The 56,906-nt window shown below is 56.3% G+C and carries 51 protein-coding genes and 2 pseudogenes (1 of these 53 running past the window's edge); 22 read left to right on the forward strand and 31 right to left on the reverse strand.

Annotation, left to right across the window (positions count from 1 at the left end):
• Window positions 1-104 precede the first annotated feature (104 nt).
• Window positions 105-581, forward strand: a complete 477-nt coding sequence (locus ACM6I0_RS30220) for an antitoxin Xre/MbcA/ParS toxin-binding domain-containing protein (RefSeq protein WP_414923985.1) — start codon at window positions 105-107, stop codon at window positions 579-581.
• 582 nt (window positions 582-1,163) lie between these two features.
• On the opposite strand, the gene ltrA is transcribed toward ACM6I0_RS30220, so the two are convergent.
• The 6 genes and pseudogenes from ltrA to ACM6I0_RS30250 all read right to left on the reverse strand — a co-directional run bounded on the left by ltrA (window position 1,164) and on the right by ACM6I0_RS30250 (window position 7,595).
• Window positions 1,164-2,450, reverse strand: a complete 1,287-nt coding sequence (gene ltrA / locus ACM6I0_RS30225; RefSeq protein ID WP_414923986.1) for a group II intron reverse transcriptase/maturase — start codon at window positions 2,448-2,450, stop codon at window positions 1,164-1,166.
• A 1,514-nt stretch (window positions 2,451-3,964) separates the two neighbouring features.
• On the reverse strand, window positions 3,965-4,864 hold the full coding sequence (locus ACM6I0_RS30230; RefSeq protein ID WP_414923987.1) for a DUF6602 domain-containing protein: 900 nt from the start codon (window positions 4,862-4,864) through the stop codon (window positions 3,965-3,967).
• 651 nt (window positions 4,865-5,515) lie between these two features.
• Window positions 5,516-6,124: pseudogene (locus ACM6I0_RS30235) on the reverse strand (FAD-dependent monooxygenase); the annotation flags it as partial.
• Window positions 6,125-6,206: 82 nt separating this feature from the next.
• Entirely contained in the window at window positions 6,207-6,791 is a 585-nt protein-coding gene (locus ACM6I0_RS30240; protein WP_414923988.1) for a DUF6088 family protein, read from the reverse strand.
• Between the two features lie 110 nt (window positions 6,792-6,901).
• Entirely contained in the window at window positions 6,902-7,120 is a 219-nt protein-coding gene (locus ACM6I0_RS30245) for a BPSL0761 family protein (RefSeq protein ID WP_414923989.1), read from the reverse strand.
• Between the two features lie 28 nt (window positions 7,121-7,148).
• Entirely contained in the window at window positions 7,149-7,595 is a 447-nt protein-coding gene (locus ACM6I0_RS30250) for a hypothetical protein (RefSeq protein ID WP_414923990.1), read from the reverse strand.
• Between the two features lie 116 nt (window positions 7,596-7,711).
• Between ACM6I0_RS30250 and ACM6I0_RS30255 the strand changes: the two genes are divergently transcribed.
• Complete coding sequence (locus ACM6I0_RS30255; RefSeq protein WP_414923991.1) at window positions 7,712-8,008, forward strand: helix-turn-helix domain-containing protein; 297 nt, start codon at window positions 7,712-7,714, stop codon at window positions 8,006-8,008.
• Between the two features lie 622 nt (window positions 8,009-8,630).
• On the opposite strand, the gene ACM6I0_RS30260 is transcribed toward ACM6I0_RS30255, so the two are convergent.
• Genes ACM6I0_RS30260 through ACM6I0_RS30275 form a run of 4 tightly spaced genes read right to left on the reverse strand, consistent with a single transcriptional unit; the run spans window position 8,631 to window position 13,923 of the window.
• Complete coding sequence (locus tag ACM6I0_RS30260) at window positions 8,631-9,074, reverse strand: hypothetical protein (protein WP_414923992.1); 444 nt, start codon at window positions 9,072-9,074, stop codon at window positions 8,631-8,633.
• Window positions 9,074-11,242, reverse strand: a complete 2,169-nt coding sequence (locus ACM6I0_RS30265; protein WP_414923993.1) for a hypothetical protein — start codon at window positions 11,240-11,242, stop codon at window positions 9,074-9,076. Before ACM6I0_RS30265 ends, ACM6I0_RS30260 begins: the two co-directional genes overlap by 1 nt.
• On the reverse strand, window positions 11,235-12,704 hold the full coding sequence (locus ACM6I0_RS30270; protein WP_414923994.1) for a tyrosine-type recombinase/integrase: 1,470 nt from the start codon (window positions 12,702-12,704) through the stop codon (window positions 11,235-11,237). Before ACM6I0_RS30270 ends, ACM6I0_RS30265 begins: the two co-directional genes overlap by 8 nt.
• Window positions 12,697-13,923 carry a hypothetical protein gene (locus ACM6I0_RS30275; protein ID WP_414923995.1) on the reverse strand — a complete coding sequence of 409 codons (1,227 nt, stop codon included), beginning with the start codon at window positions 13,921-13,923 and terminating at the stop codon, window positions 12,697-12,699. Before ACM6I0_RS30275 ends, ACM6I0_RS30270 begins: the two co-directional genes overlap by 8 nt.
• A gap of 445 nt (window positions 13,924-14,368) precedes the next feature.
• Here ACM6I0_RS30275 and ACM6I0_RS30280 point away from each other — a divergent pair.
• Window positions 14,369-14,572, forward strand: a pseudogene (locus ACM6I0_RS30280) (YebG family protein); the annotation flags it as partial.
• Window positions 14,573-14,739: 167 nt separating this feature from the next.
• Here the strand turns inward: ACM6I0_RS30280 and ACM6I0_RS30285 are convergent.
• The 4 genes from ACM6I0_RS30285 to ACM6I0_RS30300 all read right to left on the reverse strand — a co-directional run bounded on the left by ACM6I0_RS30285 (window position 14,740) and on the right by ACM6I0_RS30300 (window position 19,073).
• On the reverse strand, window positions 14,740-15,849 hold the full coding sequence (locus tag ACM6I0_RS30285; protein ID WP_414923996.1) for a dihydrolipoamide acetyltransferase family protein: 1,110 nt from the start codon (window positions 15,847-15,849) through the stop codon (window positions 14,740-14,742).
• A gap of 27 nt (window positions 15,850-15,876) precedes the next feature.
• Window positions 15,877-16,866, reverse strand: coding sequence for an alpha-ketoacid dehydrogenase subunit beta (locus tag ACM6I0_RS30290; protein ID WP_414923997.1), 990 nt, complete (start codon window positions 16,864-16,866; stop codon window positions 15,877-15,879).
• Window positions 16,859-17,953, reverse strand: coding sequence for a pyruvate dehydrogenase (acetyl-transferring) E1 component subunit alpha (gene pdhA, locus ACM6I0_RS30295; RefSeq protein WP_414923998.1), 1,095 nt, complete (start codon window positions 17,951-17,953; stop codon window positions 16,859-16,861). The genes ACM6I0_RS30290 and pdhA overlap by 8 nt, the downstream gene beginning before the upstream one ends.
• Before the next feature lie 100 nt (window positions 17,954-18,053).
• Window positions 18,054-19,073: a Glu/Leu/Phe/Val dehydrogenase family protein gene (locus ACM6I0_RS30300; protein ID WP_285430919.1), complete on the reverse strand. Its 1,020-nt coding sequence runs from the start codon at window positions 19,071-19,073 to the stop codon at window positions 18,054-18,056.
• A 185-nt stretch (window positions 19,074-19,258) separates the two neighbouring features.
• On the opposite strand from ACM6I0_RS30300, the gene ACM6I0_RS30305 reads away from it, so the two are divergent.
• Window positions 19,259-20,062: a SirB1 family protein gene (locus tag ACM6I0_RS30305; protein ID WP_414923999.1), complete on the forward strand. Its 804-nt coding sequence runs from the start codon at window positions 19,259-19,261 to the stop codon at window positions 20,060-20,062.
• Between the two features lie 244 nt (window positions 20,063-20,306).
• Here the strand turns inward: ACM6I0_RS30305 and maiA are convergent, their stop codons facing one another.
• The 3 genes from maiA to hmgA are packed head-to-tail and all read right to left on the reverse strand — an operon-like array spanning window position 20,307 to window position 23,567.
• The gene (maiA, locus tag ACM6I0_RS30310) at window positions 20,307-20,942 is read right to left on the reverse strand and encodes a maleylacetoacetate isomerase (RefSeq protein ID WP_414924000.1); all 636 of its coding nucleotides are present in this window, start codon (window positions 20,940-20,942) and stop codon (window positions 20,307-20,309) included.
• Between the two features lie 12 nt (window positions 20,943-20,954).
• The gene (gene fahA / locus ACM6I0_RS30315) at window positions 20,955-22,259 is read right to left on the reverse strand and encodes a fumarylacetoacetase (protein WP_414924001.1); all 1,305 of its coding nucleotides are present in this window, start codon (window positions 22,257-22,259) and stop codon (window positions 20,955-20,957) included.
• 3 nt (window positions 22,260-22,262) lie between these two features.
• Window positions 22,263-23,567, reverse strand: a complete 1,305-nt coding sequence (hmgA, locus tag ACM6I0_RS30320; protein WP_414924002.1) for a homogentisate 1,2-dioxygenase — start codon at window positions 23,565-23,567, stop codon at window positions 22,263-22,265.
• Between the two features lie 165 nt (window positions 23,568-23,732).
• Here hmgA and ACM6I0_RS30325 point away from each other — a divergent pair, with 165 nt between their 5' ends.
• Entirely contained in the window at window positions 23,733-24,539 is an 807-nt protein-coding gene (locus ACM6I0_RS30325; protein ID WP_414924003.1) for an IclR family transcriptional regulator, read from the forward strand.
• Between the two features lie 12 nt (window positions 24,540-24,551).
• Here ACM6I0_RS30325 and ACM6I0_RS30330 read toward each other — a convergent pair whose 3' ends face one another.
• The 9 genes from ACM6I0_RS30330 to ACM6I0_RS30370 form a co-directional block, all read right to left on the reverse strand.
• Window positions 24,552-26,963 carry a hypothetical protein gene (locus ACM6I0_RS30330; protein WP_414924004.1) on the reverse strand — a complete coding sequence of 804 codons (2,412 nt, stop codon included), beginning with the start codon at window positions 26,961-26,963 and terminating at the stop codon, window positions 24,552-24,554.
• 199 nt (window positions 26,964-27,162) lie between these two features.
• A complete protein-coding gene (locus ACM6I0_RS30335) occupies window positions 27,163-29,718 on the reverse strand; it encodes a LuxR C-terminal-related transcriptional regulator (RefSeq protein ID WP_414924005.1) in 2,556 nt (851 codons plus the stop codon).
• Window positions 29,719-29,858: 140 nt separating this feature from the next.
• A complete protein-coding gene (locus ACM6I0_RS30340; RefSeq protein ID WP_208669949.1) occupies window positions 29,859-31,226 on the reverse strand; it encodes a DUF1329 domain-containing protein in 1,368 nt (455 codons plus the stop codon).
• Between the two features lie 23 nt (window positions 31,227-31,249).
• The gene (locus tag ACM6I0_RS30345) at window positions 31,250-33,043 is read right to left on the reverse strand and encodes a DUF1302 domain-containing protein (RefSeq protein ID WP_414924006.1); all 1,794 of its coding nucleotides are present in this window, start codon (window positions 33,041-33,043) and stop codon (window positions 31,250-31,252) included.
• A 574-nt stretch (window positions 33,044-33,617) separates the two neighbouring features.
• The gene (locus ACM6I0_RS30350; protein ID WP_090188297.1) at window positions 33,618-34,529 is read right to left on the reverse strand and encodes an SDR family oxidoreductase; all 912 of its coding nucleotides are present in this window, start codon (window positions 34,527-34,529) and stop codon (window positions 33,618-33,620) included.
• Between the two features lie 111 nt (window positions 34,530-34,640).
• A complete protein-coding gene (locus ACM6I0_RS30355) occupies window positions 34,641-35,543 on the reverse strand; it encodes an alpha/beta fold hydrolase (protein WP_414924007.1) in 903 nt (300 codons plus the stop codon).
• Window positions 35,543-36,325: a class II aldolase/adducin family protein gene (locus ACM6I0_RS30360; protein WP_090175389.1), complete on the reverse strand. Its 783-nt coding sequence runs from the start codon at window positions 36,323-36,325 to the stop codon at window positions 35,543-35,545. Before ACM6I0_RS30360 ends, ACM6I0_RS30355 begins: the two co-directional genes overlap by 1 nt.
• Window positions 36,326-36,457: 132 nt before the next feature.
• Window positions 36,458-37,144, reverse strand: coding sequence for an LrgB family protein (locus tag ACM6I0_RS30365; protein ID WP_285430899.1), 687 nt, complete (start codon window positions 37,142-37,144; stop codon window positions 36,458-36,460).
• Window positions 37,134-37,520, reverse strand: coding sequence for a CidA/LrgA family protein (locus ACM6I0_RS30370; protein ID WP_414924008.1), 387 nt, complete (start codon window positions 37,518-37,520; stop codon window positions 37,134-37,136). Before ACM6I0_RS30370 ends, ACM6I0_RS30365 begins: the two co-directional genes overlap by 11 nt.
• Before the next feature lie 96 nt (window positions 37,521-37,616).
• Between ACM6I0_RS30370 and ACM6I0_RS30375 the strand changes: the two genes are divergently transcribed.
• Window positions 37,617-38,513: a LysR family transcriptional regulator gene (locus ACM6I0_RS30375; RefSeq protein WP_414924009.1), complete on the forward strand. Its 897-nt coding sequence runs from the start codon at window positions 37,617-37,619 to the stop codon at window positions 38,511-38,513.
• Here the strand turns inward: ACM6I0_RS30375 and ACM6I0_RS30380 are convergent.
• Entirely contained in the window at window positions 38,494-38,949 is a 456-nt protein-coding gene (locus tag ACM6I0_RS30380; protein WP_285430895.1) for a flavodoxin, read from the reverse strand. The two genes, ACM6I0_RS30375 and ACM6I0_RS30380, sit on opposite strands and share 20 nt — an antisense overlap.
• A 100-nt stretch (window positions 38,950-39,049) precedes the next feature.
• Here ACM6I0_RS30380 and ACM6I0_RS30385 point away from each other — a divergent pair, with 100 nt between their 5' ends.
• Both ACM6I0_RS30385 and ACM6I0_RS30390 read left to right on the forward strand, forming a co-directional pair.
• Window positions 39,050-39,526 (forward strand): PAS domain-containing protein, encoded by a 477-nt coding sequence (locus tag ACM6I0_RS30385; RefSeq protein WP_285430893.1) that lies wholly within the window; start codon window positions 39,050-39,052, stop codon window positions 39,524-39,526.
• Window positions 39,527-39,580: 54 nt separating this feature from the next.
• Window positions 39,581-40,186 carry a hypothetical protein gene (locus ACM6I0_RS30390; RefSeq protein WP_285430891.1) on the forward strand — a complete coding sequence of 202 codons (606 nt, stop codon included), beginning with the start codon at window positions 39,581-39,583 and terminating at the stop codon, window positions 40,184-40,186.
• A gap of 3 nt (window positions 40,187-40,189) precedes the next feature.
• On the opposite strand, the gene ACM6I0_RS30395 is transcribed toward ACM6I0_RS30390, so the two are convergent.
• Complete coding sequence (locus tag ACM6I0_RS30395; RefSeq protein WP_414924010.1) at window positions 40,190-41,149, reverse strand: MerR family transcriptional regulator; 960 nt, start codon at window positions 41,147-41,149, stop codon at window positions 40,190-40,192.
• A 210-nt stretch (window positions 41,150-41,359) separates the two neighbouring features.
• Between ACM6I0_RS30395 and ACM6I0_RS30400 the strand changes: the two genes are divergently transcribed.
• The 11 genes from ACM6I0_RS30400 (at window position 41,360) to ACM6I0_RS30450 (ending at window position 49,995) form a co-directional block, all read left to right on the forward strand.
• Window positions 41,360-41,932 carry an antibiotic biosynthesis monooxygenase gene (locus ACM6I0_RS30400; protein WP_414924011.1) on the forward strand — a complete coding sequence of 191 codons (573 nt, stop codon included), beginning with the start codon at window positions 41,360-41,362 and terminating at the stop codon, window positions 41,930-41,932.
• Window positions 41,933-42,013: 81 nt separating this feature from the next.
• Window positions 42,014-42,724: a dihydromonapterin reductase gene (gene folM, locus ACM6I0_RS30405; RefSeq protein ID WP_285430886.1), complete on the forward strand. Its 711-nt coding sequence runs from the start codon at window positions 42,014-42,016 to the stop codon at window positions 42,722-42,724.
• A 21-nt stretch (window positions 42,725-42,745) separates the two neighbouring features.
• Window positions 42,746-43,321, forward strand: a complete 576-nt coding sequence (folE, locus tag ACM6I0_RS30410) for a GTP cyclohydrolase I FolE (RefSeq protein ID WP_285430884.1) — start codon at window positions 42,746-42,748, stop codon at window positions 43,319-43,321.
• 2 nt (window positions 43,322-43,323) lie between these two features.
• A complete protein-coding gene (gene folX, locus ACM6I0_RS30415; RefSeq protein WP_059403284.1) occupies window positions 43,324-43,695 on the forward strand; it encodes a dihydroneopterin triphosphate 2'-epimerase in 372 nt (123 codons plus the stop codon).
• Window positions 43,696-43,763: 68 nt separating this feature from the next.
• A complete protein-coding gene (locus ACM6I0_RS30420) occupies window positions 43,764-44,060 on the forward strand; it encodes a DUF1244 domain-containing protein (RefSeq protein ID WP_090175413.1) in 297 nt (98 codons plus the stop codon).
• Complete coding sequence (locus tag ACM6I0_RS30425) at window positions 44,053-44,391, forward strand: HopJ type III effector protein (protein ID WP_414924012.1); 339 nt, start codon at window positions 44,053-44,055, stop codon at window positions 44,389-44,391. Before ACM6I0_RS30420 ends, ACM6I0_RS30425 begins: the two co-directional genes overlap by 8 nt.
• A 170-nt stretch (window positions 44,392-44,561) precedes the next feature.
• Window positions 44,562-45,812, forward strand: a complete 1,251-nt coding sequence (locus ACM6I0_RS30430; protein ID WP_285430882.1) for an aspartate aminotransferase family protein — start codon at window positions 44,562-44,564, stop codon at window positions 45,810-45,812.
• 181 nt (window positions 45,813-45,993) lie between these two features.
• Window positions 45,994-46,968, forward strand: a complete 975-nt coding sequence (locus ACM6I0_RS30435; RefSeq protein ID WP_285430881.1) for an amino acid ABC transporter permease — start codon at window positions 45,994-45,996, stop codon at window positions 46,966-46,968.
• Between the two features lie 69 nt (window positions 46,969-47,037).
• Window positions 47,038-47,766: an amino acid ABC transporter ATP-binding protein gene (locus tag ACM6I0_RS30440; RefSeq protein ID WP_414924097.1), complete on the forward strand. Its 729-nt coding sequence runs from the start codon at window positions 47,038-47,040 to the stop codon at window positions 47,764-47,766.
• A gap of 45 nt (window positions 47,767-47,811) precedes the next feature.
• Complete coding sequence (locus ACM6I0_RS30445; RefSeq protein WP_414924013.1) at window positions 47,812-48,645, forward strand: transporter substrate-binding domain-containing protein; 834 nt, start codon at window positions 47,812-47,814, stop codon at window positions 48,643-48,645.
• 66 nt (window positions 48,646-48,711) lie between these two features.
• Window positions 48,712-49,995, forward strand: a complete 1,284-nt coding sequence (locus ACM6I0_RS30450) for an NAD(P)/FAD-dependent oxidoreductase (RefSeq protein ID WP_414924014.1) — start codon at window positions 48,712-48,714, stop codon at window positions 49,993-49,995.
• A gap of 129 nt (window positions 49,996-50,124) precedes the next feature.
• Here the strand turns inward: ACM6I0_RS30450 and trxB are convergent, their stop codons facing one another.
• Window positions 50,125-51,087: a thioredoxin-disulfide reductase gene (trxB, locus tag ACM6I0_RS30455; RefSeq protein WP_222589808.1), complete on the reverse strand. Its 963-nt coding sequence runs from the start codon at window positions 51,085-51,087 to the stop codon at window positions 50,125-50,127.
• A 315-nt stretch (window positions 51,088-51,402) separates the two neighbouring features.
• On the opposite strand from trxB, the gene cysZ reads away from it, so the two are divergent.
• From cysZ to ACM6I0_RS30470, 3 genes are all read left to right on the forward strand, one after another.
• Window positions 51,403-52,158, forward strand: coding sequence for a sulfate transporter CysZ (gene cysZ, locus ACM6I0_RS30460; protein ID WP_414924015.1), 756 nt, complete (start codon window positions 51,403-51,405; stop codon window positions 52,156-52,158).
• 105 nt (window positions 52,159-52,263) lie between these two features.
• Window positions 52,264-53,904: a beta-N-acetylhexosaminidase gene (locus ACM6I0_RS30465; RefSeq protein WP_414924016.1), complete on the forward strand. Its 1,641-nt coding sequence runs from the start codon at window positions 52,264-52,266 to the stop codon at window positions 53,902-53,904.
• Between the two features lie 72 nt (window positions 53,905-53,976).
• Entirely contained in the window at window positions 53,977-55,176 is a 1,200-nt protein-coding gene (locus ACM6I0_RS30470; RefSeq protein WP_285430874.1) for a glycosyltransferase family 4 protein, read from the forward strand.
• A gap of 117 nt (window positions 55,177-55,293) precedes the next feature.
• Here the strand turns inward: ACM6I0_RS30470 and ACM6I0_RS30475 are convergent, their stop codons facing one another.
• Both ACM6I0_RS30475 and ACM6I0_RS30480 read right to left on the reverse strand, forming a co-directional pair.
• Window positions 55,294-56,397, reverse strand: coding sequence for an NADH:flavin oxidoreductase (locus ACM6I0_RS30475; RefSeq protein WP_414924017.1), 1,104 nt, complete (start codon window positions 56,395-56,397; stop codon window positions 55,294-55,296).
• A 159-nt stretch (window positions 56,398-56,556) separates the two neighbouring features.
• Window positions 56,557-56,906, reverse strand: the 3' portion of a protein-coding gene (locus ACM6I0_RS30480) for a glutathione peroxidase (protein ID WP_208669973.1). 133 nt of this gene lie beyond the right edge of the window; only the last 350 of its 483 coding nucleotides appear in the window; the start codon falls outside the window, past its right edge — the gene reads right to left on this strand; its stop codon occupies window positions 56,557-56,559.

A 56,906-nucleotide genomic window follows, 5' to 3' on the forward strand; every position in this document is an offset into this window, starting at 1 on the left:
ATTTCTGCCTGTCGCGAAGGGCTGAAATCGCGTTCAATGGCCGTTCCAGTTAGAGAGGGGATCCCATGTTCCATTGCATGGGAAATCATTGGGAGCAAGTGTTAATGAGCACTTCACCTGTGACACGACGTCCGGCTAAAAAGAAAGAGGCGACGCGAGATGAGGGGATCGTGGCCTTTTGGCGCTTCAGTTCCCATCAAAAATTACTGACGGACTCGGAGAGGCTGCGGCAAATCAGGGTAGGGTATCCCGCTGCCCTTATCCAGGTACTTCGTTTGGCCTTCGACCTGCAAGACCGCCAGCTGGAAACGCTGCTTAATGCCTCCATGTCGACGCTTGAACGACTGCTACGAGCGCACAAGAACCTTGACCCTGTAGCCTCCGAGCGTTTGGACAGAATTGCTACGGTCAGTCACTTGGCCGAGGCGATATTTGAGACACCAGTGTCCGCCACCCAGTGGCTGTCGGCGCCGAACAAAGCGCTCGGTGGGACGGCACCGATCATCCTCTGCGATACCGAGATAGGGGCCAAACAAGTTCGCCGTGTCCTTCAGGCCCTTGAGTGGGGTGGTGCAACCTGATGGACGGCGTGGCAACTAGCCAGGGCGAAATGTGCAACCGTTCTTCGGGGATGCATCCTGGGGAATCCGACGGGTCGGTATTGCTATGGTCGACCAGCCAATGCCAGTCGAGTGTTGAGAGAAAAACGAATGTTTCATCGAGGCCCGCTTACGCGGCGCCAGTTAAATGACTGGTTAGGTGCTGATTTTCGGCTTTTACCTTTAGGGGGACGCTGGAGCGTGTTTGCCTAACGGTTACGATTATGGATGCGATTCGTTGCATACATTTGAGGGTGCATGGCGCTACGCTCTAGAACACCATACAAAGGGTGCCTCAGTTATGTTTACAACCATCAGCTGTAGCCAAGCTCGCCGGCGACTCCGACGCCTTATTGCGCTGGTTGCCCAGGGTCACAGTTTCGTCATAACCAAGAAAGGGCGAGCAATTTGCCGGTTGGAGGGGGCCGGTGCGATTCAGCTTGATCCTGACACCTCCTACAAAGCCTCACTGTGATGCCTACTAGACGTGCCTACGCAACTTGGAAGGTCGCGGTAGGGACGGCAGTTACCTGCCGCCCCCCGCACAGATCCGTACGTGCGGAACTACCGCATACGGCTCCTGCCTCGGGTGTGTGACGCGAAGCGATCCTCAGGGTAAGGATGTGCATTTCTGGGTCTAGGTATGTAGAGGTCAGCAAGGCGTCCGTAGCGTGACCATTGAAGCCGATTACGCTGGCTGCGACGTTTGAGGGCTTGCCGCCATAGGCGACATACCGCCGAACGAAAGCCACCAAGACGTATCAGGTTTCCCGGCACCGCGTGGTAATTGAAGTAGCCCCTGACCACCCGAGTAAGCCATTGCCCTTGAGCCCGGATGGGCTCATGACGTCGGCGCTTCAGCTCATCCCGAATAGCCAGCAGCGTCGCACGCATTCGCTTCTTGACCGTCAGTCGCAGTATTTGAAAGCCACCGCTTCTGTTGGTACTACAACAGTGCGTGAAGCCCAGGAAGTCAAACGTCTCCGGTTTACCTAACCCTCGCTTCCTACGATTTCTCGCAGCAAAACGACCAAATTCAATCAGCCGTGTCTTCGAGGCATTGAGGGATAAACCGAACCTGGCCAAGCGTTCCTGCAACTGCACCAGAAACTGCTGAGCCTGCCATTGCGTCCTGCAACCCACCACGCTGTCGTCCGCGTAGCGCACAACAATCACATCGCCATGGGCATGCCGCTGGCGCCATTGCCTTGCCCATAGATCCAGCACGTAGTGAAGATAGATATTCGCCAGCAACGGCGATATCACTGCGCCTTGGGGCGTCCCCTTGGTCGCAGCCACCCTACGGCCATCCTCCAAAACTCCCGCCTTAAGCCATTTGCAGATAAGTCCGAGCATGCGTCGGTCTGCAATCCGGTGTCCTAGAAACATCAGCATCCATTCATGGTCGATCTCATCAAAGAACGACGTGATATCCGCATCCAATATCCAGTTCACCTTCTGGCCCTTGAGCGCGACCGTCAACGCATCCAGCGCATCGTGCTGGTTACGTCCCGGCCGAAACCCATACGAGAATCCTAGAAAGTCTTCTTCATAGATCGCATTCAAAACGGTAACGACCGCCTGCTGTACGATCTTGTCCTCAAGAGAGGCAATGCCCAGCGGACGCTGCCTGCCGTCGGCTTTGGGAATATAGACCCGCCGCGACGGCGTTGCCCGATAGGCTCCACTGTGGAGCCTTGCGTGCAAATCGGTCACCCGCTGGAGAAGACCTTCCTCATATTCTCGCCACGACATGCCGTCCACTCCCACCGCAGCATCGCGGCGAAGGGCATAGAAGCTCTGCGCCAATAACTGCGGTGTGATGTGATGCAGCAGTGCTGTGAACTGCATCCCCTTGTTCCTTCGAGCTGCTTCACGTACACCTTTAAGTCCCATCGACGCGCTACTGATCCGGCTCAGTGTCCGGGGCGCGGGAGGCCTGTTGGTGTTTCCCTTGACTACGTCCCTTTCCTCCACTATCTCCGCCGGGCCAGGCCCTTTGTTCGATGGCTTCTCAGGTACTACGGACGTATCCGACTTCTCAGCGACGTGAATAGCAGGGTTACGGCTTTTGACCTTTCCTGCTCCGCCCGGTGCTTGCGCACCGGGCGCCGCTGAGATCTCCCAGTTTCCGTACGAAGGACTTCCCGACGTGCACAGGGTCTCCGACCGCGCGGGATCAGAGCATGACTGGCGTATAACGCCATGCTCCGTATTGCCTTCTGCTTCGCTTAACAGCATCGGCATCCCGAATTCCTGATTACGCGGCTCAATGGCTGGCCCATCGGTTTCCCCTGTCAACGCTTCACCCTGCACCTCACGGCGCAACATGCATGACTCGGGGTCTGGTTGATTCGCCATTTCTTACCAGTATCGAACTTTCATCGACTATCCTCCGCCAGCTTTAACTGGCGCACTAAGCGTCCGTCCAGCTCACCTTGCACAATTCAAGGTGAATACCCACATGCGCCGTAAGCCCAACCCTCCCTAGTCAACCTAGAGCTGTTTATCTTATTCGCTCAGAGCAGATGAGATTGAAGCCGATTTCTGCATGTCGCCACCATCTCTTTGGGTCGACTTCGACTACTCGTGATACCGGGAAACCAAATGACGACGCGAACCATCGCGCTGGTTGATGCGTCGCATTGTTGCTCCACTTTGCCCTTAAATATGAGTTCTAAGGGAAAGGAATCCTTCCTCTAAATGCATAAATCACCCGCAACGACAAAGTTTCTTTACTTAATCCTAAAGCTTTACGCGCGGCGTAAGCTGCACACCTAGGTACAACTGGGTTCGACCCCATCAATTCAACGGTGGGGTGGCACCAGTTCGGGCCGAAGAAAAAATTTAACGTCGTGTCCGGGATTAGTTGGCCACTACACCATGTCTTGGCTTTGCTGGGTCGGGTAGATGACTTGGCCGGACGCATACTGAAATCGGCCAGAAGCTGCCTGTCAACAAAGGCCAATTTATGCCTGTAGCCACCGTCGGCGTTGGGTCGGTAGTAATCGGTCGTGGGGGCGTAGTGCAGCTAATGGGTCAGGCGACCCGGTTGCGTGAGATTTTGATCACTCCAGGTCCGCAATCCGGCCAGCATTTGGCTGCGCGTGAAAGTTCAGCGCAGCGGGTGTATGCCGAGCCGGTGATCGCGCCCTTGGCTCTTGGCTGTACTGAACCGCATCGAATGTACCGCACTGGCTCGGCAATCGGCGCGAGGTGTCCGTGGAAGCGGCTCGATGTGCGTCTGGAGTGGTTGCAAGAAGTATTCAAGACCTTCGTACAGTACCTAGGTGTCTTTTTGCACTCAGGTGGCCCGCTGCTTGAAAGCCACTCTGCGTCTGGACTCGACGCTTAAGATAACATTGTTACAAATCACCCGAGCAGAGGTCGAAGTGATGGCTCCAGATGCCTACGCTGCCTATTCCGGCATGAATCCCTTCAGACTCTGCGGGCCTTTTCGAATGTGAATACCCGACCTGATTGTATAAGTAGGCAGAGAAAAACTGCAACGGATACTCTTCACTTCCTTTAACAGCAGTCATTTCATTATAAAATGTCTCATGCTCAATTGGATATTGCTTGCCCGATTCAAACATATCAATTTCAAAAAAGAATGTTATAAACTTTGAAAGCACACAAATTGAAATCGGAAGTTGTCGCAGATGATTAATGCCCAGCTGTGCCTGCAGGCTGCCACTGTCCAGCGCTTCGTAGATTTTTCGAGTTTCAAACGTAGAGTCGAATGCTAGGATGCTTGAAAAGTATCCCTCCGTTTTCCTGGACTCACATGCATCAGCGCAGTGTTTTATGTTTTCCAATGCATCTACGAGGGTACCCGCCCATCGATAAGCAGTGGTATAGCCTCCCCCCAACGGATAGGCTTCGCTGGTCTCTATCGAGCCCTCTGGATTCCGGTTCTTATAAAATGTAAGTGAGGATTTTACCTCGACACATCCCCTCAGAGATTCTGGCCTGATGACTGAAAACCCATCAACCTCCAAAAGCGGAACATATTGGTCGGTATCACAAATAAGTATGTCTACTTGCCGACTCTGGCCCTCTATCAGATCCGCATGATTTTTATTGACTGATACGAATCCCGATGTAACTTTTAATGAGCTCGGCATGAATCTCTTTATATAATCCCTGAGAACGCCTTCTCTGTAAGCACCTATAGTAGGACCGTGGTTGGTAAATAGTGATATTTTCTCGGCTTCCAAGAACAATCTTTGCTGTTCAAGCTTATAGAATTTGCTAGCGCTCATACCCAACCCACATTTCAGCTTCAAAAATTGCGAAAACGCGAGATCCAACATGCATTTTCGCGATAGCCTCTGACGCTAGCAAAGTGCCACATCTAATTCCAGCGTCTTGTTCTGTCAATGGCATTGCCATACTGAGCGACTGTGCCAATCATCCTGGCGGCACCCTTACAGCGCAGAACAAACCCACCAATTGCAACTCGATGCGTTGTCGCGTCAGAGTGGAGGTTAATGAGGACAAGGCTCAATCCGATCCAACGAACAACGACTGACTTATTAGTGACCGTAAGGGTCCGTTTTGGGTCGTTTTCTGCCTCTCGCGACGGACTGAAATTGCCAAAAGCAGCCCTTCCCTCGAGTGAGTTGCGGCTGCTGATCTTGGCAATATTTCTTACTGCTGTTTTTCGGTCAAGCGATGGCGGCATCCCGAGTTCGCAAAGTACACACCCGGTGTCATTCAGATCGCTGCGGTTAGCAACGACCTTCAGACATACGCAAAGAAAAAGGCGACTGCTCTCTCGTGGAGAGCACGCCGACAGCAAGAAGCTTGGGTAAAGCCTCCCAATCAGACAAGGCCACTAACGCCGTGGAACGCCTAGCCTCTGCCTGCTGTAAAAAACACCCTTGGCATCATTGCCAAGGGAGTTGGAATCACTATTCAATCGGTTCGTAACGGAGACCAACATAGTTTTCCGCAATGATTTTACGGCCGGCTTCGGAGCCGACGAAGTATTCGAGTTCGGTCTGCTGCATGCGCTGGCTGAAGGCGTCCGTCCCAGGAAATTTGTGCAACATTGAGGTCATCCACCAGGAAAACCGCTCGGCTATCCATACGCGCTTGAGGCAGACCTGAGAGTAACGCTCGAGCAAGTCGCCTCGACCTTGCCGGTATACCTTGAGAAGAATCTAGTAGAGGGTACTGACGTCACTGCCCGCCAGGTTCAATCCCTTGGCACCTGTTGGAGGAACGATATGAGCGGCGTCACCTACGAGATACAGGTGCCCATATTGCATGGGCTCAACAACGAAGCTTCGCAGCGGCGCGATGCTTTTTTCAATCGATGGACCAGTGATCAGTCGCGCAGCCGTTTCTTCAGCAAGGCGAGATTTCAGTTCATCCCAAAAACGCTGATCGGACCAATCTTCTACCTTCTCGTCAGCCCCTACTTGCACGTAATATCGGGTACGAGTATGTGAGCGCATTCTGCACAATGCGAAACCCCATTCGTGGTTTGCGTACATCAACTCTTCGTTGACGGGTGGAGGAACTTGTGTTCCAGGCATGTGGGTGCTACCAACACCCATCAAAATCTGCGATGCCTGAGCAGCAGCTAGTTGATGTTGGTTAGCGACTTTGTAGAACTGCGACTTTCATCCATTTAGGCATTTGGCAGGACTGTAGGGCGTCGAACTCTACCGGGCTTAGCTTGCTTCTGATTTTTGCTACAGCATTGCTGTCGACACCTGCCTTCCCAAGGTAGAAAAGGGCGACGAGTGCCAATCCAACCTTCGTGCCAGCGTATTGAAGCTTCACTTGCGAAACATGTTGGAGGCGAAGAGTTTTTCGGCCGAACCGCAGCTCACGACTGGAGCCGCCTGTGTAAAAAGTCGAAGCGACCTGCATCTGGGTACTGAGATTAAATTGCCTGACCGCCTCAGCACCGTGAATCTGAGTAGTTTCGCGATTTCGCCTGGCAATCACCCTCAGAATGCTAGAGGTGCTTCGCCGCACGTTCCCCGCATAGGGGCTGATTTTTGGACGCATATAGATACCACGGGCGAGCCGCTCAAGCACACCAGCTTCCACTAGCCTTGACATTGCCCTATTTACCGCAATGCGAGAGCCAAACTCCCTGAAATCTCCGGTACAGAAGGGGTGGGCTTTAGGCATGTGTTTGATACGACCTGAAATTCTGGCTGATACCGACATACGCCCTCCCCCCTGCCATAAACACTATTAGCCGTACAGAATCGTCGGCAATCTTCGACTTGTATGCAATTGGCACAAATGCCTCACCTCAATTGCCGATCTCGCATGTCTCATTCGTCGAAAACTGGGGAAAATACCGGGCCTACGCCCAATGGGTGTGCGGCCTCAAGTTTTCCAGCCAGCACCAACTCAGTTTTTCTCGGGAAATGGCGTAGCAACCGAAATGCTTCACATCGAATTGATTCCGGCAGAGCTTCGTCCCGCCTTAGAAGCTCCAAAAACTCTCTGGCTTGTACAACAGCTCTAGTGCGTTCGCTGGGAAGCGTCATACAGCTAGTCTCCAATGCAGTCTAATAGTCAGTTCCGCAAATGTTTTGCCGCTGAAAAGATGAGCTGACTGCTCATAAGGTCCGCCCTCCCAGAGTTGGGGTGAGTTGAGTAACAATGGTTGCCTTCCACTTTAAAAATATGCCCAAGGCTACCGTCCCGCTGATCACGCTCCAGACTCACCTCAAGAAGCGGCTCCATGATCCAGCGACCTCGCCCGTTGAAGTGGTCGGGGGTAACAAGCTGGGCTTGCTCCAGCCACATATGCTCGTTTTGTGAATCGAGAAGCTCCTTCAACTCAGATACGTTTGAAATCATGAGCATGCTTCGAAAGCTCTCTCCGGGATGTTCACGGACAATCTGAAGGTAGAACCAAGGCCACATTATCTCCTGCTCAACGTACGACCAATGCCAGGTGCCTCGATTTCTGGGAGGGGTACCACAGGAAATGGCTGCTTGCTGGTAGGTCGTGAACATGATGTCCCCCGTCCGTCAATTTGATCTTCTAAGAAAGAAGCGCGCAATGAACAATATATTTTGTAGCCATATATTGTTCAATACCGCTTCATCTTTTCATTTTGTGGAACCACAAAGTGGAAGTCAGAGAAGCGTTTGGAAAGGCATTAAGGTTGGTGCGCCTACAAAAGGGGCAGACACAGGAGGATTTCTCTATTGTCAGCAGCCGAACATTCGTTAGCATGCTAGAGCGCGCCATTACCAGCCCGACGCTGGATAAATTGGACGACCTCTGCTCGGTTTTAGGTGTTCACCCCGTATCGCTCCTTGCCGTGGCGTACGTTTACAAGGACGGGGGTAGCAATGCTGACGAGCTCTTAGCGAGCATTACGGATGAGGTGAAAATGCTCCTGACCGGAACCGACCTCCCCTAGAATGTTTTCCGACATACGGTGAGCGGTTTCTCCGCAGAAGGCATACGCAACCTGGCGCTTCTAGAGCTTCCCACTCAACCGGCAAGCAGAATATTCATCCCAACGGCGTACCATCCCGATCAGCTCATCGGCCTACCCACCGTCGACTCAGCTAGTGAGCTGTCGGCAACCACAGATAATAGAAACATCCAAGCTAAGGGCAATTCCACTGCGGCTATGAGACGCCTCTGTTTCATGACGCGGAGCACTCAATAAGTTGATGAAATGGTTTGAATCCCTCAATAACTGTTCGGCATCTGATAAGACCGGAAGACGACTCGCGTGCTAATCGCCGAATTGCCGCAATCTGTCTCCTCGCTGAGGCAATCTTTGAGAGTAGAGCTGGCGCCCCCGCGATGGATGCTTGGCCAAAATAAAGCCCTGGGTGGAGGTTCCCTGCTGTTGCTCTGCGGAACGAAGATCGGAGCCAAATAGGTTTCTGGAGTGGGATGGTGGTACCTGAGCTGACCCGGAAAATAGCGAAAGCCAAACAAGCAATAAGCTCGAAGCCGCAAGTCAACCTGTATGAAGATTGAGTTCCACAAAAGAGGGAGCGGTTCACTAATATTTTTGAACTACCTAGTTAATCATCGGCACTAGCGCTTTCTACATCAAGCAATTCTTCCAGCCCCAACATGCGAAAATCAACGCCATGCCTATACAGCAAAGAAAAGATTTCCACATGATGCTTTTTCAATCTGTGATACTTAGCCGTTATTAAATTCAACTGATTTGTGAGGGCCTCAATTCTTTTTAGTTCCTCCTTTCGGCTCTTTTTGCCGTCGGAAATTTTTCTTTGTGAAGAAAAACGCTCCAGTACGACATCCAATACCGCCTGTTTTTTTCGTATCGTTTCTCGAGACACCCCAATTCTATTGGCAAAAGCTAACTGGCTGTATTGAAATGGCTTCCCGGAACTGGCAGTGAGCTCAAACCAACTACAAAGCTCTTTCACTAGTAACTCCTCAAGTTTAGCGCCTCGCAACTGTTTCATTTCAATCTCACTTTTAACATTTGGCTTGGCCACTACCCCTGCTGATCCTTGTTCACATCGCGAGACAACGATATAAACTTACCTGTACTTTCAACCACTTTAATATAGTGCTCATATTGGGGCGAGACCTCACCTCCCATATGAATTATCTTATCAATCATCGCCAAAGCCTGTTTATGCAACTTAACAATCTCCGCAATTTGATTCTGATCCCCAGTATTGACCTGCAAATGATTACAAGGATTACCATCTACCCCTGAAGAAAAGCAAGACAAGTGGTGAATACAAGGAGTTAATGCAAGATTCAATGTACACCCACCATGCGGCATACTATTTATAACTAAAGTCGACGCTATTAAATATTCCTCCGCTAAAACGGAATCCTCAACACGCAATTTTGCGTATGTTTCGGCCGTCCGCCCAATTATAGATCCTTTTTTTATCCCATCACGCATATTGGCCAACTGTTGAGAACGCGCCATTGCGGGGGTATGATCATAAACTCTGGTTTGATCCAATTGCTTGCGACCGGCTAAAAGCCCCGCCTGTGCATCAGTAAGTCCTCCCCGCTTTAACACAGTTTGAAACCAATGCCTTATATCATGCCAAGTAAACTCCGCTATACCACCTGTCCTAGGATCTCTAATATCATACCTATGGAAGATAGAATCAGTATTCCCTACTTGAGCAGAGAGCCAACGTGTAAATACTTCATCTGAAATAAGCTGATAGCGATTCGATCTAGTCCTGAATGAATTAAGAAAATTTCTTGGGACTACGAACAGCGCATCCTCAGGTTCTAGAATAACTCTGCCATTACGCGTAACTACAACCGGCCTTATTTTTTCCGCATACTTCCTCTCCATTAACAAGTTATAATCTGGCATTGGATATACCTTGCGCTCCATCTGACAGATGAGCCCTGCATCCAGTATGTCTGAAATTTTATCTAAAGCATTAGAAGACTCAATTTCTAAACAGGTTCTCATTCGATCAAACCCAATTGCCAATGGGTTTTTTCTAGCAATAGTTCTCCAGCACTGATCATCAAAACTCAGAACACGCAAAACACCGGATGTATAAACTAAATACTCACCTCGTCTCGCAGCTTGCTGTTTACGCACTAACTGCCTCATACTTGAATCTGTAATATTTAAACTAGCGCACGCCAACCGATATGACCCATCAAATTTCCTTAAGGTTTCAATCGCATTTATAGTTCGAGATAGTGAATTACTCCATACGGCATCATCGTCTAGCAATCGATACGTCATCGTCCACTCAGATACGAATTTTTTAGTGAAGTAACGCAGAGCTAAATCATCATCTAATATTGCATACCAATCCTCTCTGCTTGATTGTTTTAGCCGTTTTACTAAAGCCCTTCCTTGCTCCGTTTGTGACTGAATGTAAGAGACCGCTTCCTTTACCGCAGGAGCCAAAACCTGGGGGAAGTGCCTAACACCTAGTACGCCGCCCTTTTCAGAAAAAACCTTAATCGCTGTGGATCCCGAAACCTCAATTAAGCATTCATTCGGCAATGTTGCCAGTTCATTTATACGACCTTGCATTACTGTATCTAGTACAAATGCGTTTAAGAAAAATCTATTTTTTTCATCCATGTCGGGAGCATTAGCAATTCTGAATAGCTGAGAAACCACCTCATCCGGCAACAACTTTTTCGCTCTCCCTTTATCGTTACCATTTCGGCCATGATCTGTTTTTTGTGAATTCGGGGCAACGTACTCTAAAGCAGGATTGAAATTCAAACATAACCATCCAGAGAAAACCTGGAGAGTTTTCAAATACATAAATCCGGAATTTGCATAATTTTTCAATTTTTTCTCAGTCGCATAAAAATCTTCAATCGTCAGCTCTGATAAAGACTTGCTGCCAACCTCAAGACTTAACTTGGATATGGCATATATGTATCCAATTGCTGTCTCTCCATAAATTTTTTTTGAAAACCTTTTTGACAGTACAAAAATTTTTGCACACAGCCTCAAACTCAGGTTTTCGATTAAATCAAAATGAAGTAGAAAAAATTTTAAATTGCCAGGTCTAGGCACCCATTCTATAACATCCCATTTATCGCTAAATAGTTCCTGCCCTAACGGTAGAACAGAATTGTATATTTCAAGGATCTCTAAAAGCTTTTTACTCACACCATTAGCCAGTAAAAATTTATTCAGATCAGTCATGTCGCGCATAGTCACTTGCCACCCTATGGATAACATCTGTTATTGCAACTTTTATACGTTCAAAGTCTTTTATCGCTTTGCTTCGCTCATGTAACCCTTCGGCCGCCTCCCATCTCGCTAACTCGTTTTCAATATAAGCCAACGACCGAGAATGATCCGCATCTTTCCAGGCTATAAAATATTTGCATCCGTTATAGCACTGAAAAAATGGATGCTTGTCACAGCGCCCATTAAACCCACAACTTCCTACAACAGCAGGTACATCCACTACTGGAATAAGAATTTTTTTATCAAGTAAATAGCCTTGTACACTACCCTTGAAAAACTCCTCATTCAAACCACTAAATATATATCCCGTTTTTCGATCGATTTTACCCAACAACGGAGCTAGCTCACTACCAATTACGTCAATGTAGACTTGCGAGGAACTCGGAGAATCATGCTCTAGAATATATTGTATTTCACGTAAAGGAGTTCCATGCATTGCCAGAGCAGTGGCTCCTGTATGTCGAACTCTGTATGGCGTTATTACCAAGTGCTTGCGAGTGCGTGGACTTACAATATTTCGACTGACAACCCATCGTTGTGTATACGCGCTTATATTATATTTCGGTCTACTTTTGTGCAATCCATCTCCTACGAACAAGGAATTGAATTGCTTCTGCGCACTCGACACCTCTAAGTAAGCGGAATAACCGATAATCTCAGACGCTAAGGAATTGGTAATGGGCCACAATTCTGGTTTACGACCTTGTTGTCGCTTAGCTTTCGGGATCCTCAAAAAATACTGCACATCACCATCATGAGCTTGAATCTTAACCAAAGCGTCGGCCGACATACCCGATATCTGAGTAGGCCTCTTCAAAGTCTCAAGACAAACCCATAAAAATACTCTAGTGAAATGCTCCCTCACCGTCTCGTTTTCCACTTCTTCATGTAAATTTCTGCGAAAAATTTCTTGCTCTGTCGTGGTCATTGCTCCTCTTTCTTCGTGCCAGGACAGTAAGTCTCTATAATGGCCATCATCAATATCCGCAATCCAACTGGAAATCTCCACCGCCACAAAATCATCTGCGCCGGCAATTGAATGATCACTACAAAATTTATAAAACTTTTTTATCTCTAGCCTCGCCACCCGCCTTCCTGCAATAGGCTCATAGTTCCACAACCTCATCCAATCAACTAACTTCATATTCGAAAAATCGAACCAACCCTTATTCCAAAGCAGACTTAAACGCCCTAGCATATTTTTTGCGGAGTCGATGCTATTCGGCCCAACACTGGACAATCGTTTCCTCAGATATTCTTTGGCAGATGTAATTACCACCGTAGGCAGTTCAAACTTCCCAAAATCTATATGATGCTTAAACTTCCAATCTGCCTCCCATTTCTCACCGTTTACCTTGACCGGCACGCGGGTTATCTTATTGACCTTACAAGAAAAATTCTGATCTTCATTCATCACCCACTCCATACACGTTGAATTGCTTGTTCATTTTTATTAATCCTGACCTCGCAATATCTCTAATTGAGCGCCGCACATACCGCTTGAGTGACTCTTCTGACTTCCACCCTCCCCAATAAATTAAATGATCGATTAGAATAGAGTTATCAGAATAAAGTGATGCTTCCGCATAACGCCGATTGAAAAAGGAATGTCGGGCTAAGTGCCAATTAAAATCCTGTCTGCTTTTCCGTCGCGCTTCATTCGAAATTTTTTGCGCGGCTGAGCACGACAAAGACCTGCCAGTTCCGTCATGCACTACAAATAAGAAATCATGACCTAAAAATGTCGACGCCACTCTACTGCCATTCTTAATAATGTAGCGTGTACGTTTCGTACTTATATAGAACTCGATCAATTCAGGAAGCAAGGTTTCGGGATCCAGAAAACCAAGTTCGCGCGACAATGTCTTGACCTTAGGTTGGTACGGACTTCGGAAGTCAATCTCATCTTCTTTTCGCTCATCTAACCTAACAATGCTTATGAAATTTGGAATAGATATCAAATTAACATCAATCGTCCGTAAAGATAGAATCTCTCCTATTCTCAAGCCAAACTCCCAGGCTAATCTCCACATAATATAATTCCTTAGCCTGGTTGGATTTGCCTTCGTTATTGGTAGATCGATTGGCTTGAAGTAACTTTCGATTTCCTGGTAAAAGTCTTCCGTCATATCTTCCGCAATTACGTCGAGCACAACCGTTAGCTCAATCTCGCTCCAAGCTTCTCTATGCGCTTTCACCACGTTATAGATTGTTATATTAAGAGCTTCGCCATCGACTTTTTTCACATGACGTTTAACAAACCAAATAACAAAACGCTTACAATCGCTTATGATATGCGCCTTATATCCATCTGAAACTTTATTACCTTTGTGGCATCGAGCATCAAGCCAGCTGGAAAACCTCTGAATGTCAGGTAATTGAAGACCCATACCTGAAAATAAACTTTTCTCCAGGTCAAACCCATCGAAATCGGCCCAGGTATATAGAAAAAGAACATGCTGGAGAACTGTTCTTGTCGTGCCTTTTTTCGGCTTTCTTCTAGAGTGTAAATGTGCCTCATAAAGTGACGCACTTATAGGAAAAACGCACCCTCTTTTACAAAGAATGATGTGCCTGGCGACACCTTCACAATCAAAGCACTCGATTTTATATGTCAAGCTAACTCGCTTCATAATAATCGCCCCTTCAACAATGAGATCATTTTGAAGCGGGCAACAACGAAGCAAAAAATATTGACTATTTCAAAATATAAAAGTCTGCTAACCGCATAAAAAATTCGATGCGAATCAATCGGAATATAGTTACTAGTTAAATTATGATATTTATGATCAATTTTTTTTGAGAGCAAATAATTATAAATAATTATCGAATAGAGCAGATAAGAGAAGAGAGGTGGAGAGGAGAGAGGGAGTTGTAAACGCTCAAAGTCAACCATAGCTGTGCCTCCGACCAGTAACGTCGTGAACACCAGCTATGACCACTCCAAAACTTTGGTCGTTGAGTCATTAACCGTGGTAAGTGGGGCTGCGTTGGCCCATAAAAATCCTAGCAAATCTTTTTCAGATCGACAACATACTCGTTCCACTCGCAACTAGGCAGTTCCTATGGAACTAAATCATGGATAAAGCCGAAGCTGACCGTCATGACAAAATGCTCGAACTGGCCGAATTGCTGGCTGAAGTGTTGCAAAAAGCCGTTCCGTCCCTGAGCGAGCAGCAAGTGGAAGAAGCCGGCATCTACATGGCGAAGAATCGCGATGTGTTTGCCAAAGCGTTCAAGAGCCAGCCGGACGCCCTGTCCGAACTGCTGAACGCACCGGCTGAAGTGGTTGAAAAGGCTGCACCGGTTGAAGCGCCTGCACCGGTTGAAGCAGAGGAAGCTGCCCCCGCCAAGCCCGCCAAAGCGGCCAAGGCAACGAAGTAAGCAACGCCCAAATTGAATAGGCCCTGAGTCAAATGGCTCAGGGCCTTTTTCATGCCCGGGAAAAATCAGGCGTCGGGTTGCTCCAGGGCATCGACCAGCGCCTTGAAGAATCGCGCCGCCTCCCCGCCGGTCACCACGCGATGATCGAAGGTCAGCGACAGCGGCAGCACCGGATGCACCACTACCGCGCCATCGACGGCAACCGGCTCGTCGCGAATCGCGCCAGCGGCGAGGATTGCCACTTGGGGCGGCACCACCACCGGGTTGGCGTAGCGGCCGAACAAAGTGCCGAAATTCGACAGGGTCAGAGTTGCGCCCATCATTTCCTTAGGCGGAATAGAGCGTGCCTGCACGTCGGCGCGCAAACGCATGACGCCTTCTTTCAAGTCCGCCGTCGAGCGCTGGCCGACATCGCGCAGCACCGGCACAAACAAACCGTCCGGGGTGTCGACGGCGATGCCCAGGTCGAGCCGTTCGTGTTGTTTTAGCGACAGGGTCTTGCCGTCGAACGCGCTGTTGAGCACCGGTTCCACCGCGCAAGCCGCCGCCATCGCCTTGGCCAGTCGAATCAGCGGCTCACGTGCCTGGCCCCAGCGATGCAGGTCGGCGTCACCGTAAAGGGTCACCGGCACCACTTCGGCGTGGGAGCGGGCCATGTTCAGCGCCATGCTGCGGCGTACGCCACGCAGTTTCTCGCCGCCGAACCGTTCACGATCATTCTGGGCAGCGCTTTCCACGTCACTGCGAATGATCAGTCCATCGTTGCCGGAACCTTTCAATCCGCTCAGTTCCACACCCAGTTGCCGGGCCAGTTGACGCACGGTCGGTGTGGCTCGAATCGCCAAGTGCTCGCGGGTGGAAGGTGCCGCTCCGATAAAAAAAGAATCCTCCTCACTGTTGCCGCCGCCCTCGAGCCGCCCGACCACGGTGCCCGCGTCCGCCTCGCCTTCGTACCCGAGCAGCGGTTCGCCGACGTGAATGATGTCGCCCTCGCCGCCATACAGTTTTGCCACCACGCCGTCATAGGGCGCGGGAATGTCCACAAGGGCCTTGGCGGTTTCCACCGACACCAGCAGTTGATCGGTCTTGACGGTGTCGCCAACGCTGACATGCCAGCGAACGATCTCCGCCTCCTGCAAGCCTTCACCCAGATCCGGCAGTTTGAAATATTTCATCGCAGCCTCCTTGGGTCGGGCGTCGCTTTAGAAGTGGTGCAACAGGACGTTGTCGCAGGCTAGAAGAATGTCGTCGACGTTGGGCATGTACAGCGATTCCAGCCGATACAGCGGCGGCGGAATGTCCGGCGCGGTGACGCGCTGGATCGGTGCCTGCAATTCCAGCAACGCTCGCTCATAAAGGCTCGCGGCGATTTCCGCGCCGACGCCACAGGAGCGCGGCGCCTCGTGGACGATCACGCAACGACCGGTCTTGCGCACCGAGGCTTCCAGGGTGTCGAGGTCCAGCGGTTTGATGCTGGCAACGTCAATCACTTCCGCCGAGACGCCGCGCTCGGCCAGCGCAATGGCGGCTTGCAGGGTTTCCATGACGCTGGCGCCCCAACTGACGAGTGTGATGTCGCTGCCTTCGCGCAGGGTGAAACAGCTGTCCAGCGGCAAGCGTTTGCCATCGTCCACCAGGGTTTGCGGGTTCATCCGATAGAGCCGGGTCGGCTCCAGAAACACCACCGGATCCGGGTTGTCGATGGCCGCCAGCAGCAAGCCATAGGCTCGGGCCGGGGACGAGGGGATGACCACCCGCAGCCCCGGAATGTGCGCGAACAGTGCTTCGGTGCTTTCGCTGTGATGCTCCGGCGCGCGAATCCCCGCGCCCATCGGCGTGCGCATGACCATCGGGCAAGTGATCCGCCCGCGCGTGCGATTGCGCATGCGGCTGGCGTGGGACACCAGATGCTCCATGGCGGCGTAGATGAAGCCCATGAACTGAATTTCCACCACTGGTTTCAGGCCTTGCGCCGCCATGCCGATCACCAGCCCACCGAGCATGGTTTCGGCCAGCGGTGAGTCGATCACCCGCTTGAAACCGAAGCTGTCGCGCAGCCCTTGGGTGGCGCGAAACACGCCGCCGTTGACCCCGACGTCCTCGCCCAGAACGATGACGTTGTCGTCTTCGCTCATGGCCCGATGCAGGGCGAGATTCACCGCTTCCAGCAGCGTGAACTTGCCGTTACTCATGGCCCGGACCTCCTGCCCGGCGCGCCGCCCGCTCCAGCAGCCAGTCACGCTGCTCGGCCAACGCATCAGGCCAGGTTGCATAGACGTGATCCAGTATCGATTCAGGGGCCTGAATACCCGCCGCTTCGAAGTTATCCACAGCGCGCTGCACCAGGTCCTGGCATTCGCTGATCAACGCCTGCTCCCGACCTTCATCCCACACGCCTTGCCCGACCATGAAACGCTGCAGGCGTTTGACCGGTTCTTCGAGCCAAGCGTGCCGGACTTCGTCCGCCGACCGGTAGCGCGTGGCGTCGTCAGCGGTGGTGTGATCGCCCAAGCGATAACTCAAGCATTCGAGCAACACCGGGCCTTTGCCATGGCGCGCGCGTTCGAGGGCCGCTTGCACCCGGTCGTAAACGGCGAGCAGGTCGTTGCCGTCGACCTGTTCACCGTGGAACCCGGCACCGATGGCTTTCTGCGCCAGAGTCGGAGCGCCGCACTGAATTCGTCGCGGGACCGAGATCGCCCATTGGTTGTTGTTGACCACGAACACCACGGGCAACTGCCAGGCGCCAGCGACATTGAGGGCTTCGAGGAAATCGCCTTTGCTGGTCGCGCCGTCCCCGCACGTGGTGACCGCGACCCGATGCTCGCCACGGATCTTGAAGGCGCTGGCGACGCCGCAGGCATGCAACGCTTGCGTGGCGATGGGCACGCAAATCGGAAAGTCCTCGGCCACCGCCGGTTCGGCAAAATCGCTGCCGCGCTCATCGCCGCCCCAGTACAACAGGATTTCTTCCATGCGCACCCCGCGCATCAATTGCACCGCGGTGTCGCGGTAATACGGCACCAGCACGTCTTCGGCGTGCATCACACTGCCAATCGCCACGCCGATGGCTTCCTGGCCCAAGGTGGGCGCATAGGTGCCGATGCGCCCGGTGCGTTGCAGGGCGACGGCTTTCTGATCGAAGAGGCGGGTCAGGACCATTTGCCGATAGAGGCGCGTCAGCAAATTGAAGTCGTCGGCCCAGGCTGGAAGTTCGCCGAGCAACTGACCGTCAGGGGATAAAAACCGGGTGTAGGGCAGCTCAACCTTGTGAAACATCACAGGGCTCCTGGCACGCGGGGTCGGCGTGCGGTTAACCGGCCCGACACTTGTGACGCCGGGCCTGTGGAGCAAGTTTGCCGGGTAGGCCCTTACTCCTTCATCGGTACAGCACTTTCTCCGCCAACTCGTCCGCCACCCGCGCCGGCGAACGTTTTTCCGCCTGGGCATGGGCAAAGACTTCGGTCAGCCTCGAGGCGATTTTCGACAGGTGTGCAGTAATGGTCGTGAGCTCTTCACCCCGGTGTTTGAGTGATACGTAGATCAGCCCGCCGGAATTGATCACGTAATCGGGGGCATACAAAATGCCCCGCCGCTCCAGTTGATCGGCGACCTCCAGGTGAGTCAGCTGATTGTTTGCCGAACCGGCCACCGCCGAGCAGCGCAGTTGCGTCACGCTGTGACTGTTGAGCACGCCGCCCAAGCCGCAGGGCGCAAGAATGTCGCAAGGAGTGCTGAGAAGCGCTTCGTTGGCGATCGGGTGCGCACCCAATTGTTCCATCGCCAGTTGCACCTTGCCGTGATCGATGTCGCTGACCAACAGTTCGGCGCCGGCGGCGTGCAGTTGTTCCGCCAAGGCATAACCGACGTTGCCCAAGCCCTGGATGGCCACGCGCAGGCCTTCTAGGTTGTCGCTGCCCAGGCGGGCCATCGCGGTGGCACGAATACCGGTGAATACGCCCATGGCAGCGTGAGGCGCAGGGTCACCCGCCGAGGTGGTGCTGGTGACGTGCTGGGTCTGTTGAGCGATGCAATCCATGTCCGCCACCGAGGTGCCGCTGTCGATGGCGGTGATGTAGCGACCATCGAGTTCATTGACGCAGCGTCCAAACGCTTCGAACAACGCGGCGCGGCTTTCCACATGGGCGGGGCGAATGATGACGGCAACCCCGCCGCCCTGTGCCAGGCCGGCAAGCGCAGCCTTGTAACTCATGCCTTGGGCGAGGCGAATGGCATCCTCGACCGCTGACTCGTCGCTGGGATAGGCAAGGTAACGACATCCGCCCAGGGCTGGCCCCAGACGTCTGTTATGAATGGCAATGACCGCCTTCAACCCGGTCACCGGGTCGACGCTCAGATGCAGCGATTCAAGGCGAGTGCTTTGCATGAGAGCGAACATCGTAAGGCTCCCGAATCACTTCTTGTAGTCGCCCCAGTATAGGCTTGCGCCCAAAAATTGCAGAAGCGCACAGGAATAAGCAGCGCTGCGATGCAGGCTTTCGGACATAACCTCAAGCTGCCCGTGTACAGCACTGGACGAATGCTGGAGACGGGGCTAAAACGAGGCATTGCCCGGAGATTTCCATGACGCCCCGCCAATATTTCTTTGCCTGCCTGCAACGATCACCGCCCGCGCTGTTCGAGGCAGCGCTGTGGATGGCGGCCGAGCACGATAAGGCGCTGAACCCGGAAACGGTCCTGGCAGACTTCAACGATCTGCAACAGCGGGTCAGCTATGGCTTGCCGATGTTACCCGTGAGCGAACTGGCCCAACCGCTATTGCGGAGGATGAATGACCTGGGGTTCGCCCAGGACGACTTCACGCCGCTGCGCCCACAAGTGGCGTTGATCCATAAGGTGCTGGAACTGCGGCGCGGCCAGCCGTTGTCACTGGGACTGATTGCCCTGGAGTTGGCCAGGCGCCTGGAGATCCCTTTGGTCGGGGTCAATTTCCCCGGGCATTTCCTGCTGCGGGTACCGGGCGCCGATCACTTGCTGGACCCGTGTGGCGGGCGTCGGTTATACCCCAACGATTGCCGTGAACTGCTGCATCGCCAGTACGGCCCGAACATGCAACTCGGCGCCGACCACTTGCTGACTGCCGACCCGGTGCAAATGCTGCAGCGCCTGTCGCGCAACTTGCGCCAGTTGCACCTCTCACACGATGACTACATCGGCGCCTTGATCGACGCCGAACGCGTGCTCGAACTGGGCAACGCCAACGCCTCCGATTACCTGGCGCGCGCCAGCCTCTACCAACGGCTGGACTGCCCGAACGCCGAGCGCTTTGACCTGGAGCATGCGTTGCTGCTCAGTGATGACCCGATCCAGCGGATTCGCCTGACTGAACGGCTGGGGCATCTACCGCCCAATGCAATCGTCCATTGATCGCAGATCCATTGTGGGAGCGGGCTTGCCCGCGATGGCGTTAGTAAATCCAACATCAATGTGTGAGTCAGACCGCTATCGCGAGCAAGCTCGCTCCCACATCGTAATGCTGTTCACTTAAGAACGTTTTGGGGTTGCGGGTTGCGGGTTGGGTACATATCCGTTGCTGCGGTAACGGATATGCCCCCCAACCCAAACCCAAAAACGGTCTTAAGTGAACAGCATTAGCTCCCACATCGGGGCTTTAAGGGGTATCTGGCTGGTTGGCCGGGTGAGCTTTTATGAACGCCGGATGCGTCGTCGCCAGCGCCGCCACTCGGCGAATCCGTGGGTACGCTTCAAGTGAAATATTGAAGCGCTCGGCCGCATACAGTTGCGGGATCAGGTAGACGTCCGCCAGTCCCGGATGATCGCCAAGGCAAAAACCCGCTTCCCCAATCAACTGTTCCACCGCCGCCAGCCCCTGACTGATCCAGTGGCCGATCCACTCCACCACCTGCGGCTCATCGTGTCCCAATTGCCGAAGCTTGTTGAGCACGCTGACGTTGTGCAGCGGATGCACGTCGCAACCGATCAACGCCGCCACACCGCGCTCATGAGCGCGGGCAGCGAGGTCTTTGGACAGCAACGGCACCTGTGGATAACGCTCCTCCAGGTATTCGATGATGGCCGGTGACTGGATCAGCAGTTCGCCCTCATCCGTGCGCAAGGCCGGCACGCGGCCTTGCGGGTTGATGGCCAGGTACGGCGGCTGACGATGCTCGCCGCCGGGCGGCGCGATCAGGTTGATCGGCAGCGCCTGATAGTCCAGGCCCTTGAGCGCCAACGCGATGCGCACCCGGTAAGACGAGGTCGAACGGTAGTAGGTATAGAGTTCCATGACCCGATCCTCTTAGCGCGCCGCCACGACTTTGCCACGGCATTCGCCGAAGCCGATGGACGCAAAACCGTCGCGGCTGCAACGGGCGCGCAGGATGATTTCGTCGCCGTCCTCGAGGAATTTGCGGACTTCGCCCGATGCCAGCTCAATCGGCTTTTTCCCGCCCTCGGTAATTTCCAGCAGGCTGCCGAACTGACCGTTCTGCGGCCCCGACAATGTGCCCGAACCGAACAGATCACCGGCCTGCAACTGGCAGCCGTTGACGCTGTGGTGCGCGACCATTTGCGCCACGGTCCAGTACATGTGTTGGGTGTTGCTCAAGGTCAGGCGATGGGCGGGCAGTTTTTGCTCGCGCAGGCCTTCGGTCAGCAGCAGCACTTCCAGTTCGATATCGAATGCGCCCGTCGCTTGATCGCGCTTGTCGAACAGATACGGCAGCGGCTGCGGATCGCCTTCAGGACGCGCAGGCTGAGCGCGGCGGAATGGCTCCAGCGCTTCGGCCGTCACGACCCATGGCGAAATGCTGGTGATGAAGCTCTTCGACAGGAACGGCCCCAGCGGCTGATATTCCCAGGCCTGGATGTCGCGCGCCGACCAGTCGTTGAGCAGGCAGAAACCGGCGATATGATCGGCGGCATCACCGATGGCGATCGACTCTCCCATCTCGTTGCCCGGGCCGATCCAGATGCCCAGTTCCAGTTCGTAATCCAGGCGTGCACACGGGCCAAAGGTCGGCTCGGTCTGACCGGCTGGCAAGGTCTGGCCCTTCGGACGGCGAACGTCGGTGCCGGACGGGCGAATGGTCGAGGCACGGCCGTGATAACCGATCGGCACGTACTTGTAGTTGGGCAGCAACGGGTTGTCGGGGCGGAACAGCTTGCCGACGTTTTGCGCGTGCTCGATGCCGACGTAGAAGTCGGTGTAGTCATTGATTTTCGCCGGCAGGTGCATCGTGCAATTCGCCGCCAGAGGCAGCAGCTTTACACCTTGGGCTTCGATCTTGCCACGCAGCGTGCTGCCCTCGGCGAACAGTTCCAGCAGGCGTTCGCGCAGCGCGACGCGAGCCTCGCGGCCCAGTTCGAAAAACCCATTGAGCTGACCGCCACGGGTGGCTTCGACGGCGGTACGAGCGACGCCATCGAAAAGGCCCGCGTCCAGTGCCGCTTCCAGATCAAAGATATGCTCGCCAATGGCCACGCCGCTGCGCGGTGCCGAACCGTTGACGCTGAACACACCCAGCGGCAGGTTTTGCAGCGGGAAATCGGTGTGGCCGTTGGCGGAGGCAACCCAGCTACGAGTGATGGAAGTCTGAGTCATGGGTTATCTCCGGGTCGGGTCGAAAGTGGCGGGCAGCGTGGCCCAGCAGGCATCGTAGTTGGGTTGCAGTTGCGGGCACTCAAGGGCAAATCGGCTCGGGCGCAGTACCTGGCTGGTCTCGAACATGAACGCCATGGTGTTGTCGATTTTCGTCGGTGCAAGTTCAGCGTTGATCGCTTTGGTGCAGGTCTCACCGTCCGGGCCGTGCGCGCTCATGCAGCTGTGCAACGACGCGCCGCCGGGCACGAAACCTTCGGCCTTGGCATCGTACTCGCCCTTGATCAGGCCCATGAATTCGTTCATCAGGTTGCGGTGGAACCACGGTGGGCGGAAGGTTTTCTCGGCGACCATCCAGCGCGGCGGGAAGATCACGAAGTCCAGATTGGCCAGGCCGTGGACGCTGGTCGGTGACGTCAGGACAGTAAAAATCGACGGATCCGGGTGATCGAAACTGACCGTGCCGATAGTATTGAAACGGCGCAGGTCATATTTGTACGGCACGTTATTGCCATGCCAGGCGACTACGTTCAGCGGTGAATGATCAAGCTCGCAGCCCCACAACTGGCCGAGGAATTTCTGCACCAGAGTGGTCGGTTGCCTGAGGTTTTCGTAATGCGCGACCGGCGTCAGGAAATCCCTCGCATTGGCCAGGCCGTTGCTGCCGATCGGCCCCAGGTCCGGCAGGCGCAGCGGCGCGCCGTGGTTTTCGGCGATGTAACCGCGAGCCTGCGGGTCGAGCAGTTCAACGCGAAATTTCAGCCCGCGCGGAAGCACAGCGATTTCCAGTGGCTCCAGTTCCAGCACGCCCAGTTCGGTGGCGATGCGCAGACGCCCCAACTCAGGCACCAGCAGCAGTTCGCCGTCGGCATTGAAGAACACCCGCTCCATCGAACGGTTGGCGCGGTAGCTGTAGATGCTGATCCCGGCCGGTTTGTCCGCGCCCGAGTTGGCGGCCATGCTCACCAGCCCGTCGATGAAATCGGTCGGCTCGCTCGGGAGGTCCAACGGGTTCCAGCGCAGGCGATTGGGGGTCACTTCACCCAACGGGCCGCCGGCCAGTTGCCGATCCAGTTTGACGAACGCCGGGTGATTGGCCGACGGCTGAATCCGATACATCCACGTGCGCCGCGCTTCGCTGCGAGCCATGGTGAACGCGGTGCCGGAGAACAGTTCGGTGTAGAGGCCGTAAGGGGCTTTTTGCGGGGAGTTCTGGCCGACGGGCAGTGCGCCGGGCAACGCTTCACTGCTGAACTCGTTGCCGAAGCCTGACTGGTAAGCCAGCGCTGGCGCCGTTGAATCGAGGTTCATGGAGCCTCCTGAACAGGGAGTAGGCAATGGCCTGTCGCTCTGTTGCAGAGGTTGGGGCCTGCCTGGGTTATTTTTATCGTAATTCGATTACGCATAACGTAATTTGATTGGTATTGACCGTCAAGCTATAAAGACGCCCATTCATCCCCGGATCAGACCGCCTTCATGGAAACGCCGCGCAACAACGATAAACAGAAAGTCCGCTCGGCCGAGGTCGGTACAGACATCCTCAAGGCGCTGGCCGAGTTGTCACCTTCGACCTCGTTGTCGCGCCTGGCGGAACACGTGCAGATGCCGGCAAGCAAGGTTCATCGTTACTTGCAGGCCTTGATTGCCAGCGGTTTTGCCGAGCAGAACACGGCCACCAACCACTACGGTCTCGGTCGTGAAGCACTGCGCGTAGGCCTTGCCGCACTCAACAGTATGGACGTGCTGAAAGTCGGCGCCCTGCCCCTGGCCGAGTTGCGCGATGAACTGAACGAAACCTGTTTTCTGGCGGTGTGGGGCAATCAGGGTGCGACCGTGGTGCACATCGAACCGGCCGTGCGCGCGGTGACGGTGGTGACGCAATTGGGCTCGGTGCTGCCGTTACTCAGCTCGTCCACTGGCCTGGTGTTTGGCGCTTATCTCCCGAAACGGGAAACCGTGGATTTACGTGAGCAGGAACTGCGCAACACCACCGAACATGCCTTGGCGGACGATCAGACCTATGCGGCGTTATGCGAACAGATCCGCAAACGCGGCCTGCATCATGTGCATGGCTTGCTCATGCCGGGAGTGGACGCCTTGTCGGCACCGGTATTCAACGCGGTCGGGAACGTGGCGGCGGTGATGACTATTGTCGGGCCGGCTTCGTTGTTTCACGCCGATGAAAACGGCCCGGCAGCGCAGCAATTGCTGGCAGCGACGCGGGCCGTTAGTTGGCGGATGGGGTTTGAGCCAACCCCGACAGCGGTTCAGCTCAAGGATTAACCGGCAGTCGGATCAACGTACCGTGGTTTTGCTGCTCCTTACGCCGACCTCGGACAGTACGTCCTCAACAATCTCTATTAGCACTTTGTGAGGGACCTCTCGGCCCATGATTTGGGAAACCAGGTCTGCCAATGTCTTCGCATCCCCGGCAAGACTGATCAGCGTTTTCTGGGTGGCGGTGACCGCTTGCTTGCCAAACTCCTTGTATTTGCCATAGCCCAATGAAGCCAGATCGATCAGTGCATCCTTGAAATGAGTGATGGCTTTGTCTTTGTCTCCATCGTGATAAGCCTGTGCACCGTCCAAGATGTTTTTAGTGATTTGTATCGCGGCAACCGCTAGTCCAAGGGGAGGAATAATCAGGCTGATGACTTGTGCGGCCTGGATGACGGCATTGTACGTCAGGCCTGTAATGATCTCGGCAAGACTGGTGGTTTGCGCATCCACATCCCTGATAACGCGCCATACCCTGTCATCGTAAGACCTGGCGAAGTCCCGGACACGGCTGTTGTGTTCCAAATCAGGCGGCGGCACGCTGCGAGTCGACGCTTCCAACTCGTCAAAGTAATTGCTGACGGCGAGTTGATCAGTGAAGTGGACTCGCGTCGCGTAATACTCCCTCAAGCCCTTGATACGCACCGATGAAACAAAATGGCCTAGCGGTCGAAACCACGTTCCGTCTGGTGCTTGCGGCGTATACAACCAATCCTCGTTTGTTTTCCCGTTCATAAGCCGGAATACATAGACCCCTTCCACTGGACGTTTTCGACCAAGGTGAAATTGGTAAACACTGTTTTCCATCGCGGGGTAATCGCCCAACGGATCGCGCGTTTGCGAACTCTTGAGGGAAACAATGGAATTGAGCAAACCATTGAGTTGTTCAAAGGTCATTCGCTGCTGAAAGTATTCAGACAACGCAGCCCGGTTCATTTCCGCTAATTGACGCTGACGATGGACCTCGCGCCTGAACGTGTAGCTCAACTCCGTGGGATCAAGATAAACCGAACGCAGCATTGCAATGTACTTCTCGCCTGGACGCAGCGTCCGGGCCCACTGGGCAAGGTGCACAATATTGAGGTTTTTGAGCAAAGGATGCCCAGGTTCCAGTCGATACCTTGGGTAAAGATCGGGTGACGTGTTTCCTTTCTCAACTGGATAGAAGACTTTTTCACTGGCAATAATAGAAGTGAGTGTGGCTTTTTCCGAAGGACTGAACTCAATCATAATTAGATCGGGATCAACGGCTGCAAGTTCGCCTTGAGACTTCAATGCCTGTTCAAGGGTGTATTTTATTAAGTCGTAGGCAAATTGCTGATACGAAATGAACGTGTGATCTCGAGCTTCGACGGTATAGAGCGCCTTCAGTTCGGTATTGAGTCGAGCAAACTGCTCACGCCAAAAGACAGGTGCATTACGATAGTTTGCCGGGGCCAGCTCACCCGCCTCGATTGTGTCCCAGCGAATCTGTTCAGACACTACACCGAACAGAGGCTGCCCCGGTTTCGGAGCAATAAACTCGCGCAACTTTACATCGTCGTTTTTCCAGAAGCGCTTGTTCTGCGCTAGCTCGCGGAAAAATAGATGAGCCGAGTCTCGATAGCGGACACTCACCTGATCGTCAATAAACGCTGGAGACTTACTGGCCCAATCGCCTACAGCATTTCCCAGCGCGACGATGTTATCAAAACTGTGCCAGACCTTTGCATTGGGAGCGCCGGGCGCATATAGAATATTTCGACCTTGCGGATTCCCCCGCTCACTGATAACAAACAGGTTTTTCATCGGAGCTGCCGAGCCCGGTAAAATCACACCACGTACAAACAGCGCCGGATCACCTTGCAGGTATCGCAGAACCCAACGGTCGTCCAGACGTTCGTAATAGCGTTCGACGTTGGCGCAAAAAAGCGTGAACTCTATCTGTCGAGCCAAATGCTCTTGCATCGCCTCATTGATCGCTGCGGATGCACCGGAAACCATCATGATCGTAAAGTCAGAACGAATATCTGTCGAAGAGAGCCAGCCTTGAAGGCCGGAACTTGTGAGCCCCGGAAAGACCGTTCCTGAAAAATCCAATTGTTGCAGCGTCGACATTTGCAATCCGAAAATAACAAACTCGGTCAATGATCGCTTGTCTTCCTGCACAATCTCTCGTCCCCCCACGTTAAATTTATGCAGGGACGTCACTATAATCTGGTCAGGCTCACACTCGACACCCGCCGAACTTTGTGCCCATGAACGAATGCGATGACGCGCATAGGCTTTCAATGAAGCTCGTGGCCCCAACACTTCATTCAACGTGTTTTCACTTTCCACCAAGGCTGATTCAAGAGCCAGAAAACGCTGCACATTTTGTTCACCATAATTTTCACGCCAATAGTCCAGTCGCAACTGCCTTTGACTTGGTAATCCCTTATTAATACTCATCAAAATAATCCTTGTTGATAACGATAATGGCAACACGCCAATTATTCGATCAACAAAAACTAACTTCATTTTCTAAAATTCAAAACCCACAACATCTTTCTTGTTATGTAAGTTACGACTCTTCACCCACACAAAAATACCTGGTTATTTTTAAAAACAATAAAAAGCAAAACCGCACTGCAACCAGCCAACCCTCTTTTTAATCAAGCAACCCCAACCTCTTGGCCTTTGCAACTGCCTGAGTCCTACGCTCCACACCTAACTTTCCATGGATGCGCCGAGAATGTGTCTTGACTGTATGTAACGAAATGAACAGCTGTTCTGCAATCTGCTGATTGGAATTACCCAGTGCAATCAACTTGAGTACTTCAACTTCACGCTGACTGAGCGGGTTTACTTCACTAACGAGTGCCGTGTTTTCAAGACTGACGCCGGCAGCGCCCAGCGTTGATACAAGGTCGGGCTGACGCAGTTGCAACTCGCAAAACGCCTGCTGGAGACCACAGCGATCTACCAGGTTCAAGCCCTTGTGCAAAGACTCTCTGGCCGTAACGCAATCACCGCTCAGCCATGCTACTTCAGCCCCGGCGAACAGCAATTCGACTTCCAGCGCCAGCATGGCCGACCGTTGCGACTGTTCGAGCAGGTGGGCGAGTTGACTCATCGGGTCTTTGGCCTGGTGCAGATATACCTGAGCCAATACCAGCAAGTATTCATTCCGCGCAATCAACATTAATGTTGCCGGTGGGGCCTGTCGCGCCAGCGGAGCACGGTAGTGGCGCAGCACCCGGCTGAGCGCTTCATTGGCCAGTTCGGGGCGACCCTGCTGTAGCCAGAGTTGACTGCTGACTTGCAACAGCGCCCCACGATAAACGGTGTCGGGAATCTGCCGTTGCTGCATCAAGCGCTCGGCATCGCGCAGATGAACAAACGCTTGAGCGTAGTCGCGCTGATTGCCTGCAACCTGCGCCAATCCAAGGAAGCCATAAAGCACCCGTTTGTCATGGTTGCGCAGACAAACTTGCAGCCCTGCTTCGAAATGTTCGGCCGCCAGGGCATCCAGGCCCTGAGACAAACTCAACCGGCCACGATGCAAGGCAATCCGCCCCAGCAAAGGCTCAGCTTTTCGATGCTGGCGGGTGAGCAGGCCATGGATGTTGGCGAGCAAACTTTCGGCACGTTGAGGCGCCCCACGTTGCTCCAGCAATTTCGCGTGATCGAGTTCCAGCAGCCCTTCGAACACCAGCGAGCCTTGTGCTCGCGCCAGGCACAACGCATCGCGGTTAATGGACTGCGCGACATCGAGTTCGCCCCGCAGCAAGGCCTGTTGCGTCAAACCCGACAGGCACATCAAGCGCACGGGCCAGAGGTCAGGACCGAGCACGCTCAGCGCGTCGATAAAGTGCTCGCGTGAGCCCTCCATGTGCCCCTGCAAATGCAGCAGCCAGCCTTGCTGGGCCTGCCAGCGCGCAATCAATTGCCGCTGAAGGAATGCCGACGGCTGAGGTGTGAATCGAGACAGATATTCGATGCAATCAGCCGCTTGGCCGAATCGACCGGCAAACAACAAGGCGGCGGTGATCAGCCCGACCAGTTGCGATGACCCGAGCATCAGTTCTTCGCCCTGTTGTTCATGCAAATGCAACAACAGCACGACCGTCTGTTCCTCGAACAGGTGCTCAAAACTGAAATGCTGCAACAGGCTGACCGCGACCTCGAATTCTTCAGCCAGCAAGGCATGTTCGAAGGCGGCTTTCCAATCGAGTTCGGCCGCAAACCACTGGCAGGCACGACGATGCCATGAGCGCCCCGCCGGCCATTGTTCAGCGCGCATCAACTGCGTGAGCGGTGGGAAAATCTGCAACCAGTCAACGGTGTCCCTCCAGGGCTCGATAAAACATCCCAACTCTTGCAGCGCTTTCAAAAATTGCGCACCTTCACCCGCCCCAAACAGGTGATCGCACAGGCGGGCATTGAATCGCGGAAAATGCGCGAGCACCCGCCAGACTTCCGCCAGCTCCGGGGTCAAGCTGGTGAACAGTTCGTGCTCGAGATAATCGAGTAACGTGTCCGGTCGACTGTGCTGCGGGTCGTTGCGCGACCAGTCGCATTTTTGCAGCAGCGCAACACGCACACCGGCACACCAGCCGCCACTGCGCTGGATGATTTTGCTGGCAGCGGCGCTGGCATCGACCGGTGTCAGGTGACGTAACAGCGAAGCGATTTCCGGTTGATTGAACGCCAGCGTGGCGCGCTCGCATTCGTACAACTCGTCATCGAGCAGCAATCGTGGCCAGTTGCATTGCGGGCGCCGCCGGCCGCCCAGCCACCAGGTCAGCATCGGACTGCTGGCGGCCAGCATGCGGTCCAACAGGTGATCGAGTTCCGGGTTCGGAACGCGACAATAGTCATCGATAAACAGCCAGGTTGGCGCTTGCAATCGAGCCAGCGCACCGAGCACATTTGACTCTTGCGCAGACGCCAGCCCCAATGTCTGCGCCAGACGCTGGCAAAAATCCGCGGGACTCAATGCCACGCCTGACAGCGGCAGCCAACACACCCGACACTGTGGCGGAGCCTGTAGCAAGCAGTCGGTGAGCAGCGCCGTCTTGCCACTGCCGGCGGGCGCGCAGAGTAATTTCACCCGTGCCGCCGAAGCCAGCAAAGGCTCGTTCAATCGATCACGCGACAGGTGATGCGAAGACAGTCGGGGCAGAAATCCAGGACGGTCCAGACACGGGGTCATGGCGGTCATTGCGGCGTGCCTATTTATAATTGTCCGACAACCCTAGCCCTCTGAAGCGCGCTTGTTGAGAAGTATTCAGGGCGCTGATTGGCAGCCATAAAAAAGGCGACCCATGGGTCGCCTTTTGCATTGCCCGTGAATCGAGTCCCTTACCGGACGCCCTCCGCCCGCAGTGCCGATGGTGTGTAATCGGCGGACTTGGCCTCAAAGCCGAACTCAAAACTGTGTTTCTCTTCGTTCTTCATGCCCAGCGCAATGTAGCGACCGGCAATGATGTCGTAGAGCGCTTCGAGCGTGTAGGCCTGAGCCTGGTGATCGTAGTAATACTGGGCGTGACCTTCGGCCACTCTCCACAGTTGGCCGCGACCGTCGTAGTGGTCAGCCAGCGCAACTTGCCAGCTGTCTTCGTCGAGGTACATGTGGCGTTTGGCGTAGATGTGGCGCTCGCTCGGCTTCACTGTGCCGATCACCTCCCAGACGCGGTGCAACTCGTAGCGGGTCAGGTCCTGGTTGATGTGGCCAGCCTTGACGATGTCGTCGTACTTGAGGCTCGGCGAGTCGAGTTTGTAACTGTTGTACGGAATGTACATTTCCTTCTTGCCGACCAGTTTCCAGTCGTAACGATCCGGTGCGCCGGAGAACATGTCGAAGTTATCGGAGGTGCGCAGACCATCGGCGGCGGTGCCCGGCCCGTCGTAGGCCACTTGCGGCGCACGACGCACACGACGTTGGCCGGCGTTGTAGATCCACGCCAGGCGCGGCTCTTTCACCTGATCGAGGGTTTCGTGCACCAGCAGCACGTTACCGGCCAGACGCGCCGGCGCGGTCACCGACTGCTTGAAGAAGGTCAGCACGTTGGCGGCCTTTTCCGGGTCCAGGTCTTTCATCAGTTGCGGAACGGCGATCTCTTCTTCGAAGCGGATCGGCGTGTAGCTGCCGTTGGTCTGCGGCGTCACCTGAGTGATGATGCGGCGCAGGTTGCCGCCGTGATAACGGGTGATGTGGTTCCACAACACTTCCACGCCAGTCTTCGGGATCGGAAACGCGTAGTAGCGGTTTCCGGTGAAATTGGCCAGGCCGTTACCGTCGTTGATGCTGTTCACGTTCAGCGCACTGCGTTTGGCCGATTCGTAGATTTCCGGCGGCACGGCCACGGTACGGTGAGTCGGGTAGACCGGGATCTTGTAGGTTTCCGGGTAGCGCTTGAACATCGCCACCTGGCCTTCGGAGAGTTTGTCCTTGTACTTGTCGACGTTGGCGGGGGTGATCACAAACAGCGGTTTTTCGCTGGCGAACGGGTCAGCCAGGAAGCCTTTACTGTCGACCGCGCCGGCGTTTTTCGGGATACCACCGGTCCATGCCGGGATCGAGCCGTCAGCGTTACCGGCCTTCTCGGCGCCGAGCGGGGTGAGCGTGGTGCCGAGTTTGTTCGCTTCTTCCGGCGATACCGCCGCCATCACGTTGGCAGCCAGCAGGCTCAAGGCCAGGGCGCCGCATTGCAGAATCATCTTGCGCATTGAATTCATCCTTCTCAGCCAGATCAGAAGTTCACGCCGAAGCTCAGTGCCAGGAAGTCACGGTCTTCCAGGGTGTTGTAGTTACCGCCGAAGAAATCGGTGTAACTCAGGCTCGCGGTATAGGTGTTGCGGTAATCGGCATCGACGCCGACGCTGACTGCCTTGGCGCCTTCGTTGAACAGTCCGTTGGGGCCGTAGCCCGCGACGTCATGGGACCAGGACAGGTTGGGTTTGAGGTTGACGCCGGCAAAGACGTCGGCATAGTCGAGAATCGCCCGGGCGCGGTAACCCCAGGAGGTCGAGGTGACGAAGCCGTCGGTATCGCCGCCAAAACCGTACTGGCCGTAGACCGAGTCGCGGCCGTAACGCAGACGGCTACGCGGTTCCAGACCACCGACGTGGACCACCGCCGCTTCGCCCACCAGCGTCAAGCGCTGGGCGCCCAACACCTGATCGAAGAACTGTGTGAGGGTGCTTTGGATCTGCGTGATTTCCTTGCGGCGATAGCCTTTGTTGTCAGCGCCAGGTGTGGTGGCAATCGGTGAGGCGGCGCCACCGGCAATCGGGTTGACCATGGCCAGGGTCAGGTCGTTGGTGTTGACCTGCACCGGAGCATTCGGGCGATAGCTGATCTCGCCGCTCCACGCGGTGCCGGTAGGCAAGGTGGTGGAGAAACTCGCGCCGTAGAGACGAATGTCTTCCGGGTATTCGAGGTAGTACTGGCCACGTCCGAGCATCACGCTTTGCGCCAGCCCCGAACCGCTGCCCGGCGCCAGACGGTTGGCCACACTCACCATGCCCGGCAGGCTGGCCAGTGTTGACAGGCCGGCGGTGGTAGTGCCGACCGTCGGTGTGCGGCTGTGGTAGTTCATGAAGTACAGGCCGTACTCGGTGTCGTCACCGAGCCAGCGCAACGCCGTGCCCCACTGCCCGGAATCCCGCGCATCGCGGTCGCCGCCACGGGGAACGACCACGCCCTCGCGGGTCACCTGGATCGGTTGACCGAAGGCCGCTGCCAAAGGCGCCAACGGGGCAATCGCCGGGCTGCCGACGGTGTAGTTGTTGTTGCAACCGTCCGCCACCACGTCGTTGCCGAAGAAGGTGCCGCAGTTGTCGACGACGGTCTGGTCCCACTCCAGTTGATAGAAACCTTCCACCGAGAGCTGATCGGTCAGGCCCTGGGAGGCGAACAGCATGTTGACCGGAATCAGTCCTTCCTTGATCTCGGCGCCTGGGCGACGGAACGCGGAGACATCTATCGGGTTGATGCTGTTGATCGAGTTGCCGATGAAGGTACTTTCACCCCAACTGACCACCTGCTTGCCCGCGCGCACGGTGCCCGGCAAATCGGCGATGGAATAGTTGTGATAAACGAAGGCATCGAGAAGCTCCGCCCCGGAAGACTTGGCGCCTTCCTTGCGGCCACTGTCACTGATCTGCTTGAACTCGCGGTCTTCGTCCTTGAGCTCGAAGTCGTACCAGTACTTGCCGCGAACGAACACGCCGGTATCGCCATATTTTAGTTCGAGGTCGTGAATGCCCTTGAAGATCTTGGAGAAGGTTTCGCCCTTCTTGAAGTTCAGCCGACCGTCGTCACCGGTCGAAGACTGACCGGTCCCGCCGTTGACAGTGCCCACCAACGACTTATCAGCATCGCGCATGCCCCAACTCGCGCCGACGGACAGCGAGGAGTCAAACGATCCCTCGATTTCGCCAATGTTGAATGAAACAGCCTGCGCCTGGGCACAGCAACCCAAGGCAACCGCAGCGGCCAGCGCTTGCGGCGTGAAGATGGCGCGCATTGTTGTTTTTGTCATGCGTCTTCCCCGGTGAGTGACAGAAGGCCCCACCCTACTGCCGCACGTTGGGAGCGATAAGCGCACCAAGGAGGTATTCGAGGTGTACCTCTTAAGTATGAATGCCTAGATGGAACGCGGGTTTGCGCCGTGTATGGATGGGCTGGATGGAGGGTTATCAGCCAGATGCATGAACGGGGCTGATCGCTAGCGGCTGTCGAAGGTTGCGTTCGACGGCGACGACACGGGAAATGGCGGGACTGTTGCTCAGACTGCAACACTGCATGTCGCGAATCGCTATTTTTCCTTAGGGCTCAACGGCTTATTCTTGCCGGGCTTTCAAGGTGAACCGCCAGAAAGCACGAAGCGATGACGTGTGATCAATCCACCTCATCGCTGACACAATCCAGATGAATCGATGCGTTATCGATTGATCGCCCTGAGTACACTGACGTTGATTTGTAGCTCCTTGATCCAACGTCTTACTTTGGCCGCTGCGTTTGCAGCGGCCTTTTTTATGGGCGATGGTTTTGTAGCGAGGGGAACAAGCGGGGGCATGGCAGGGCTCTGAAAAGCCCTGCGCAACACATCAACGTCAGATCGAATACTTCTGCAAATTCGCCATCATTTCCTTCAGCGCCTCGATGTTGTCCTTCGGATGCGCGGCGCCTTCGAAATCACAAATCTGCTGCCAATGCGCCGCCACATCCTCCGGCGAGAACCCCTCCCGTGGATCAAACCCGGCGCCCAGGCTGCGTTCCCAACGCACTTTGCCCATCCAGCCGCCGCCGACTTCAAACAGCCCGGAAGTCTCCTGGCAGGTTTCGCTGGCCAGATACACCACCAACGGGCTCACCAGTTCCGGCTTGAGTTGCTCGAACACTTGCGGCGGAATCAGGCCTTCGGTCATGCGGGTGCCGCCGGTGGGCGCGATGGCGTTGACCAGGATGTTGTTCTTGCGGCCTTCGATGGCGAGTGTGCGAGTCAGGCCGTAGAGGCCGAGTTTGGCCATGCCGTAGTTGGATTGGCCGAAGTTGCCATAGATGCCCGAAGTCGAGGCGGTGAAGATCACGCGGCCATAGTTTTGCTCGCGCATGTGCGGCCAGGCGGCGCGGGTGACTTTGTAGGCGCCTTCGACGTGGACGCGGTAAACCAGGTCCCAATCGGCGTCGTCCATTTTGTGGAAGGTCTTGTCGCGCAGGATCCCGGCGTTGTTGACCACCACATCGATGCGGCCGAAGGCATCAAGTGCGTGCTGGACGATTTTGTCGCCGTCGGTGACGGAGTCGTGGTTGGCCTCGGCGATGCCACCGGCCTCACGGATCTCAGCTACCACGCGGTCTGCTGCCGAAGCGTTGGCGCCTTCACCTTGCGCCGAACCGCCGAGATCGTTAACCAGCACTCTGGCGCCCTGTTTGGCGAACAACAATGCGTGCGCACGGCCCAAGCCGCCGCCTGCACCGGTGACGATCACGACTTTATCTTCGAAGCGCACAGACTCATTCATGGGGAAAACTCCAGCAGGCCAAGGACAATAAGTCCGAGTGTCAGGCACGGCGCTGCTGGTCACAACGAACAAGGGTGGGGCTGAATGGTGCTCGATAAGGCTGGGGGATAATCAGGAACAGGCCACTTTGAGCGGTGGCGAAACCAGCCGATCACGAAACTCGAGGTAATGCTTGAGCACCAGTGCCGGGGCCTCGGATTGCGGGTAATGACCGATGTCGGGCAACAGGACGGTGTCCGGATTGGGGATCAGTTCCCGATAGCGCTTGACCATGTGCGCACCGGAAATGGGATCGACCTCACCGTCAATGACTCGCAGCGGCACTTCACCACGCTGCATGGCGCCGACCCAGCGCTCGCGCTGGACACGCCGTTCGGGAATGTAGGCGATGAGCTTGTGCATGATCCGTGGGCCGTGATTGCTGTCGATCAAGCTCCAGAAGTCATCCATTTCACTTTCGCTGGGGCAAGTTCTCGGGCCGAATATCTGCCGGAAATTCTTCACCAGTCCGTCGCGGGTAAAGGCTCGTCCGATCATCCAGCCCAAGGGGCTGAGCAAGAGTTTTTGCATCAGCACCGGACGATGGGTTTCAGGAAACAGGCCACCGTTGAGGAACACACAACTGGCGATGTCCACGCGGGTCTCGTAATGCCGCGCCAACAACTCCTGGGCCACGCTGTCACCATAATCATGGGCCAACAGGTGCACCGGCCGTTCGACATTCAAGTGCGCGAGCAAGGCCTGCTGCAGATCGGCCTGCTCCAGCAAGCTGTATTCATGGTTGGCCGGTTTGGCGGAGTCGCCGAAGCCGAGCATGTCGCAGGCAATCACTCGATAGCGCTGCGTCAGCGGCTGCCACAGGTAGTGCCAGTCCCAACTGGCAGTCGGGAAGCCATGAATGAGCAACAGCGGCTCACCCTGCCCCGCCGTCCAGTAACGAATGGTCTGACCACGAAACACAAACGTCTGGCCGCGTTTACGCCAGACACACAGGGGGATCTCGGCGAGTTGCATTAGAGTTTATAACCCGGGTCTTGTTGATCGAGTTTGCGCAGCAGCGCCGGCCAGGCCAGCGCGCCACCCATCCCTTGAGCACTTTTGGTAACACCGGCGATCATCGCCTTGGCGCCCGCCAGAATCTGCGGTTCGATGGCGATCAGTTCAGCGCCGCCGCCCTGCGCCATGACCTGGATATCGCAGGCGCGCTGGAAGGTGAACATCATCAGGAAGGTATCGGCGATGGTGCCACCACAGGTCAGCAGACCGTGGTTATGCAGCATCAGGAAGTTGTTTTGGCCAAGGTCGGCTTGCAGGCGCGCCTTCTCTTCATGGTTCAGCGCAACGCCTTCGTATGCGTGGTACGCCAGGCTGGACAGCACAAACAATGACTGCTGACTGATGGGCAGAATGCCCTGTTTTTGCGCCGATACCGCAACACCCGACGCCGTGTGGGTGTGCAGTACGCAGACCACATCGTGACGCACTTCATGCACGGCGCTGTGAATGGTGTAACCGGCCGGATTGATTTCGTAAGGGCTGTCCATCAGCTTGTTGCCGGCCTGATCGACCTTGACCAGGCTTGAGGCGGTTATCTCGTGAAACATCAACCCGAACGGGTTGATCAGGAAATCTTCGGTGCCCGGCACCTTGGCCGAGATGTGCGTAAAGATCAGATCATCCCAACCATGCGCGGCAACCAGACGGTAGCAGGCAGCCAGGTCGACGCGGGTCTGCCACTCGGCAGCACTGACCTGGTTTTTCACATTGTGGGGTGATTGGACGGGGGCAACATTCACGGCAAGGACCTCCTGTTCTTATTGTTTTACTGTCATTACAGCAGTCTAGTCAGCCCCTGGATTTCGCGTAGTTGCATTGGCAGCCAGCTTGATGGCCTAACGAGTCAGTTCAGGCCGACACCTGGATCCATGTCAAAGGACCGCCGCCAGTAATGGGGCGCAAAACAAATTCAGCAACCCCGTCAGCACCATGACAAGTCCCGCCACCGAACCTTCTTCACCGCCCACTTCATGGGCCCGGCTGACGCCGGCACCGTGCGCGCCAACACCAAACAGCGCGCCCCGTGCCAAGGCGCTGTGCAGCGGCAGCCACTTGAGCAGAATGCCGCCGAGCATCGCCCCGAACACGCCGGTGAACATCACGAACACCGCCGTCAGTTCCGGAACCCCGCCGAGTTGATGAGCCAGGGGCATGGCAAACGGCGTGGTGATTGAGCGTGGCACCAGTGACAGGGTCACTGAACTGTCCAGCGCCAGCGCCTTGGCCAGACCGAACGAGGTGCCGATGGACGCCGCACTGCCCGCCAGCATGCCAAGCAGCAACGCCGACCAATGCCGCATCAGCATCTGCCGCTGTTGCCAGATCGGCACGGCAAACGCGACAGTCACCGGGCCCAGAATCCACATCAGCCAATGGGTGTCGCTCGAATATTCGGCATACGCGGTGTGCAGCGGCACCGCGAGCGCCAACAGCAGTGCAGGCACCAGAATCAGCGGCGACAACAGATATCGACCGGTGCGCCGATAGATCCACCGGCTGAACACATAGGCCAGCAGCGTGAAGGCCAGCCAGAACATCGGCATCAGCTCAAGCTTCATGGGGCCTCCTCAACCGCACCACCGCTTCCACGGTAAACGCCGTCACGAGCATCACCACCAGCGTACTCATGCCGATCACCAGCAAAATCCGCCAGCCGTCATCGCGCATCAGGCCGCCATAATCGAGCAGGCTCATCAGCGCCGGAATAAAGAACAACAGCATCTCGGCCATCAATAAACCTGCGCCCGTTTGCAACGTCGCCGGCTTGACCCAGCCGATGGCGAAGGCCAGCAGCAGCAATGCCATGCCAATGACGCCACCCGGGATAGGCCAGGCAAACCATGCGCCGATTTCGCAGCCAAGCAGATAAATGCCGAGCAGCACGGCCAGTTCAGTCACCAGTCGGGCCAGTTTTTTCAGGGTGGGTGCATGCATGATGTCGTTCCTCGCAAGGGCTCATTTTACGGAGCACGCTTCCATCACCGAAACGAATTGTTAGACTCGACACCATTCCAATCTGGAATCAGGCCCATGGAATTCAAACAGCTGCGCAGCTTCGTCGAAGTGATGCACCAAGGGGGGTTCACTCAAGCCGCCAAAACCCTGCACCTCAGCCAATCGGCGGTGAGCAAGCAAGTCGCGCAACTGGAACAGAGCCTGGGCACCCCGCTGCTCGAACGCCTGGGCTCGCAGTTGCGCCTGACCGCCGCTGGCAGCGTGGTCCTGCAACGGGCCGAAGGCATGCTTCGGCTGCGCAACGAATTGCTCAGCGAGCTGGATGATTTAAGCCAACTGGCGCGTGGAGAACTACGTCTGGGCCTTCCGCTACTGGGCAGCGACGCACTGTTCGCCGAGTTGTTTGCCGAGTACCGGCGCCGCTACCCGAACATCAGCATTCAGTTGCTTGAGGGCGGCAGCCTGAACATCGAACAGGCGGTATTGAGCGGTGAGCTGGAGCTGGGCGGCAGTCTTTTGCCGAAGGACCCGCAGTTTGCCTTTCAGCCCTTCTGCGATGAACCGCTGGATGCATTGCTACCGGCCGATCATCCGCTGGCGACAAAGACTGTGATTGGATTGGAGGAACTGGCCGACACGCCGTTTCTGCTGTATCAGCGCAGCTTCGTGCTCAACGACCGATTGCTCCAGGCCTGCCATCAACTGGGATTTACGCCCAAGGAAGGCGGGCGCAGCGGTCAGGCGGATTTTCTGGCGGCGTTGGTGGCCGCAGGTCAAGGCGTGGTGTTGTTGCCCAGCGTGGTGGCGCGCGGGCTGGTGCGGCCAGGCGTGGTGCGCCTGACCTTGAAAGCCCCGAGCTATCTGCGCTGGGACATCGCCTTTATCTGGCGCCAGGGTGCGTACCTGTCCAAAGCCGCGCAAGCCTGGCTCGCCCTGTTGCGCGAGCGGCCGGTCAGTCCCGCAGCGCGTTAACGAACTCAGCCAGCCAAGGTTCGGCATCGGTTTCCGGGGTGACGCTTTCGCTGGCGTCCAGACGCAGCATCGGCAGCACTTCGCGCACGCCAAGCTCACTGAACAATTCGCGCATCTGCTCGCCGCCACCGCAAAAGGTATCGCCATAACTCGCATCGCCCAGGCCGATGACTGCACCGGGCAAACCGCGCCAGGCGGCAGGCAACTGGTCACGAATCATCGAGTACAACGGTTGCAGGTTGTCCGGCAATTCGCCCATGCCGGTGGTCGAGGTCACCGCCAAAAACGCTTGCGGGCCGAAAGCCTGGACATCGGCGAGCGTCGCGCGCGGGTTGTGCCAGGTCTCGAAACCCGCGGCATTCAAAATAGTCGCGGCGTGGCGGGCAACCTCTTCAGCCGTGCCGTACACCGAGCCGGAAATGATGGCAACTTTCATCAATCGATCCTGAAGCAGAGTAAAAACACAGATATTAACAGCACAGGCTCATTTGATCTTTTAGAATGCAAATCCATATCAATACGGAAAGGACTCTCCGATGATCAATGCTCAACTGCTGCAAATGGTGATCAACGCTTCCAATGACGGCATCGTGATTGCCGAAAAAGAAGGCGACCAGGACACCATCCTGATTTACGTGAACCCTGCGTTCGAACGCCTCACGGGTTACACGAGCGAAGAAATCCTCTACCAGGATTGCCGCTTCCTGCAGTCGGGTGACCGGGATCAGGATGGCCTGGTAACGATTCGCGAGGCGCTGAGCAGTGGCGGATCCTGCCGGGTGATTCTGAGAAACTACCGCAAGGACGGCACGCCGTTCTGGAACGAACTGTCCCTTTCTACAATGAAAAATCCGAGCGACGGACAGACTTACTTTGTAGGCGTGCAGAAAGATGTCACCGCTCAGGTCAAGGCACAGCAGCGGGTAACGCAGTTGGAAGCGCAAGTGGCGCAGTTGCAGGCCGAACTTGCCGCGCTAAAAGCGACGAACGGTAAAAACAAAACGACGAATTAATTGTCATTAACTACAATCACCGATGAATTTGTATCTTTTTCTTTCGAGCAAGCCATGCAGCGCGACGCACTCCTGACCCAGGATGAGCTGGATTTTATCCAGACCATGCAACACAACCCGCAGCTCAATGTGCGGGATGCGACGTCGAGTCTGCTCGTTAACGGTGGTTCGCAAATCCGTGATTTGCTCACGCGCCTGGCGGCACATGAGCAGGTCACCATCCAGGCCAATTTCGAAAACCAGCAAATGACGTTTCCGCTGCACCTGGTGGAAGACGAGTTTCATGCGCTGCATTTACGCCTGGGGGTGCCGAGTATTTATGAGGACGGGCCGATGGTCCGACCTTGGCGCCTCTCACTCGAAGAGCCTGTAGCGCTTGAGAATGCCAAGGGCCAGCCCGGAACGATGTGGGTACACGAAATATCGTTCAAAGGGGTATTGCTGGAGGTCCGTAACAAGACCAAACCGCCCAAGCACTTTGCATTGTGGTTCAGCCCTTCAGGCTATGAGCGCATTGCGTTGCGCGGCACCTTCGAGCGTGAAACCGAGCAAGGGTTTTACGCCTACGAACTAAGCCAGACCGACAAGGACGAGACCGAGCGCCTGCGCCAGTACATCCTTCAACAGCATCGTCTGACACACCCTGCGCTGCACATCTGAAACTCAGGTATCCAGGTTTCCTGCCAGGAACTGCTTCATACGCTGGCGCATCACCGTCCCCTCATTACCCAGACATCCGATCGACGACCCGGCCAGGCTTTCCTGTGCCAGGTCCGACGCATCGCCAGCCAGCAATAGTTGACAGTCCAGACTGATAGCCAGTCGGTTCAAACGCCGAGGCAATTCGGCTGCCGGCGCATGATTGGACACCAGCACCAGTGCCTTGGGCTTGATCCGCTGACAAACCAGGGCCAACTCGTCGAATGGCTGGCCGATAGCCAATAACTGAATCGCCGAATCGACACTGCACAGGTACAAGGCCGTGATCAGCACTTCCAGCTCACGGGCTTGATCGGCCAAGGCACAAACAATGATCTGTCGCGGTTGCATGACACGCACCAGCAGCAATCGTTGCAACACTCTGGAGCGCAGAAAACCGTCGAGAAAAAGCCATTCACTGGCTTGCCCGAACGTCTCATGGCGCTGAAGCAAATGCTTCCAGACCACCAGCAAAACGTCCTGAAACACGACCGTCAGGGGATAGCTGGAAAAAATCTGCCCATAGACGTGCTCCAGTTGCACCTCGTCAAAGGCTGTGACCGCTGCCTGGACTTGTTGCTGCCACTGGATGTAGTCGGTCTGAACGAGATCGTTGGGGATAAGGTGCGACAACACCTGAAGAGGCTCGCTCTTGGCCAGTATCTTGCCCACCTTGCTGACGGCGACGCCGCGATCGATCCAGCCGAGGATGCTGCGGACTTTCTCGATATCGGCCATCGAGTACAGCCGATGCCCGCTTTCGGTGCGCGTGGGCTGGATCAACCCGTACCGTCGCTCCCAAGCGCGCAACGTGACCGGGTTTATCCCCGTCAGGCGCGCGACCTCACGAATAGGAAAGAGATCCTCCCGCTGAAGGGAATGATCCGCCTGTGAGGCAGAGCCAACGTCAGTCAGTACAGGCATTGATAGTCGACGTCCGCGTTTAAATTGGATCCCATTCTAACTCTCCTGCCCTGTCACTATTCAACTCATTAATAAACGAAGAATCTCATTGGTGTCATCCAGGCAATCAGGAATAATCCTTGCTTGTCTCAAGACGCAGCCCACCACCCCGGTGTTGCGCCTGGCGAAACTCCTATCCGGAGGGCCGCGATCGTTATACGGAGATACACAATGTCTACTTCCCCCGTCACCTTGATGGTTGCACGCCGCGTCGCCGATGGACGTTATCAAGACCTTATGGTCTGGTTGCGCGAAGGCGAACAACTGGCGACTGACTTTCCCGGTTACCTCGGCTCTGGCGTGCTCGCTCCGCCACCCGACGATAACGAATTCCAGATCATTTTCCGCTTTGCCGACGAGCACACCCTGCACGCCTGGGAGCATTCTGCTTCGCGCACGGCATGGCTGGCACGTGGCAGCGATTTGTTTGCACACCCTAAAGAGCATCGCGTCAGCGGAATCGAAGGCTGGTTCGGCGCAGCCGGCCAACGTCCGCCCCGGTGGAAACAAGCGGTCGCGATCTGGCTGGCATTCTTCCCGGTGTCATTGCTGTTCAACTTTTTGTTGGGGCCATTGCTTGGCGAACTGAGCCTGCTGCCTCGGGTACTCATCAGCACCTTGTGCCTGACGCCCCTGATGGTCTACTTCTTCATTCCGCTGTCGACCCGACTGCTGGCCAACTGGCTGAACAGCACCCCGGCACGTCCACTGCCCGCCAAGCTGCCCGCCACTCAAAACCCCTGACCGCGCGCTCCTGCAACGGCACGTAGGTGTACAACTCCCGTCGCTGGTATAGTTTTGCTCTCACCGCGACGCGAGCCGTTCATGAACTCTTCCGCAGCTCCGATCCTCATCACCGGTGCCGGCCAGCGTGTCGGCCTGCACTGCGCACAGCGACTGCTCGAAGATGGCCATCCGGTGATCTTCAGCTACCGCAGCGAACGCCCCGGCGTGCAGGCATTACGCGACCTGGGCGCGATCGCGGTGTTTGCCGACTTCTCCAGCACCGCGGGAATCCTTGCGTTCATCAGCGAACTGAAAACCCACACCGACGTCCTTCGCGCAATCGTCCATAACGCTTCCGAATGGCTGGCCGAAACCCCGGAAACCGATGCAGAAGCATTCACCCGCATGTTCAGCGTACACATGCTGGCGCCGTACCTGATCAATCTGCACTGTGCCGACTTGCTTCAACGCTCAAACCTGGCCGACATCGTGCACATCAGCGATGACGTAACCCGCAAGGGCAGCAGCAAACATATTGGCTATTGCGCCAGCAAAGCCGGGCTCGACAGCCTCACCTTGTCCTTCGCCGCGAAATACGCGCCGACAATCAAGGTCAACGGCATTGCGCCGGCCCTGCTAATGTTCAATCCCGACGATGACGCGGCGTACCGCGCCAAGGCGCTGGCCAAGTCCGCGCTGGGCATCGAGCCCGGCAGCGACGTGATCTACCAGAGCCTGCGATATTTGCTCGACAACCCTTATGTCACCGGCACGACCCTGACCGTCAACGGCGGACGGCACATCAAATAAGCGGCCCCGCGAGGATGTTCCATGACGTTATCCCTGCACCAGAACGCTCTGTCCCAGAGCTATCGCGAGATTCTCATCGGCCTCGGTGAAAACCCCGACCGCGAAGGACTGCAAGACACCCCGGCTCGCGCAGCCAAGGCCATGCAGTACCTCTGCCATGGCTATGAGCAAAGTGTCGAAGAGATCGTCAACGGCGCGCTGTTCGCGTCCGACAACGATGAAATGATCATCGTCGACAACATCGAGCTGTACTCGCTCTGCGAACATCACATGCTGCCCTTCATCGGCAAGGCGCATGTGGCTTATATTCCAACCGGCAAGGTGCTGGGCCTGTCGAAGATTGCGCGACTGGTGGACATGTTCGCCCGTCGCCTGCAAATCCAGGAAAACCTCACCCGGCAAATCGCTGACGCGGTGCAGCAAGTGACCGACGCGGCTGGCGTCGCGGTGGTCATCGAAGCCAAGCATATGTGCATGATGATGCGCGGCGTCGAGAAGCAGAATTCGACCATGAACACCTCAGTGATGCTCGGCGCCTTCCGCGAGTCGAGCAATACCCGCCAGGAGTTCCTGCAATTGATTGGACGGAGCAAGTAGCAATGCCACAACTTCAACCAGGTATGGCACGTATCCGGGTCAAGGACCTGTGCCTGCGGACCTTCATCGGCATCAACGAAGACGAAATCCTCAACAAGCAGGATGTGCTGATCAACCTGACCATTCTGTACGCCGCTCAGGACGCGGTGCGTGACAACGACATCGATCACGCGCTCAATTACCGGACCATCACCAAGGCGATCATCGCCCATGTGGAGGGTAATCGCTTCGCGTTGCTCGAACGCCTGACCCAGGAAATCCTCGACCTGGTCATGGCCAACGAGTCGGTGCTGTATGCCGAGGTGGAAGTCGACAAGCCGCACGCCTTGCGATTCGCCGAATCGGTGTCGATCACGCTGGCGGCGAGCCGCTGACCACGTCTGGCGCAATGTCCGTCAGACTTTTATCATCCGCGCCACGATTGGAATGCACAGAGCCCGCCATGAACGACCAACAACGCCTGGAACTTGAAGCCGCCGCCTTTCGCCGGCTGGTCGCCCATCTGGACAGCCGCAAGGATGTACAGAACATCGACCTGATGAACCTTTCCGGTTTTTGCCGCAACTGCCTTTCCAAGTGGTACAAGGCGGCAGCCGACGAACGCCAGATCGAGGTCAGCCTCGATGACGCCCGCGAAGTTGTTTACGGCATGCCGTACGCCGAGTGGAAAGCCAAATACCAGCAAGAAGCCAGCGCCGAACAACAAGCGGCGTTTGCCAAAGGAAAACCCAATGAGTGATTTGAACACCCTGCGCGCCAGCCTCAAGAGCGGCGAACACGCTTTCGCCGACACTCTGGCGTTCATCGCCGCCGGCTACGATTACCAGCAACAGGCATTCAACAACGGCGGCGTGGAAAACGCTGCCGGGCAGAACGAAGGTTCGTGCAAGACCCTGGGCCTGGCACTGCTGGAAGGCTTGAGCGATGAAGAAGCGCTGTTGGCGTTTGGCGAGCATTACCGTTCGGTAGTGGCCACGCCTGAAGGCAGCGACCACGGCAATATCCGTGCGTTGATTGCCCATGGATTGGCCGGTGTGAAGTTCTCGCAGCAACCACTGACTCGCCGCTGACTTAAAATCAAAAGATCGCAGCCTCGTTGCACTCGAGGCTGCGTTTTTTTTGATCGTCCACCGTACATCCCGACTTTTAATATTGACCCGGCGACTTTATTTCGTTTGCCGGGCAGCACTGCTCGCGGCTTAGATAAAAAGAAGCATCCCTTCTTCTGAGTCAGGTATCCATGAGCAGCGAAACCATCAGCCAGTCGATCAACGTCGTTCACCCCGTTACGCTCAGCCACGGCAAAAACGCCGAAGTCTGGGACACCGATGGCAAACGCTACATCGATTTTGTCGGCGGCATCGGCGTACTCAACCTCGGCCATTGCCACCCGCGTATCGTCGAGGCCATTCGCGAACAAGCCACGCGCCTGACCCACTACGCGTTCAACGCCGCCCCGCATGTGCCCTACCTCGAATTGATGGATCGTCTGACGGCGTTCATTCCTGTGGACTACGCTGTCAGTGGCATGCTCACCAACAGCGGCGCAGAAGCAGCGGAGAACGCTCTGAAGATCGTCCGCGGCGCGACCGGTCGCACCGCCGTCATTGCCTTTGACGGCGCCTTCCATGGCCGCACGCTCGCCACCCTCAACCTCAACGGCAAGGTCGCGCCATACAAACAGAAAGTCGGCGTGCTGCCAGGTCCGGTGTATCACCTGCCCTTCCCGAGCAAGGACAACGGCGTGAGCTGTGCCGAAACGTTGAAGGCCATGGATCGATTGTTCAGCGTCGAAATCGATGTCGAAGATGTGGCCTGCTTCATCGTCGAACCAGTGCAGGGCGAAGCGGGCTTCCTGGCAATGGACGTGGAATTCGCGCAAGCGCTGCGCACGTTCTGCGATGAAAAGAACATTCTGCTAATCGCTGATGAAATCCAGTCCGGCTTCGGTCGCACCGGTGAACGTTTTGCGTTTTCGCGATTGGGCATCGAGCCGGACCTGATCCTGCTGGGCAAAAGCATCGCCGGTGGCGTTCCACTGGGTGCCGTGGTCGGGCGCAAGGCGCTGCTCGACACCTTGCCCAAAGGCGGACTCGGCGGCACCTATTCGGGCAATCCCATCGCTTGCGCCGCCGGGTTGGCAACGCTGGATGAAATGACGGATGCCAACCTCCAAGCGTGGGGCACGCAGCAGGAAGAAGCGATTGTCAGCCGCTACGAAGCCTGGCGTGCCAGCAAGCTGTCGCCGTACCTGGGCCGCTTGACCGGCGTCGGTGCGATGCGCGGTATCGAGCTGATCAACACCGACGGCAAACCGGCATCGGCGCAGCTCACACAATTGCTGGCGTCGGCGCGCGATGCCGGTCTGCTGCTGATGCCGAGCGGCAAATCGCGGCACATCATTCGCCTGTTGGCGCCGTTGACCACCGAGGCGGCCGTGCTGGAGGAAGGGCTGGATATCCTTGAGGCCTGCCTGGCAAAACTGTCCTGAACAACGCGATTTCCGGGACTGACGTAGCGAATTATGTTCGCTTGTTGTCCCGGAATCGGCGCCGCAATACTGACCAAAGACCTGAACCCGAACGGTAACAACGCACTTCGCCTGACCGTTCGGATTAGCCAAAGACCCCTTTAACAAGCGAGAACATCACCACCTACAAGCTGAGGCAGACATGTATCACGACAATATAATTTATAAGAAAAAGTCCAACGATCCTCAATTCCTGCTCGGCGTAGCCGTGGTGCTGTTTCTCGGCTCCTACCTGATGAACCTGGGCAACAGCGCCCTTAGCCATTTTCTGCAACCGCTGCTGGGCAATGCCCCGGACAGTCTGACCGCACGCAACGTCGCCATCGGGCTAGGCATCGCAGTACTGGGCACACTGAATTTCCACGTCCTCGGACGCCTTAAGTTCAAAGTACAGACGACGGTGGTGTGGATCGAACTGCTGATCCTGTTCCTGGCCTTCTTCGACACCTTCAACCTCTCCTACAGTTTCATCCTCGACAAGATCGGCTTCCTGATCATTCAGGGTGCCGCGACCACGCTCTACATTTCCGCCATCGCGATTGTGCTGGCCTTCGTGCTGGCGCTGATCGGCGCGGTGGCCAAGCTGTCGAACAACGGCCTGGCCAATGCCCTCGCCTCGTTCTACACCTCGTTCTTTCGCGGTGTTCCGTTACTGATCCAGATCTACCTGATCTATCTCGGTCTGCCGCAACTGGGCTACGTGGTCGACGCGGTGCCTGCCGGCATCCTCGCGCTGTCCCTGTGCTACGGCGCCTACATGACCGAGATTTTCCGTGCCGGTATCCAGAGCATTCCGGTCGGCCAGTGGGAAGCCTCTCGGGCGTTGAACATCAGCCCGTTCAAGACCCTGAGCCGGGTCATCATGCCGCAGGCCTTGCGCGTGATCATTCCACCCACCGGCAACCAGTTCATCGCCATGCTCAAGGACAGCTCGCTGGTGTCGGTCATCGGTGTCTGGGAGCTGATGTACCTGGCCAAGACCCAGGGCCGCGCGGACTTTCGTCACCTGGAAATGCTGATCACCGCCGCGATGATTTACTGGGCCCTGTCATTCATTCTGGAGCGGGTTCAGGCGCGAATCGAAAAACGGGTGAACCGATCCGTGGCAAGGGGTTGATGCGTGATGACTCGAACCAATACCGCTGAACAACTCGACCTGGCGCCTGTTGCTCAGGTCAGCCCTTCTATGATTTCCATCACCGGCCTGAACAAGTGGTACGGCAACTTTCACGCCCTGCGCGACGTCGACCTCAACGTCGCTACCGGTGAAATCCTGGTGGTGTGCGGGCCGTCGGGCTCGGGCAAATCGACGATGATTCGCTGCATCAACCACCTGGAGAGTTTCCAGAAAGGCCACATACAGGTCAACGGCATCACCCTCACCAGCGAAGCAGAAAGCGTCAGCGCCGTGCGCGGCGAAATCGGCATGGTGTTCCAGAGCTTCAACCTGTTCCCGCACTTGAGTGTGATGGACAACCTGACCTTGGCCCCGCAACTGGTGCAAGGCGTGTCCGCTGTCGAGGCGAAAAAACGCGCGCAGGTCTATCTGGAACGCGTTCGGATTGCCGAGCACGCCCACAAATATCCGTCGCAACTGTCCGGCGGCCAGCAGCAGCGCGTGGCGATTGCCCGGGCGCTATGCATGAACCCAAAAGTGATGCTGTTCGATGAGCCAACCTCCGCACTGGACCCGGAGATGGTCCACGAAGTGCTGGACGTGATGGGCGAACTGGCCACCGACGGCATGACCATGATTTGCGTGACCCACGAGATGGGTTTTGCCAGCAAGGTCGCCGACCGAGTGCTGTTCATGGACCAGGGGCAAGTGATCGAACAAGCCACCCCGGCCGAGTTTTTCAACAACCCGCAGACTGAACGCGCACAGAAATTCCTGTCGCAGATCATCGGTCACTGAGAAGCGCTTTACCCCGTATAACAATAACGAGAAGTGGAGATGGACATGCTCAGTAAAAAACCCGCAATCACCCTCGCAGCTGCCCTGTCACTGTTGTTCGTCGGCGCCGCGAACGCCGGAGCCGTTCTGGACAAGATCGAAAGCAGCAAGACGTTGACCGTCGCCACCTCGGCGACCTGGCCTCCGCAGGGGTTCATCAACGACAAGAATGAAATCGACGGTTTTGATATCGACGTGTCCAAGGAGATCGCCAAGCGTCTCGGCGTCGAAGCCAAGTTCATCACACCCGATTGGGATGTGATTACCGCAGGCAAGTGGAACGGTCGCTGGGACGTGTCGGTCGGCTCAATGACCGCGACGAAAAGTCGTGCGCGGATTCTCGATTTCCCCGGGACTTATTACTACGTGCCCTATGTGTTTGCGGTGCACAACAAATCCACGGTCAACGATCACAAAGCACTGAATGGCAAAACCATCGGTGTCGAAGGTGGCACTACGTCCGAGGATTACTTCAGTCAGGCACTGGCCATCGAAACCACTGACGTGCCCCCTGTCGTTTACGACGTAAAAACCGAAAAAATGAAGACCTACGCTGGCTCTGTCGGACCGCTGGACGATCTGCGTCTGGGCGACGGAACCCGACTGGACGCCATCCTCACCCAACGCAGCACGCTGGATGCGGCCGTCAAGAAAGGCTACCCGCTGCGGGCCGTCGACAACGCCGTGGTGTTCTATGAGCCACTGGCTGTTGCCACCGACAAGGGTGACCCACAGTTGAACGCCAAATTGAGTGAAATCATCGGCCAGATGCACAAGGACGGCACGCTGACCAAGCTCTCGGACAAGTGGTACGGCGTCGACTACTCGACTATCAAGTAAACGCCGCCCTCCTCTGTGGGAGTGAGCCTGCTCGCTCCCACAATGACAATTTCTCAAGGATCGACCATGTCCTTCCCCAACACCTGGTATTCCCAAACCTCGCTGCCCCGCGCGACAAGGTCCGAGTTGAGCACGGACAAAACCTGTGACGTGTGCATCATCGGTGCCGGCATCGCCGGCCTCACCGCGGCCCTGGAACTGACCCGGCGCGGCAAACGCGTGATCATTCTCGAAGCCCACCAGGTGGCCTGGGGCGCGTCAGGTCGCAATGGCGGCGTGGTCTCTCCGGGCTGGGCCGAAGGGTCTGGAGCGATCCGCAAGAAACTGGGGTTGGAGCACGCCAAAGCGTTGTTTCAGATGTCGGTCGAAGGTGTGGAGATTGTTCGCCGCAACATCACCGAATTATCCTTGAGCGGCTGCGCGCCGTCTGCCGGCACGATCCGGGTCAAGCGCTATGACGACAGCGCGGGTGTGAAAAACCATATCGATACCATGCGCCGTGACTTCGGCTACGAACTCAACTTCCTAGAAACCGCTCAGGTGCGGGAACGGGCGCACACACTGCGCTATTTCCAGGGTGTCGAAGACCCGAACGCGCTGCACTTTCATCCGTTGAATTACTGCCTGGGCCTGACGCTTGCGATTGAAAAGGCCGGAGGGCGTATTTTCGAACACTCAAAAATGCTCGCCTGGCGTCGTGAAGGGGCCTACAAAATCGTCCAGACCGCCCACGGCAGCGTGCGCTGTCAGGACCTGGTGTTCTGCGCTGGCGGCTACGGCGGCCCGGAACTGCAAAAACTCAGCCGCGCTTACCTGCCGATCGCCACTTACGTGGTGTTGACCGAGCACCTGGGCGATTCGATTAAAAACGTGCTCGATTGCGCGGCGGCATTCTCCGATGACCGTCGCGCGTCGGATTATTACCGCATTGTCGAAGGTGATCGCCTGCTGTGGGGCGGACGCATCACCACCCGTAATGAACAGAATGAAAAAGCCCTGGCGGCGATGCTGAAGGCGGACATGGTCTCGGTTTATCCGCAACTGGCCGCGGTCAACATCGAACTGGCCTGGTCGGGCCTGATGGGTTATTCCACCAACAAAATGCCCAACCTGGGGCTGCTGGAACCTGGCGTATGGGCCTGCACCTCGTTCGGCGGTCATGGGCTGAACACCGGCTCGATTGGCGGCCGGGTGATCGCTGAAGCAGTGTGCGGGGAAAGCGTGCGGCATGAGTTGTTCAAGCCGTACTTGCTGGACTGGAACGGCGGGCCGTTCGGGCGGGTTGCGGCCAATGCGATCTATCAATCGTTGAAGGTCATGGACTTCGTGCAAGAGCGGTTTCGCGGTTGATCGCAATTTCCGCAAACCCTGTTAACCCTGTGGGAGCTAGCCTGCTAGCTCCCACAAGGGTTTATGTTGACCGCTATTTCTGTGGGCACAAAAAAACCGGCCGAAGCCGGTTTTTTCATTTCAACGATTTCAGAACTTGACGTTCTGCAGATCGTCCAGGTAACGCTCGGCGTCCAGTGCCGCCATGCAACCGGCGCCAGCCGAGGTGATGGCCTGACGGTAAACGTGGTCAGCCACGTCACCGGCGGCGAATATGCCTTCGAGGTTGGTTGCAGTGGCGTTGCCGTCACGGCCGCCCTGCACCACCAGATAGCCGTCTTTCAACGTCAGCTGACCTTCGAACAACGAGGTGTTCGGGGTGTGGCCGATGGCGATGAACACGCCGTCGACTTTCAGCTCGTCGAAGCTGCCGTCGTTGTTCTTCAGGCGGGCACCGGTCACGCCCATGTTGTCGCCCAGCACTTCGTCCAGGTTGGAGTTCAGCTTGAGGATGATCTTGCCTTCGGCCACTCGTGCGTTCAGCTTGTCGATCAGAATCTTCTCGGCGCGGAAGGTTTCGCGGCGGTGGATCAGGGTCACGGTGCTGGCGATGTTGGCCAGGTACAGGGCCTCTTCGACAGCGGTGTTGCCGCCACCGACCACAGCCACTGGCTTGTTGCGGTAGAAGAAACCGTCGCACGTTGCGCAGGCCGAAACGCCTTTGCCCATGAACGCTTCTTCCGACGGCAGGCCCAGGTAACGGGCACTGGCGCCGGTCGCGATGATCAGCGCGTCGCAGGTATACGTCGCGCTGTCGCCGATCAGGGTGTACGGCTTGGAGGCGAAGTCCACGGCATTGATGTGATCGAACACGATCTCGGTTTCAAAGCGCTCGGCGTGCTCTTTCATGCGTTCCATCAGCGCCGGGCCGGTCAGGCCGTGGACATCGCCCGGCCAGTTGTCGACTTCAGTGGTGGTGGTCAGTTGACCGCCGGCTTGCATGCCAGTGATCAGCAATGGCTTGAGGTTGGCACGGGCGGCATAGACCGCGGCGCTGTAACCGGCAGGGCCGGAACCGAGAATAATCACTCGCGAATGACGGACTTCAGACATGACCTGCTCCTGTTGACCGGCCCGAAACACCTGGCGCGGAACGCCGGGTTGCCGGCGGGAATAAAAAAGGACCGTTGAAAGCACTTGGGGAAGGCTTGAACTCGACAGTCCTGTAAAAAGAATGGGTGCAGCGTATCGAGGGGGCGAAGATTAAGGAAATACGGTTTAACAATCCAGCTCATAGGCGGTCTCTATCCGGTCACGATGGATTTATAGGCGCCTTTGTTACAGTTAATGTCGATGTCGCTGCCGCGCTTTCGCCCGTCAGGCAAAGCCGGTAAGGTCGGCGCGTTTACCCTTTGCTCGGAGCCCGTTATGCCCCCCCCCGTTCTGTCCGGCCCGCAATACCTGCGCGAAGGCCTCAAGCTGGTCCTGAGCCCCAGCCTGCGTTTGTTCGTCTTGTTGCCGCTGGCAATCAACCTGGTGCTGTTCGTCGGATTAATCTATCTGGCTGGCCACCAATTCAGCCTGTGGGTCGATACGCTGATGCCGTCCCTGCCTGACTGGCTGAGTTTTCTCAGCTATATCCTCTGGCCGATTTTTGTCGTGCTGGTGGTGCTGATGGTGTTCTTTACCTTCACGATGCTCGCAAACGTCATCGCCGCGCCGTTCAACGGCTTCCTGGCGGAAAAAGTCGAAGTGGTGGTGCGCGGCACCGACGACTTCCCGACCTTCAGCTGGGGCGAACTGATTGCCATGATCCCCCGCACCCTGTCCCGGGAAATGCGCAAGCTCGGCTATTTCCTGCCACGAGCGATCGGGCTGTTCATCCTCTCCTTCATCCCCGTGGTGAACATCATCGCCGCGCCGCTGTGGCTGCTGTTCGGGGTATGGATGATGGCGATCCAGTACATCGACTACCCGGCGGACAACCACAAACTGGGCTGGAACGAGATGCTCGCCTGGCTGCGGCAGAAACGCTGGCAGAGCATGAGTTTTGGCGGGATTGTCTATCTGGTGCTGCTGATCCCTGTCGTGAACATCCTGATGATGCCGGCAGCTGTGGCCGGAGCGACCCTGTTCTGGGTACGTGAGCGTGGTGCTGACGCGCTGGAAAAAAGCGCCGCCTGAACATCTCCAGCTTTAGCCGTTTTGTATAACCGGCCATTGCTGACAGTAGCCAATATCAGGAATGACATCTCCAATAGATGATGAGGTCCACCTGCATGAATTCTCATGCGTTCAAGGAAGAGACGTGACCTCATTTCATGGAGATTTTGTTCAATGTTAATACCCGCCAGCCCACCGCTCTCATCTGCCGCGAAGGCAATCCCCCCGACTGCAAACACACTCAGCGAACGCTTTGCCTGGACCGGCCTGAGTCCGGCGGTGCGACATGCCCAGCCTGTTGCCGGCGCGGCCTGCACCCTCAACGAAAGCACGCGTATTCTCATCGACGATGAGCGCATTCGCCCGTTGGCAACACGGTTGGCATTCGGGCTTGCCGTTGCTGCCGGTCTCAGCAAATCACCCGTCGTAATGCTCGCGTCAGGCAGTCCGCAACAGAGTCGTGGTGATGTCGTGTTGAATCTGTCTGCGCCAGATACTGCGCAAGTGCCAATACCCGCCAAAGGTCTGAACGAGGCCTACCGCATCGACATTACCGACGCCATTCGCGTCACCGCAAAAACCCTGGAAGCCATGGCCCGGGCGCTGACGACCTTGCATAAAGCGGTACGTGTTTGCGCCACACTTGCCCCCGGCGTGGTCATTGATGCCCCCACTTATGCCGAGCGCTCTGTTCTGCTTGATGTCGGGCGCAAGTATTACAGCCCTGAATGGATCAAAAACCTGCTGCGCGAGATGGCGTGGAACCAGCTCAACACGCTGTATCTTCACCTCACCGACAATGAGGGGGTGCGGATTGTCTTCCCGTCTCATCCAGGCCTTTCCAGTGCGGATGCCTGGAGCGCAGAGGAGCTCAAAGAGATACTCGACACCGCCGCCTCGTACCACATCAACGTCATTCCCGGGATTGAATCGCCTGGGCATATGAAATTCATCTTGCGCAACAAGCCCGAATTTCAACTGCACCTGAGCGATGGCAGCGTTGTGCCCAAAGCGCTGGATTTCAGCATTCCGGCCGCACGCCACTTCGTCAAAGAACTCCTCAAGGATGTGTTCGACATGTTTCCAGACAGCACCCATGTCAATCTGGAAGCCGACGAGTATTTCCTCTCTCCGATCACCTCCTACAACACACCACAACTGGCTGAATACGCACGGCAGGCCTCGGGAAAGCCCGGCGCCAACTCGCGCGATGGCGTCCGACAATTCGTTAATGAGCTGGCGAGTTTCGTACGCGAGAACGGCAAGATTGCGCGCATGTGGAACGATGCTGTCGTTCAAGACAATCAAGTGATCGAGGTCGATACAGCCGTTGAAATACTTTGCTGGAGTATCTGGGGCAGCGTTCGCAGTGAGAAAAACGTACAAGCGCTGATCGACGCCGGGTACACCGTGCTCAATGCCCACGGCGACTTTTACTTTGTCATCCAATCCAACTGGAGCAATCTGGTGGATCGTAAACACTCGCCTTATGGACTTTACGATGTCTGGCGCCCCAACCATTTCATGGACAAGGCCGGTCAGAGCGTGACGATCATTGACGCAAACCACCCGGCGATGAAGGGCGCAGGCATACAAGTCTGGGCCGATGAACCCGATTACCTGTCAGCCGAGAAAGTCTGGTCGCATCTGATTCAATGGATGCAACCGACGGGGCAGCGTTTGTGGGGCTCACTGCACGCGGCCAACACGATGAAGGAGGTAAAACCGATAACCCGTTCGGTTGCCTTCGCTCCACCGGAACAGTGATGACTGGCGCTATCTGCCGCCCCTAAGGGCCTCATCGTCATAAATCCATCATCAAAGCGCCACAATGACGACATGGCCCCAGCCGACACTGAGGTCATGACGACAGCTCTGCATATCACTTTGATCACCGAAACCTTCCCACCGGAAATCAACGGGGTGGCCAATACCCTTGGCCGCTTGTGCGATGGTTTGCGCGCGCGCGGCCATCAAGTGGAGCTGGTGCGACCCCGTCAGGGTGGCGATCTGCTGGCGGCCAGCGATGACGAGTTGCTACTGTGCCGGGGCTGGCCGCTGCCGGGTTATCCCGGCTTGCAATGGGGTCAGTCGTCGATGCACAAATTGCTCAGGCGCTGGAAGCGGCATCGCCCGGACGTGCTCTACATAGCCACGGAAGGACCGCTGGGATTGTCGGCGTTGCGTGCGGCGCGGCGCTTGGGAATCTCCGTGGTCAGCGGCTTTCACACCAACTTCCAGCAGTACTCCAGCCAGTATGGGCTCGGTTTGCTCACTCGCCTGCTGACCCACTACCTGCGCTGGTTTCACAATCGCTCGACGCTGACACTGGTGCCAAGTGTCAGCCAGCGACTGGAGCTGGAACGTCGGCATTTCGAGCGTCTGGCACTGCTCTCTCGAGGGGTCGACAGCCAATTGTTTCATCCCTCCAAAAGACTGACGTCACTGCGCGAACAGTGGGGATTGGGCGAGGACGATATTGCCGTACTTCACGTAGGACGTTTGGCCCAGGAGAAAAATCTGGGTCTGCTCAAGCGCTGTTTCGACGCGCTGAAAGCCACTTATCCGCAGCGCACGTTGAAAATGATTGTGGTCGGCGATGGACCACAGCGAGCGATTCTGGAACAGGAACTGCCTGACGCGATTTTCTGCGGCTCACAACGCGGCGAGGCGTTGGCCAGCCATTACGCGTCGGGGGACGTGTTTCTGTTTCCGAGCATGACCGAAACCTTCGGCAACGTGGTGCTAGAGGCGCTGGCCTCGGGGTTGGGTGTGGTGGCTTACGATCAGGCGGCTGCGGCTCAGCACATTCGTCATGGCTACAACGGCGTGCTGGCGATGCCCGGGGATGAGGAGGCGTTCTGCGATGCGCTGTGCTGGTTGCTGGAAGAAAGGGAAACCTTGCGTTGCGTGCGCCTGAATGCGCGCCAGCATGCGAGTCGACAGGGTTGGGCGGCGATTATCGATCAGTTCGAAGGGCAGTTGCGGGGGGCTTGTGTGCGGGAGCAGGTGGTGCCGACTGCATCGACTGTCCCCTGAGCTTTCGTTGATTTTAAGTCAGTCATCGCGAGCAAGCTCGCTCCCACAGGTTTTGTGATCGACACAGAACCATTGTGGGAGCGAGCTTGCTCGCGAAGGGGCCCTTCCAGTCGCCGCTTAAACCAAGGTCATCAACGCTTCACGGCTGAACGGCAAGATGTCTTCCTCACGCCCGTCGCGCACTTTCTGCGCCCAGTCCGGGTCCACCAACAGCGCACGCCCTACCGCCACCAAGTCGAACTCGTCGTTGTTCAGGCGTTCCAGCAGTTTTTCCAGGCTGGCCGGCTGCGCGATCTTGTCGGTGTTGACCATGAACTGCAGGAACTCGCCATCCAGGCCCACGCTGCCCACGGTGATGGTCGGCTTGCCGGTGAGTTTGCGCGTCCAGCCGGCCAGGTTCAGTTCGGAGCCATCGAACTCCGGCTCCCAGAAGCGGCGCGTCGAGCAGTGGAAAATATCCACACCGGCATCGGACAACGGCTTGAGAAACTCGCCCAACGCTTCTGGGGTTTGTACCAGGCGCGCGGTGTAATCCTGCTGCTTCCACTGCGAAAAACGGAAGATGATCGGGAAGCCTTCGCCGACCGCGGCACGCACCGCCTGGATCAGCTCAATGGCAAAACGCGAACGGCCAGCCAGGTCGCCACCGTATTCGTCGGTGCGCTGGTTGCTGCCTTCCCAGAAGAACTGGTCCACGAGGTACCCGTGGGCACCGTGGATTTCAACGCCGTCCATGCCAATGCTCTGGGCATCTTTGGCGGCTTGGGCGAATGCGGCGATCACGTCCTGGATATCTTGTTTGGTCATGCCATGAACCACGACCTGACCGTCCTTCAGTTTTTCGGATGGACCATAACCCGGCACGCTGGCGTCCGGCTCGGTGCCGATGCGACGCACGCTGCCGACATGCCACAGCTGTGGAACGATCTTGCCGCCCTCGGCGTGGACCGCATCGACCACTTTCTTCCAGCCGGCCAGCGCAGCGTCACCATAGAAATGCGGCACGTTCGGGTAGCCATTGGATGCCTTGTGGCCGACGGTGGTGCCTTCGGTGATGATCAGGCCCACACCGGCAGCGGCGCGACGACGGTAGTATTCGATCACTTTGGAGTTAGGAACGCCGCCCGGCGAAAACGAGCGGGTCATCGGCGCCATGACGACGCGGGTCGGCAATTGGAGAGTGCCGAGATGGAACGGTTTAAACAGGGCTTTGACTGGCATGAGGCACTCCACGAAAACGCTATCGGCGGGACATAAATTTTATGACGGCGATAATATGCGCAGATGCAGAGGATGCACAGCACTATTGATCTGGGTGATTAAGGGTCAAAAGGCAGGCATAAAAAATCGCAGCTCGAAGGCTGCGATTTTTTTTGCGACTCAGCTCAGCGCTTTTTCAATCGCATGAACGATCGTCGGATCATCCGGCGCCGTGCGTGGCGAGAAGCGGGCCAATACACGCCCGTCCTTGCCCAGCAGGAATTTCTCGAAGTTCCAAGTGATGTCTCCCGGAAACTCCGCGCCCTCGCCCGCCAACAGACGGTACAGCTGATGACGATCGTGCCCGTTGACTTCCAGCTTGCTGGACAACGGAAAGGTCACGCCATAGTTGAGGCTGCAGAATTCCTGAATCTCCTGCTCGGTGCCCGGTTCCTGCCCGGCAAACTGGTTGCACGGCAGGCCCAGCACACTGAAACCCTTGTCCTTGAATTGCTGGTAGAGGTTTTCCA

This window comes from Pseudomonas sp. IT-P294 (assembly GCF_949767865.1).
Taxonomy (GTDB): Bacteria; Pseudomonadota; Gammaproteobacteria; order Pseudomonadales; family Pseudomonadaceae; genus Aquipseudomonas.

Coding starts and splice junctions, on each gene's coding strand:
- ACM6I0_RS30220 (WP_414923985.1), top strand. CDS start 105: ATGAGCACTTCACCTGTGACACGACGTCCGGCTAAAAAGAAAGAGGCG.
- ltrA (WP_414923986.1), bottom strand. CDS start 2,450: ATGCAGTTCACAGCACTGCTGCATCACATCACACCGCAGTTATTGGCG.
- ACM6I0_RS30230 (WP_414923987.1), bottom strand. CDS start 4,864: ATGAGCGCTAGCAAATTCTATAAGCTTGAACAGCAAAGATTGTTCTTG.
- ACM6I0_RS30240 (WP_414923988.1), bottom strand. CDS start 6,791: ATGTCGGTATCAGCCAGAATTTCAGGTCGTATCAAACACATGCCTAAA.
- ACM6I0_RS30245 (WP_414923989.1), bottom strand. CDS start 7,120: ATGACGCTTCCCAGCGAACGCACTAGAGCTGTTGTACAAGCCAGAGAG.
- ACM6I0_RS30250 (WP_414923990.1), bottom strand. CDS start 7,595: ATGTTCACGACCTACCAGCAAGCAGCCATTTCCTGTGGTACCCCTCCC.
- ACM6I0_RS30265 (WP_414923993.1), bottom strand. CDS start 11,242: ATGACTGATCTGAATAAATTTTTACTGGCTAATGGTGTGAGTAAAAAG.
- ACM6I0_RS30270 (WP_414923994.1), bottom strand. CDS start 12,704: ATGAATGAAGATCAGAATTTTTCTTGTAAGGTCAATAAGATAACCCGC.
- ACM6I0_RS30275 (WP_414923995.1), bottom strand. CDS start 13,923: ATGAAGCGAGTTAGCTTGACATATAAAATCGAGTGCTTTGATTGTGAA.
- ACM6I0_RS30285 (WP_414923996.1), bottom strand. CDS start 15,849: ATGAAATATTTCAAACTGCCGGATCTGGGTGAAGGCTTGCAGGAGGCG.
- ACM6I0_RS30290 (WP_414923997.1), bottom strand. CDS start 16,866: ATGAGTAACGGCAAGTTCACGCTGCTGGAAGCGGTGAATCTCGCCCTG.
- pdhA (WP_414923998.1), bottom strand. CDS start 17,953: ATGTTTCACAAGGTTGAGCTGCCCTACACCCGGTTTTTATCCCCTGAC.
- ACM6I0_RS30300 (WP_285430919.1), bottom strand. CDS start 19,073: ATGTTCGCTCTCATGCAAAGCACTCGCCTTGAATCGCTGCATCTGAGC.
- ACM6I0_RS30305 (WP_414923999.1), top strand. CDS start 19,259: ATGACGCCCCGCCAATATTTCTTTGCCTGCCTGCAACGATCACCGCCC.
- maiA (WP_414924000.1), bottom strand. CDS start 20,942: ATGGAACTCTATACCTACTACCGTTCGACCTCGTCTTACCGGGTGCGC.
- fahA (WP_414924001.1), bottom strand. CDS start 22,259: ATGACTCAGACTTCCATCACTCGTAGCTGGGTTGCCTCCGCCAACGGC.
- hmgA (WP_414924002.1), bottom strand. CDS start 23,567: ATGAACCTCGATTCAACGGCGCCAGCGCTGGCTTACCAGTCAGGCTTC.
- ACM6I0_RS30325 (WP_414924003.1), top strand. CDS start 23,733: ATGGAAACGCCGCGCAACAACGATAAACAGAAAGTCCGCTCGGCCGAG.
- ACM6I0_RS30330 (WP_414924004.1), bottom strand. CDS start 26,963: ATGAGTATTAATAAGGGATTACCAAGTCAAAGGCAGTTGCGACTGGAC.
- ACM6I0_RS30335 (WP_414924005.1), bottom strand. CDS start 29,718: ATGACCGCCATGACCCCGTGTCTGGACCGTCCTGGATTTCTGCCCCGA.
- ACM6I0_RS30340 (WP_208669949.1), bottom strand. CDS start 31,226: ATGCGCAAGATGATTCTGCAATGCGGCGCCCTGGCCTTGAGCCTGCTG.
- ACM6I0_RS30345 (WP_414924006.1), bottom strand. CDS start 33,043: ATGACAAAAACAACAATGCGCGCCATCTTCACGCCGCAAGCGCTGGCC.
- ACM6I0_RS30350 (WP_090188297.1), bottom strand. CDS start 34,529: ATGAATGAGTCTGTGCGCTTCGAAGATAAAGTCGTGATCGTCACCGGT.
- ACM6I0_RS30355 (WP_414924007.1), bottom strand. CDS start 35,543: ATGCAACTCGCCGAGATCCCCCTGTGTGTCTGGCGTAAACGCGGCCAG.
- ACM6I0_RS30365 (WP_285430899.1), bottom strand. CDS start 37,144: ATGAAGCTTGAGCTGATGCCGATGTTCTGGCTGGCCTTCACGCTGCTG.
- ACM6I0_RS30370 (WP_414924008.1), bottom strand. CDS start 37,520: ATGCATGCACCCACCCTGAAAAAACTGGCCCGACTGGTGACTGAACTG.
- ACM6I0_RS30375 (WP_414924009.1), top strand. CDS start 37,617: ATGGAATTCAAACAGCTGCGCAGCTTCGTCGAAGTGATGCACCAAGGG.
- ACM6I0_RS30380 (WP_285430895.1), bottom strand. CDS start 38,949: ATGAAAGTTGCCATCATTTCCGGCTCGGTGTACGGCACGGCTGAAGAG.
- ACM6I0_RS30385 (WP_285430893.1), top strand. CDS start 39,050: ATGATCAATGCTCAACTGCTGCAAATGGTGATCAACGCTTCCAATGAC.
- ACM6I0_RS30390 (WP_285430891.1), top strand. CDS start 39,581: ATGCAGCGCGACGCACTCCTGACCCAGGATGAGCTGGATTTTATCCAG.
- ACM6I0_RS30395 (WP_414924010.1), bottom strand. CDS start 41,149: ATGCCTGTACTGACTGACGTTGGCTCTGCCTCACAGGCGGATCATTCC.
- ACM6I0_RS30400 (WP_414924011.1), top strand. CDS start 41,360: ATGTCTACTTCCCCCGTCACCTTGATGGTTGCACGCCGCGTCGCCGAT.
- folM (WP_285430886.1), top strand. CDS start 42,014: ATGAACTCTTCCGCAGCTCCGATCCTCATCACCGGTGCCGGCCAGCGT.
- folE (WP_285430884.1), top strand. CDS start 42,746: ATGACGTTATCCCTGCACCAGAACGCTCTGTCCCAGAGCTATCGCGAG.
- folX (WP_059403284.1), top strand. CDS start 43,324: ATGCCACAACTTCAACCAGGTATGGCACGTATCCGGGTCAAGGACCTG.
- ACM6I0_RS30420 (WP_090175413.1), top strand. CDS start 43,764: ATGAACGACCAACAACGCCTGGAACTTGAAGCCGCCGCCTTTCGCCGG.
- ACM6I0_RS30425 (WP_414924012.1), top strand. CDS start 44,053: ATGAGTGATTTGAACACCCTGCGCGCCAGCCTCAAGAGCGGCGAACAC.
- ACM6I0_RS30430 (WP_285430882.1), top strand. CDS start 44,562: ATGAGCAGCGAAACCATCAGCCAGTCGATCAACGTCGTTCACCCCGTT.
- ACM6I0_RS30435 (WP_285430881.1), top strand. CDS start 45,994: ATGTATCACGACAATATAATTTATAAGAAAAAGTCCAACGATCCTCAA.
- ACM6I0_RS30440 (WP_414924097.1), top strand. CDS start 47,038: ATGATTTCCATCACCGGCCTGAACAAGTGGTACGGCAACTTTCACGCC.
- ACM6I0_RS30445 (WP_414924013.1), top strand. CDS start 47,812: ATGCTCAGTAAAAAACCCGCAATCACCCTCGCAGCTGCCCTGTCACTG.
- ACM6I0_RS30450 (WP_414924014.1), top strand. CDS start 48,712: ATGTCCTTCCCCAACACCTGGTATTCCCAAACCTCGCTGCCCCGCGCG.
- trxB (WP_222589808.1), bottom strand. CDS start 51,087: ATGTCTGAAGTCCGTCATTCGCGAGTGATTATTCTCGGTTCCGGCCCT.
- cysZ (WP_414924015.1), top strand. CDS start 51,403: ATGCCCCCCCCCGTTCTGTCCGGCCCGCAATACCTGCGCGAAGGCCTC.
- ACM6I0_RS30465 (WP_414924016.1), top strand. CDS start 52,264: ATGCGTTCAAGGAAGAGACGTGACCTCATTTCATGGAGATTTTGTTCA.
- ACM6I0_RS30470 (WP_285430874.1), top strand. CDS start 53,977: ATGGCCCCAGCCGACACTGAGGTCATGACGACAGCTCTGCATATCACT.
- ACM6I0_RS30475 (WP_414924017.1), bottom strand. CDS start 56,397: ATGCCAGTCAAAGCCCTGTTTAAACCGTTCCATCTCGGCACTCTCCAA.